The organism is Microcoleus sp. FACHB-68, from assembly GCF_014695715.1.
GTDB lineage: Bacteria > Cyanobacteriota > Cyanobacteriia > Cyanobacteriales > Oscillatoriaceae > FACHB-68.
In genome coordinates this window covers 230,686-288,356 of record NZ_JACJOT010000001.1, presented here as the reverse complement: position 1 = coordinate 288,356, position 57,671 = coordinate 230,686, and the positions used below count along the sequence as shown (strand labels likewise).

The window sequence follows — 57,671 nt, the reverse complement described above, 5'->3', positions numbered from 1 at the left end:
AAGTCATCTCGGTAAAACGTAATATCTAATGCACCCACCGGCACGGAGACTTGTTCGAGTGCTTGAATTTGACGTGCCAGCAGTTGGGCAAGATAAACGCCTCTGGTATAAATTCCCATTAACACCAGTTGGGAAGGATGTCCAGACTTTTCGACGATTTGGGAAGCTAAGCGAGTCACAGTGCGGCGCAGTTCGTCTGCTGTAAGAATCTCGACAATGTTGGAAGGCATAGGGAAATTTTAGATTTTAAATGAGGCTGCGAGGGCAAGGATTAACCAAATTAAAAAACAATAACGGGTTAATTTTAAAGCTTGGTGAATGGTTTTTGGGGTGATGGGGTGAACCGGCAACCCTAATAATGGTTTTGGTTTGGCAACTCCCCGATAGTAGTTGATTCCTCCGAGTTGAACGCCTAAAACTGCCGCATAGGCGCACTCACTCCAGCCTGAATTCGGACTGGGATCTTTTGTTGCATCCTGCCGACACATTTTCCAAATATAGCGGGGTTTGCCAGAAATGAGTCCGAGGGTGAGTACCGTTAGCCGGCAGGGTAGCCACGTCAGTACATCTTCCAGGCGTGCACTAAACCATCCTAAATGCGTGTAAGGTTCTTCTTTATACCCCACCATTGAATCAAGGGTACTGGCGGCTTTGTAAGCCAAGGCGAAAGGTACAGCAGCCGGTGCGGATATCACTGTTCCCACGATGGCATAAAATAGCGGAGCCATGACGCCATCTACAGCATTTTCGCTGACGGTTTCCAAGATGGCGCGGAGAATTTCTGGTTCGGATAAATTTTGTGTATCCCTTCCCACGTAATAACTCAAGCGTTCCCGCGCTTTGGGGAGATCGCCGGCAGTTAGGGGTTGCAAAACGTCTTCGGCGGCTGCTCTTAAACTGCGACCGGCAAAACAACTGGCGAGAAGAATACTTTCTAATATTATCCCGACAAGGGGGTGCAGCCGATGAGCGCCGGCAATGATTAACCAACTTACAACAGCCGTGCCGATGATTAAACCGACGGCTAAGATTACCCCAGCCAGCCGGCGCATCAGGGGTGTCTGACAGATTTTTAAGGCGATTTGAGTATAACGCTGAATCATCCAGCCCATCACCCGCACAGGATGGGGCCACCCCCACGGATCGCCGATGAGATAATCTAAGATGGCTGCCGGTGGCAAAACCGCAGCCGTAAAAGGCAACTGAGGCGCACTCAAGAAGCTAGAAAAAAGGCTGAAGTCTGAAACGTCAAATTTCAAAAGAGTCACAATACTTGTAAAATTTTAGAATTTATGATTTTTACACTTCTTGCTGCAGTCAGCAACCCCGCTATTAAGAGAATCGGCTGCCGGCATCAGATATGATTTTCTCGGCAAAATCTCGTTTTCCTATTTATTTAATTTACAGATAACAAACAAGTTAAATTTAAGATTAGCTCTTCTTATTAAATACAATTTCATAAAGGTTTTTGGTTGTTAAAAAATAGATTTATCTCAATTAATTAGCCTAGTTTAAAGCAGTAAGACAAATAGATTTGCATGATTAAGCCCTTGCTCATCAAGATAAAAAAAGCTTTTTATGCTTATCTAGACAAACTACATTAAGAAGGAAACTAAATTGAAATGCCGGCTTTAGAATCATTTTCGCGGAGGTTCTTAGGCAGGAGATAATGCAGCCTAGCACAGCCGCACACTACAATAATCAAACCGGCACCGGCACCGAGAAGATTCAACAGTGGGGCTTAACGAGACAAATGCCTGAACAAACTCAACAGTGGCAAGTACAGCCACCGGCACAACCACCCGCCTGGTTACTTCAAGAAATCAGACGCCATGTCCCGGAATCAGCCGGCCACTATGCCGCCCAACTGCTGTGGCAGCGGGGAATTCGAGATCCCAAACAGCTAGCGGGCTTTTTAAATCCGCAAGCCTTTCAACCGGCAAGTCCCTTTGAATTCGATCAAGAAATGCACTCGGCGGTTGAACGATTGCAACAAGCCAGAAATAATGGCGAAAAAGTCACGATTTGGGGAGACTTTGATGCAGATGGCGTCACCGCAACCGCAGTTTTGTGGGATGGACTCGGCCAGTTTTTTTCCCAAAATGACCGGCTAACCTACTACATTCCCAACCGGCTAACTGAATCTCACGGACTCAATATTCAAGGAATTAACACCCTCGCCGAATCGGGAACTCAATTAATTGTTACCTGCGACACTGGCAGCACAAATTTAGCAGAAATTGAGTATGCGAACCAACTGGGAATCGATGTAATTATTACCGATCACCACACATTGCCGGCAGATCGTCCGCCGGTAGTCGCCATTATCAACCCCCGCTATCTGCCTGCCGGCCATCCGATGGAACATCTTTCAGGTGTGGCAGTTGCTTATAAATTAGTAGAAGCCCTTTATTTAACATTGCCGGCAGTTCCTCAACAGTCCTTAGAAAACTTACTTGATTTAGTTGCCATCGGTCTGATCGCGGATCTGGTGCAGCTTTCCGGGGATTGCCGGTATTTAGCACAGCAGGGAATTCAACGCCTGCAAAAGCAGCTAACAGAACGAACTCGGCCAGGAGTTGCTAAACTGCTGGAATTATGCAAGCGCAGCGGCGATCGTCCCACAGATATTTCCTTTGGTCTTGGCCCGCGAATTAATGCCGTCAGCCGCATTCACGGAGACGCTTCATTTTGCGTAGAATTGCTCACCAGCCAAAACCAGCAACGCTGTGAGCACTTGGCAATGGAAACAGAATTAGCCAATACCCGCCGGCAATCTTTGCAAAAAGAAGTGACTCAGCAAGTGAAACTGCGGTTAGAGCAAATGGATCTCTCTACAACCAGTGTCATCGTCTTAGTGGATGAGCAATGGGCAGCAGGGGTGCTAGGTTTAGTTGCCGGTCAAGTGGCGCAAGAATACGGGCGTCCCACTGTCCTGTTGAGTTCAGTAGGAATGGAGGGAGAGGGAGAGGGAGAGGGGGAGAAGGCGAACAGCGACAACTCCGACTCAGAACTCAGCACTCAGGACTCAGCACTCCCCCTGGCGCGGGGTTCTGCTCGTTCTGTTAATCAAATCGATTTGTACCAATTGGTGAAAGCTCAAGCGCATCTTTTGCACCGATTTGGGGGTCATCCATTTGCAGCAGGATTAAGCTTGCCGGTGGGGAATATTCCCTTATTTATAGAAGCCATAAACCGGCAGTTACGGGAACAGATGGCAACATTAGGGGTGCCGGTGGTACAGGCAGATTTAGTGGTGCCGGTGGCAGATTTAGGGCAACCGCTGTTTCGTGAACTGAAACTTCTAGAACCTTGCGGCATGGGAAATCCTGCCCCAAAATTGTTGATTCAAAACTGCTGGTTTGAAAAAACTTGGCACCGCAACAATCAAGATTTAAAAGGGCGAAAAGTTCAGTATATTAAAACCGAGTTTGAAATTTGGGATAACTCAACAAATGTTGGATTTCCAGGCATCTGGTGGGGACATTACAAAGAAGAAGTTCCTCAAGGCCGGTGTAATGCAATTGTTGAACTTGATTACAATACTTATAAAAATCGCTATGAAGTGCGGTTGCTGGCGGTGCAATCCTGTGAAGCTAGCACTATTCAGGATACCGGCGGAATGCTTCTCCAGATTTTGGACTGGCGGGATGCAACAAGTTCTCAACTTTCTAATACAGAAGTTTTACCCATATCCCAGTGCCCAACAAGCTGGGATGAATTGCAAGTATGGTTTCGACAGGCGATGTATCGGCAACAAAACAATCATGGAGAAATGCCGGCACTTGCACTTGCTTACCCACCCCCACAAACGCTGTCACCCATTCAAATTTGGCAACAATTGGTCGGAGTTGCTAAATATCTCAGTCGCACGGATCAGTTAGTCAGCCGGCGTCAACTGTGCGAGAAATTAAGTTTGAGCGATTATACCTTACATTTGGGATTAGAAACCTTAGCAAAAATTAATTTTGAAGTTATTTACCTGGCGCAAAACTTGCGAATTTCCTGGCATCCTCAAGCTTCCGCAGCCGTTACTGATGCCAAAATTTCCGGTGCGATTGAGCAATTTCTGGCTGCTGTTCAAGAAGAACAATTCCGCCGGCAGTATTTCTATGAAGTGCCGGTTTCCACCGTTCAAGCCATTGCCAATTCCCTTGCCGGTGATAACTTAGATCCCAATACCCAACTGCTTCAACAATCGCCTACTTAATTAGACGCCCCTGATACTCACATTTAAAACCCTGACGATTCCACTTTTGCATATCTACAGAGGTTAGCAACTTAACTGCTGAGCATTTTGGTTGCCTGTAGTGACTGATAACTGCCCAAATTCCGCCGCGAGTCACATCTAAGCCGGTTTTGAGCCATGACTCCCGATTTCCCGGAATGCCTTTTTCATTCACGAGATCAAACTCTACCCAAATTCCGTGAGCACCTAACATGATCTGCGCCAGCCATTTTGCTCTTGGTAGATGAGTGATAGAGGTGATGACTTTAACTTTATGAACCTGCCATTGCTGCAGGATGGGGAGGGAAAAATAAAAGTTGTCAAACGTAGAGTGAGCACACTTTTCTAAAAATACCTGCTCTATGGGAGACTTGGCTTGTTGAAAGATTAACCAAGTACAGGGATCTCGCGATCCTTGAGAAATTAAAACCGGCATTTGGGGATTGAGTTTGGTTAGTTCAGCCGCATAGATTTCTCGGTGAATACTTCCTCCCAAAACAAGCGTGGCATCCACCGGGCCGGTTTTTGCTACTTGAAGAGCGATGTTATTGTTATACAACCACGTGCCGGTGATCACGCTTAATGTCACCAGGCACAACAGTAAAGCCCAGAAAATGAAACGCAAAACCTTTCGGGAAGCCAAGTTTTCCCCATAGCCTCGTGCTTGATTCAGCTTGCCTCTGTTTTTTGGATTCATTTTCGCTTAATTACTGAGAGGACATCAGTCCCTGCTCGAAAATTTTGCAGCAATAAAGCAAAAAAATATCATTTCGACTTAGAAGGCTTCTTTTTGGGAGGAATAAAGTAAATTTCTCCTTGATCATTGCGTTTGATTTGACCGCCAAGTTTGTAAATTTCTTGTTTAGCTCGCTCTTGAACTCTTTTATCTACTGCTTGGGAGTAAACCTCAGCCCAAGATCGAAACCTCACCTCGATGCTGTCGGGATCTTGTCTGAGAAACTCTGCGGTGTTCCGGTACAACGGTGCCACAGGACTGTAAGAAGTTCCCTCTGCCCACTCAGCCGCCTTTTCGTGAGAGTGAATCGCCCCTGGAATGTCGCCTATCAACAGCAGTTGATCAAGTCCTTTAAATCGCCACACGAGAAAGGCAGTGGAATTAATCTGAGGGGAGAGAACGTTAGTGCCCCGGTTCATATACTGGACAGCCAGCTTTGGTTTGCCGAGATAGAAGGAAACGCTGGTAGAAAGATAGGGATAAACCTCAGCAAATCGGGGATCACGTAGGGTAATCAGGTCAAAATAGTCAGCACTCAGGGAATAGCCGGTTTGAGCACGCGCCTCATCGTCACCAAAATATTGCAGAAAGTTAATGAATGCCCAATCAGCAATTAAATTATCAAAACCAAAGGTTGGTAAGCGTTTGAGCATTTGTAGCCGCAGCGCTTCTTCTTGTTCAGCCTGTTTGGGATTTGCGGCTTTTTGTTGAGTGCGATTCAGTTGAGTCCACTGCAGAGCAATCACCCCAGCCAAGGCGGCGGCGACAATTGCCACATTCGCCAGCAGTTGCCACTTTTTGAAAGAGAGGTTTTTAGAGCTTAGTTCCACGGCACATCCAGCTTTCTCCTGTGAAGACATCCTGTTAAAGGCTATTTTAGCTACACTAGAACGAGTAAGTTTTGATGGAGTTTGGGTTTGACTTTATAAATTTACAGACTGATTGGCGGTTAGATTAACAGAAAGTGTGTAGCACCGGCATCGAACCCCTAGTGACTAAAGCCCTTTTTAAAAAAATAATTGGGACAATCTTGAAAACTGTCACAGAATTGCGTTATTTTTTGGCGCGGCCTGGGTATCTTGAAACTAAGAGTTTCAGGAGTAACGTATCCGGGGAATGCACTGACTGCCCGCTGTTTTGCCGCTGTTTCTCTAAATCAAGCTAAATGCGACCGCTAGTTGCGTCTGTTCCCGCTCAGCTTGATCGGGATGCCTCACTTCTTCCCTGACGCAATTTCTAATGCATCTCGCTGTAACAGCGGCTTATTAGTTGTGATACTCAACTCGTTTTAGCCAACACAAAATGAATTTATCCCCAAAACGCTTCCTATTGCCCCAAGCCGGCCTATTTGGTGGGGCGCTCGCTGCAACTGCTACTTTATCTTTATTTGTTCCTGGTCTGAATAGCTCTGTGCGTGCCGCACTACAGGATAGCCCAAAAACGGTTTTAGATGAAGCGTGGCAAATTGTTAACCGTGACTATGTTGATGGCACGTTTAATCAAGTTGATTGGCAGAAAACCCGGCAAGAACTGCTAAACAAAAACTATACATCTCGCGAACAGGCTTATGAAGCCTTGAGGGCAGCGCTAGAGCAGTTGCAAGACCCCTACACCCGGTTTATGGACCCGGAGCAATATGAAGCGCTGACAAGCCAAACCTCTGGAGAACTGTCTGGGGTTGGTTTACGGCTAGAATTGGATGAGAAAACCAAGGCGATTGCAGTTGTAGAACCGATTGAGAATTCGCCAGCAGTGAGAGCCGGCCTTCAAGTCGCCGATAAGATTTTGGCAATTGATGGCAAAACCACCCAAGGCATGAGCGTAGAAGAAGCGGCCAAGCTGATCCGGGGTCAGGTGGGGACTGAGGTAACGCTGCAAGTTTCGCGGGAAGGCCGGGGTGTGTTTGATGTGAGCATGACGCGAGCTCGGATTGAACTGCCAACGGTACGTTACAGCATGAAACAGGAAGGCAACAAGCGGGTAGGGTATATCCGTTTGCAAGAGTTTAGCAGCCATGCGGCAGAGCAAATGCACCGGGCGATTGAAAATCTCAGCGCTCAAAAGGCGGATGCTTTTGTGCTGGATCTGCGAGGAAATCCAGGTGGGTTGCTGTATGCGAGTATTGATATTGCTCGGATGTGGATGGAGAAGGGTTCAATTGTTCGCACTGTGGACCGTGTAGGACACAACGAGGAAATGAGCGCCAATCGCACGGCTTTGACGAATTTGCCGCTAGCAGTTTTGGTGGATGGTAATTCTGCGAGTGCGAGTGAAATTTTATCGGGTGCGCTGAAAGATAATGGACGCGCCACGATTATTGGGGATCAAACGTTCGGTAAGGCGTTAGTGCAGTCGGTTCATTCCCTGTCGGATGGTTCGGGTTTGGCTGTGACGATCGCTCACTACTACACGCCGAATGGAACGGATATCAGCCACAAAGGCATTACCCCAGATATTAAAGTTGAGATCAGCGACGCTCAAAAGCAAAAGCTGGCGACTAATCCAACTGCGATTGGCTCGAAAGACGATCCGATCTATACTCGTGCGGTCGCTGTCTTGCAAGCTCAACTTCCCAATAAGCCGGTTGCTGCTCAGTAGAAAATTAAGGTAAAAAGGCAAAAGCCATAAAAAATTATGCGATTGCGTCGGATGAGTGCCGGTGTGGTCGCATTTTTATGGAGGAAATCAAAAAAGTGTGATTGCATTCACCTGTCAAAAAATAAAAAGGCAAAAGTTAAGGAATAAATCCGAGCTTTTGCCTTTTATGTTTTAGATGAATGTCGGTTATTGCAGCGCCGGCACCAAGCTCACAATCATTTGGATATGCTCAGCAAACGCAGTGGTAAACTGATGCGTCACCGGCAAACTATCCACTACCAAGCCGGCACATAAAAGCATCAGGTAGAGGATAGAAAACTTAAACAAGGATCGCGCAACATCCCGATCCCCAGCATTGTGCGATAACTGCCAAGCCTTCTTCGCAAAAATCGCTCCCAGAAATATTGCAATGCCGGCATAAACCACACCCGCCGCATGAAGCGGATAAACCAGCAGCAGTGTCGCCGGCAGCAATAACAGCGTATACAACCAAATCTGACGCGCCGTTGTTTCATCCCCCTCAACCACCGGCAGCATGGGCACATTCACCGCCGCATAGTCATCGCGAATCATCATGGCTAAAGCCCAGAAATGAGGCGGCGTCCACAGGAAAATGATCAGGAACAGCACCCAAGCCCCCCAGCCAAGATCACCTGTCACCGCCGCCCAACCCACCAAAGGCGGAATCGCGCCGGCAGCACCGCCAATCACAATATTTTGCGTGCTGTGACGTTTCAGCCAATGAGTGTAAATCAAGACATAAAACACGATCCCAGACATTGCCAACAGCGCCGCTAATAAATTGGCAAAAACGGTGAGCAACGTGAAAGAAAGACTTGCCAAAACAATCGCAAATAACAGCGCATCCCGAGGCTTGATCCGCCCGGAAGGAATGGGACGCCAGCGCGTGCGCTCCATGATATAGTCGATGTCGCTGTCGTAGAGACAATTGATCGTATTCGCAGAGGCAGCCGACAAAGCCCCGCCGGATATCGTCACCAATAATAGCAGGGGATCGACTTGTCCTTTAGCGGCTACCCACATTCCCGCCGCTGTGGTGATCAGCAGCAGCAGAATAATTCGAGGCTTTGTTAGCTGATAGTAACTTTGAATGACTTGTAAAAAGTTCTGATGATGGCGCTCGACATTTGTCCCAATGATTTCTTGCATGGATTCCTTTCCTTCCAGCCATCAGCCATCCAAGTTTCCGATTTTGGATTTTCGCTCAATCTAACCTTTAAAATCTAAAATCTAAAATTCCATTGGGCTGATAGCTGATAATTAAATTCACAACTCAAGACGCTTCTGATCTGCGTTCATAAAACTCAAAAATTTCTGCGCGATCGCGCAAAGCCAAAGCCGTGAACGCAACCAGCACTCCTAGCAAGGCGGCACCTGTAGCTTGGTGAGCGACGGTGAGCGGTTCTACCTGGAGGTGTAAGCGGAAGGTAGCGACGCCCAAAGCGATTTGCCATACTAACAAACCACCGGCCCAATTGGCTAGCTGGCGCAGGGTGGGGTGCAGTGCCGGCGTCCGCCAAGCTATAAACACTAGAGCCAGTGTAGCAAGGCTGGCCGGCACCACACCGGCAATGTGGCTATTCATCACTAAACACAATTGGCCGGCACCCAAGCACTGGTGCAAAGCCCATTGAGAGCCAACCAATCCGCCTAAAATGCTTTGCAAATATACCAGAATTGCAGCGCTCAAACCCACCCACGGCAATTTCCCAACTGTGCCAATTGCGCGGTAGGGCATTAAGGATACGCCGATTGCGAGTAGGGTGGTGAAAAACAGGAGGGCACATCCTAGGTGAGCGGTGACGATGTCGAACCGGAGAAGTTCTGTTACCGTCAGTCCCCCCAAAACGCCCTGGAAAATAATTAAGGCGAGGGCGAAGGTGGATGCCCAGGGAAGCCAAGCGGGGAGAACTCGCCGATCCCACCAGGATAAGCCGGCCAACCCTATGGCACCGAAGCCGATCGCGGCAGCATCAAGCCGGTGAAACCACTCTAGAAACACTTGAAAATTCATTTGTGCCGCCGGCACTAACTCTCCGTAACACAGGGGCCAGTCGGGGCAGGCAAGTCCCGCATTCATCACCCGTGTCGCACTGCCGACAGCCATTAAAAGCAGGGTGGCAATGGCAAGCTTCCAGACAAGGCGACGAATGCGTTCTGCCGGCCCGGATTGTGTCGTAGAGGTGGCTGCGTCTTGATGCAGGATAGAGTTGGCCATGCGCTATACCTCAGTGTTGATTGGAAATCAAGGTTAATCGAATCCTAAGCGTTTGCTCATTTCTAAATCAACCCGTGACTTTTGCTAGGGTCAATCCTAGCAATTACTGTGACATCCTCCAGACACCGACCCTATCGGGTACGGTGTTGGCTTCCCTTCTTCACAGAAGAGTTTTCCTGCTTCATAGGGGTTCCTAAGTAACCTTCCTCCACAGGCAGTATCACCGTCTGTCCAACGGTTACAATTCCACGCTTCATTACCACTTGTGCGGCGGCAACATCTCGATCTGTGACATATCCACACTCACCGCAATTATGCACCCGCACGCTCAATTCCTTCTTTCCCGTATGGGTTCCACAATTAGGACAAGTTTGGCTAGTTCCGTTCGGATCAACTTTGGCAAAGTACACTCCACGCTTCCAAGCCGTCCATTTGAGGATTTCTAGGAAACTGCCCCATGCAGCATCAAGACAATGCTTTGCCAACATCCCACGGCTCGTCATCTTGAGGTTTAAATCCTCTGCAAAGATCATTCCTGCACCATCACAAAGCTTGTGAGCGGTTAGAAAATGAAACTCACGGCGAATGTTGTAGATATGTTCATGCAGTGCCCGAATCTTGGCTTGCAATTTCCGGTAGTTAGCAGAACCCTTTTTCTTGTTTCTCAATTTACGTTGCAGCCATCGCAGCTTGCTGTGCAAATCTCCGAAAAAGCGAGGGCGTTCTACTAATTCACCCGTCGAGAGTGCCAAGAACTTTTCTAGTCCCAAATCGATTCCGATGGGTTCACCATGTGGCATCACGTCGGGGACAGAAACATTCGCTTGCAGAATCAGTTGAGTATACCAACCCGACGGCTTCAACACGACCCGTACTTGCTTGACTTCAAATCCTTCTGGAATCGGTCGATGCAAGTTGATAGGCATGGCTCCAATCTTTGGCAGTTTAATTTCAAATCCGTTGACTGGATTGGACTTGAGCTGCGGGAATACAAACGAGCGGTACTGACCAAATTTTTTAAATCTGGGAAAACCAAATCCTCTTTCCTGCATGAACTTGAACGATTTATCGAGTCGCTTCAACGCATCTTGCAAGACCTGAGAGTGAACGGCTTTGAGTTTTAAATTTCCCTCTTTCGCTAGAGTCAGTGCGTTTTGCTGTTTATAGTAGTCGGGATAGGGTGCATCAGCAGGAATGATGTATTCCTGTTTGATACTGCAAGCATTGACCGAACATTTACGCGAATTTATCCAATCTTTGCGCTCTGCCAAAGCGTAGTTGTAGACACGACGACATTGCTCTAACCAAGCAAGCATTTGAGCTTCTTGGTCAAGTCTTGGATAAATTCGATAGCTGTAGGTCAAGTTCAACATAATATGAGCATTCTAACCGATTTGGATTTTTTGTTAGAAGCAACCGAGTCTGTTGATTTTTGGGTTGCCCTTACCCCTCAATTAACGTGGCTCTCATGCCGACGCTCAGCTTTTCCAAAGCGCGGAACCTCCCGCCTAATTGCTAAATACCGTCAGTTCGATTCGGGCAGGCTTTAAGAATTTCTTCCGATTCTCAGCAGCCGTCACATATTACTTTTCCTTTAAAAAACTAAATAGATATTAACAAATCGCTATAATTTGGGGTGGGTCTTGCTGAAGACACCCAGCCGGCATGATTCTAAAGAAATCCCAAAAGGTGTCCAACGACAGCGAATTTGAATCATCACCTGCTTTAACGTAAGGATGTAAGCGGAAGCGAAAAGTTGATGGCGACTGAGGTCTGTAACTAAACCCCTAGGCGTAACAAAGCACGCGCTTAGCGGCTGAATGCTGTTAGGCTCTAGCTAAGAGCCAACGTTTAAGAAATTTTGTCTGGAGGTTCCAAACCACCGTGAACATCCCAAACTCCATCCTCACTATGCTGGCCGGCATCGGACTGACCCTCGTCAGCCTATGGTACGGCCAGAACCACGGTTTACTGCCGGTGGCAGCCTCCGAAGAAGCCGCCCAAGTGGATGCATTGTTCAACACGATGATGACCATTTCCACCGGCCTATTTTTGCTGGTGCAGGGAGTGCTGATCATCGCTGCGATTAAATATCGCCGGCGCAAGGATGACAATACCGATGGGCCGCCGATTCATGGCAACATTCCCCTAGAAATTCTCTGGACAGCGATCCCCGCCGTCATCGTGCTGGGCATCTCTGTTTACAGCTTTGAAATTTACAACGAAATGGGCGGCCTTGATCCCATGTCGTCTCACGATCACACCCTGAATGTCGCCCACAAAATGCCAGGGGCGGCGATTGCAGCGCCCTTGCCGGGAACAGAAGAAGCCGCTTCACAGCCACAGCAAGCGCCTGATCAAAAACTGATCGCCCTAGGCGTCGGCGCTTCCCCAGCTCATGAAGGCACAACAGCAGATGTGACTGTCAACGTCACCGGCCTTCAGTTTGCCTGGATTTTCAGCTACCCCGACAGTGGCGTCACCTCTGGCGAGTTGCACGTGCCGGCCAATCGTGAAGTCCAGCTCAATATCGCTGCTAATGATGTGCTGCACGCGCTGTGGCTTCCCGAACTGCGCCTGAAACAAGATGCGATCCCCGGACGCACAACCGAGTTACGGTTCACGCCGGCCAAAGTCGGTGAGTACCCCGTGATCTGCGCTGAACTGTGCGGTAGCTACCACGGCGCAATGAAAAGCCGGCTAATTGTCCACACTCCGGAAGAGTTTGATAGCTGGATTCAAAGTCAGCAAGAAGTTGCCAACCGCGAAGTCCTTGAACAAGCCGTGGCGGTTAATCCTGCCAACTTGTCTGATGGCGAGTATTTGGCTCCCTATGCCGAAGAAATGGGCATTAACCCCCAAATACTGGAGCAGTTGCGCTCATCTGATGATCACGCCGCTCACAATTCTTAACGTTTTGTCCTTTGTCATTTGTCATTTGTGAAGGGTTGGTTGCCTCTGACCGATAACTAATGACTAATGACCGTACCTTTAGGTTGGCGTAGCCTTGACCAATGACCGATGACAACTTATGACACAACAAGTACAGCTGCAAGAAAGTGCTAATCTTCCTGCTCACGGTGAAGAACCGGCGCAAAGGAAGTGGCAAGATTACTTCACCTTTAACGGTGACCACAAGGTGATCGGGATTCAATACCTGGTCACAACGTTTATTTTTTACTTGATAGGTGGGATGCTGGCAACGGCGGTTCGCACGGAACTCGCCACCCCCGATGCTGATTTTGTCAGCCCTGAGCTTTACAACAGTCTGTTTACAGTCCACGCCACGATCATGATTTTCCTGTGGATCGTGCCGGCAGGGGCGGGATTTGCAAACTATATCCTTCCCTTGATGATTGGGGCGAAGGATATGGCTTTCCCGAAGTTGAATGCTTTAGCCTTTTGGATTATTCCACCGGCTGGTATTTTACTGCTGAGCAGTTTCCTGGTGGGCGCACCGGGGGCCGGCTGGACTTCTTACCCGCCCCTGAGCTTAATCAGTGGGAAAGCCGGTGAAGAAATTTGGATTCTCAGCCTTCTTTTGTTAGGAACTTCTTCAATTTTGGGCGCGGTGAATTTTGTTGTCACCCTCTTCAAAATGCGAATTCCTGGCATGGGATTTAATCAAATGCCGCTGTTTTGCTGGGCAATGCTGGCAACTTCGGCACTGATTTTAATTGCGACGCCGGTTTTGGCAGCAGCTTTGATTTTGCTGTCCTTTGACTTGTTAGCAGGAACCGCATTTTTTAACCCAACCGGCGGGGGAGATCCGATTGTTTACCAGCATATGTTCTGGTTCTACTCCCACCCCGCTGTTTACATCATGATCCTGCCGTTTTTTGGCGTGCTCTCGGAAGTTATCCCTGTCAACTCCCGCAAGCCAATTTTCGGTTATAAAGCCATCGCTTACTCCAGTCTGGCGATTAGCTTTTTGGGCTTGATTGTCTGGGCGCACCATATGTTTACCAGTGGCACTCCTGGCTGGTTGCGGATGTTTTTTATGATCACCACGATGGTGATCGCTGTGCCCACCGGCATTAAGATATTTAGCTGGTTAGCCACCCTTTGGGGCGGTAAACTGCGGCTAAATAGTGCGCTGCTGTTTTCGATGGGTTTTATCTCAACCTTTGTGTTGGGCGGGATCACCGGCGTTATGGTGGCTTCGGTTCCCTTCGATATTCACGTTCACGACACTTATTTTGTCGTTGCTCACCTGCACTACGTTCTGTTTGGCGGTAGTGTATTTGGCATTTACTCAGCGTTTTATCATTGGTTCCCCAAAATGACGGGACGGATGATGAACGAAACCTGGGGTCGCATTCATTTTGCCCTAACGTATATTGGCTTTAATGTTACTTTCTTGCCAATGCACGTTTTAGGTTTACAAGGAATGCCCCGGCGGGTGGCAATGTATGACCCGAAATTTGCCACACTGAATATGGTTTGTAGCATTGGTGCCTATGTGCTGGCAGTGTCTACGTTCCCGTTTATTATCAATGCGATTTGGAGCTGGTCGAAAGGCCCGAAAGCCGGTGATAATCCTTGGGATGCACTGACGCTGGAGTGGATGACGACTTCACCGCCGCCGATTGAGAATTTTGACGCGACGCCGGTGTTGGCAACCGGCCCTTATGACTACGGTATGGGTAATCGCGACACTCAAGTGGGTGTGCCTTTTTCGGATGCGAAAGACCCAGCTTTGTCTGCCGGCCCGAATTCTGCATTGCGTGCCGATCCCGATCCTGCGGTTGCCGCTCATCCGGATGATCGTCAAGGAGAAAGTCAAAACCGCGAATAGTTAGCTTTTAACTATCAGTTGTCAGTTATTTTTTATGACTGACAACTGCCTAAAGTTTGTACCTCTATTGGCATTAGAGATTCATGCAAAGTCCAACAATCGATCCAGAAAAAACCGCTCTCAATTATCACCACAGCACTGAGGCGACAGCCGATCACCACGAAGAACATCACGACTTTCGGATGTGGGGGGTGTTTGTCTTTCTGTGTGCAGAAGGGATGATCTTTTTCGGCTTGTTTGCCGCTTATTTGATCTATAAGGCAATGTCGCCGGTTTGGCCGCCGGAAGGCATCGAGCGAGAATTATTGGTGCCGGGAATTAACACCGTGATTCTGATTTCTAGCAGTTTTGTGATGAACAAAGGCAATACTGCAATTAAGAAGAATGATGTGGCCGGTTTGCGGCTTTGGGCGGCGGTAACTGCCCTGATGGGCGTCGTTTTCTTAGCCGGCCAGGTTTATGAATACAGCAATTTAGCCTTTGGTTTGACAACCAATTTATACGCCAGCTCGTTTTATGTGATGACCGGCTTTCACGGTTTACACGTTTGCTTTGGTGTAATCCTAATTTTAGGGATGTTATGGCGTTCTCGCCTCCCCAATCACTACTCCAGTGAAAATCATTTTGGTGTGGAAGCCGCTGAAATTTACTGGCACTTTGTTGATGTGATCTGGGTGATTTTGTTTGTGCTGCTGTATCTTCTCTAACTTTTTTATTCAACACTGTTGTTGAGTGTTTTACCCCCAATTAGGGGGTTTTTTATTAATTGAACCACCGTAACGAAGAAAGTGCTGTGGCAGAAGAAAGTAGGGGTTTAAAGGTTGTTGCTGTTCTTCGCCGGCTCTTAGGTTAGTAAAAGGCGCAAATGTCAGCAAAATTAATAAATATTGCCGATTGCCGGGTTTAAGTCTAAAAATGAGCATTAAAACAACAGGGTAAATACTGAATTTACGCTTCATAGAAATTAGAATTTACTGCAAGTGGCAGAAAAGCGAGGGTTTGAGTGTTTCCCCTCAAGAGATATACTGGCGAGATGTGGAATGCGTAGTCTAAGTGCTGTAAAGAGCCGGTGGGGAACTGCAAACGCTACGGATAAGTCAGCGCACTAATAATTAATAATTCAGAACTGGACGATAGAAAACGCTTTACTCGTAAAGCCACAGTTGCATCCGCCCAAATTTCAGAATGTAATATAGATAACAAGTGCGTGCGTTAAACTTAGATATGTTCCTTCCTGCTGTCTTACACCCAGAAGTTGTTGAGTTTATCCGTAAAATTCCTGAACGTACCCTTCAGGAACAAATTTGGGCTTGCATTCAAAAATTAAGACAGCAGCAATTTGACACCGGCTTGCGCGTCAAAAAACTCAAAGGGACTGCTAAACGCATTTGGGAAGCGCGAATTACTCAGGCAAGCCGGCTGATTTTTACTTACGAAAAATCTAGACACCCTGAAACTGGAAACGCACAAGTTTATATTGCTATTCAAGATATTTGTTTGGATCATGATGACGTTTCCCGAATTGCCAAAGCAAGAAAACGTAGTCCTGATACAGAATGGCTTGATGCTGAATTAATCGAAACAATTGGGAATCTAGAAGGCGAGGGCGAAGCGTTTGATGCAGCCGAAATTTCTGCTATCGAGAGCGCGATTGCTGAAGATTTAGCCCTTCCAACTGATTTTAAAGATGAACTTCTCAGTAATATTCCTTGGCAAGTTATTGAATCAGAAGCGGCATGGCATCAAGCCGTTATCCAGCAAAACGCTGAGCTGCCTCTAAAATTGACTCCAGAAGAATATCAAATGGTGAGATTGCCGGGAAATCTTTTGCTATCTGGGAGTGCCGGCACTGGCAAAACGACGGTTGCCCTATATCGATTGCTCCAAAGTTTGCAAGATTTTCCTTCTGGGAAACGCTTATATATTGCCTATAATCCCTTGCTAGTTAATAGTGCGAGAGAGCAATTTAAGCAGTTGGTGGGAAATAGTGTTGGCGAAGCTGACACCCTTTTTCAGTTTAAAACTATGCGGGATTTGTGCCTAGAAATCCTTGAAAGCGCGGGACAATCTTATCTGGCTGAAGACGAAGTGAATTTTCCCGCTTTTTGGCTAATTTATCGGGCGCACCCCAAACGAAAACAATACCCAACTGCTTTGGTGTGGGATGAAATTCGCAGTGTTATTAAAGGCTCTCAAGTCTCTGTAACTACAGAAATGATGGGAGAAAAAGAGTATGAGAAACTTGGAAAAAAAAGTGGCAGTGTTATTCCTCAAAATCAACGTCGGCAGTTTTATCAATTAGCTGAGTGGTATCAGAAAAAGCTGAAACAGGATGGGCGATTTGATGAAATTGATCTGGCGCGAAAAGTCTTGCAAGTTCTGAAACAGAATGTGGCAGAGCGCTATCAGGTAATTGTCTGTGATGAAGTGCAGGATTTCACGGAATTGCAATTAGAACTATTATTGCAGTTATGTGTGCCGGGAGGTCATTTATTTTTCGCCGGCGATTTGCATCAAATGATTAGCCCCAGTGGATTTCGTTGGGAAGAACTTAAACAAAAGTTTTACCGGCGCAATCAAGAAGTTCTCGAACAAACTTTACAATTTAATTTTCGCAGTGTTGGTAATCTGGTTAATTTAGCCAATCAACTACTGAAACTGCGCTCGAAATTCCTGAAGCTTCCCCTAGTCAGTATTTCTGAGCGTCATGATGTGACAATTAGTTTATCAGAGCCAGCCGGTTTGCAAAGAGATGAAAGCAAAAATCGCTTTTCAGGAGAGCCGGCTAGAGTCATTGCTGCACCAGCAGAAGCACTCAAGCCAACTTTAGAAGCATTAAATCCTGGCGATGCTATCTTGGTGAGAACCGATGAAGATAAAGATAAATTCTCTACAAGTTTTCAATCGAGTCTTGTCTTTACCATTGAAGAAGCAAAAGGACTAGAATTTGATACGGTTTTTTTGATAGAATTTTTTGTGCCGGCGCAAGAAATGTGGGATAGATTTTTTCGCAATGCTGCTGTAACAGAAAAAGAAACTCCCCAATTTCAATTAGAACTAAACCTGCTTTATGTCGCTGTTACCCGTGCCCGACGTATTTTAAATATTTGGGAATCCACACTTTCCCAACTTTGGAGCCAACCGGAATTATCCGATTGCATCTTGCCTCTAAATCCTGAGTTAGTTCAGCAATCGCGTGTGGAACCTACTGCCGAAAGTTGGCGGCAACGAGGACTTTATTATTTAAAAGCAGAGTTTTACCGGCAAGCCATTGAATGTTTTGAAAAAGCCGGTGATATTTTAGAGTTGCACAAGGCAAAAGCCAAAATGCTCGCGCAGCAGCGCCAGTATGCTGAAGCCGCTGAAATGTTTGTTGAATTACAGGAATGGGCAACCGCAGCCTGGATGTTTGAAAAGGTAAAACAGTGGCAAGAAGCAGCCAAATGTTGGGCGAAGGCTGGCAATTTTAATAAACAGCAACTTTGTGAAACTTATGCACTAGAAGCTGCCAAACTGTGGGAAGAAGCCGCTGAAAAATGGGAAGAACTTGCTCAGCATGAAAATGCTAAGCGATGCTGGCTAAAAAGTAGCAATGAAAGTCAGAAAGCTAAAATTAGAGCGGCTGAGTTTGAAGAAAAGAAACAATGGCTGAAAGCATCTGAACAATATCAATTGGCAGGACTTTTCAAAAAAGCAGCAGAATGTCAAGCAATTGAGTTTGAAAAAAGACAGCAATGGCAGCCGGCATCTGAACAATATGAGTTAGCCGGAAACCCGCAAAAAGCTCAAGAATGCCGCGCCAAACTTCCGATTAATGCTGCCGGTGATAGCTCTAATTATGGCAAGCGAGCGAATCATCTTCTTAGTAGTGGTGACTATGAAGGAGCGATCGCTGAGTACACCGCGCTGCTACAAATTAACCCAGACTCTGGCTATGCTTACCACAACCGGGGTGTTGCCCGTCACCGGCTCAAAGACTTTGCCGGCGCGATAGAAGACTACATGAAAGCATTGCAACTTCTTAGCCCTGATGATCCCAAAATTATTAAAACTTTAGGCTATCGGGGTGCAGCTCGTGCAGCATTGGGAGATCATGCCGGTGCACTTGAAGATTACACACAAGTGCTGCAACTCGATCCGAACAATACCACAACTTACAATAACCGGGCGGCTACGCGTCACCGCCTCAGCGACTATCAAGGTGCGATAGAAGATTACACTCAGCTACTGCGCTTAGATCCTAATAATGCTTTAGCTTATGCCAATCGGGGTGCAGCTCGTTCGGCTTTAGGAGATCATCAGGAAGCAATTAAAGATTTGACGCTCGCTTTGCAACACAATTCTTCACTCAATCAGGTTTATTATCACCGAGGAGGCGCTCACTTAGCGCTCGGAAACTATCACGCAGCTATCAATGATTTTAATGAAGAATTGCAGCGAAATTCCTCTCTAGCTCAAGTTTACTACAAGCGCGGCAACGCTCACCTAGCTGTTGGAAATTATCACGCAGCAATTGAAGACTTTAATGAGGAATTGCGCCGAAATCCCACCCATTCTGCTGCCTATAGTGATCGGGCAATTGCTCGTTCTAGCTTAGGTGAGCCTCAAGCAGCGATTGAAGATTTAAATCAGGCAATTCTTCTCAATCCTAAGTTGGCAGCAGCCTACAACAATCGAGGTGCTGTTCGTCGAGATTTAGGAGACACTCCAGGAGCGCTAGAGGATTACAATCAAGCGATTAAAATCAATCCTAATTATGCTGATGCCTACTACAATCGAGGGGTGTCTCGTTCCGTGCTTGGTGATGTTGAAGGAGCGATTGAAGATTGGCAGAAGTCTGTAAAAATTAATCCTAAAAATCCTTTAGCTTATTACAACCTGGGAGTGAGTAAAATTCAAAAAGAAAATTACTTGGGTGCGCTAGAGTATTATACCCAAGCGTTAAATAGCGCTCCCGATTTTGCTGAAGCTTACTTTGAGCGAGGGGTTACCTTTGATAAACTAGGGAAAGTTGAAGAAGCTATTCAGGATTTCCAGAAAGCTGCAAAAATTTACGCTCGACGCAAAAATATGGAGCGTCACGAAGAAGCCATAGCTAATATTAAAAAGCTTCAGGGTGAGGCAGCCGAATTAAACGAGCCGACAGCTTCTTAAAATAGGGATAAAAAAAGGGGAGGATAGGGATTTTGGTTTATCTGCGGTTATTTAAAAACCACAAAATTTAACCAAAAGTTTTATAAACTTATCTGAATTCAAAAAAAAATAGTGTTTAAAATCACAGAGAAATACAGATGTTACTAGTGGTCTTTGGCTTTGATTGTTATTTTATAAACTCCATTAAAATTTGCAAATAATATCATGTTATAATGTAAAATTAAGGTGAATGTGGATTGTGCGACTATGACGGCAATTTTACCCACAACCCAAAAGCCAGAACCGTTTTATCCAAGTGCTGATGGTGAACCCGTGGCCGAAACTTACGATCACCTATATGCGATTCTGACAACCCTGGAAGTCCTCAAACAATATTTAGAGGGGAAACAGGCGACTGTGTTGGCAAACCAGTTTCTTTACTACTCCCAAGGCTTCCCAAAATTAAGAACTGCCCCCGATGTGATGGTAATTTTTGATGTAGCTACAGGGGGAAGAGATAATTATAAAATATGGGAAGAAGGTCGGGTGCCGGTTGTGATTTTTGAGATGACTTCTCCAGGTACTCAAGAATACGACAAAAATTTTAAGAAAAACCTGTACGAGCAGTTGGAAGTGCAGGAATACTGGTTATTTGACCCTAAAGGAGAGTGGATACAGGAGCAGTTAAGGGGTTACCGGCTGCGGGGAGAAATTTATGAACCTATCACAGACAGTCGAAGCGAACCTTTGCAGCTTCGTTTAGCTGTTGAAGGCAAATTAATTGGTTTTTACCGGGAAGATACAGGAGAGAAATTACTCATTCCTGATGAGCTAGTGCAGGCGCTACGACAGGAAACACTGGCACGACAAGCGGCAGAGGAACGTGCAGAAGAAGAACGTCAACGTGCAGAAGAATTAGAGTCTCTCTTAGCGCGTTACCGGCAGCGTTTTGGGGAATTACCTGAAGATTAAACACGGCCTCAGCTAATTTGCCGGCATTATCTTTACACTCTCACTCAGATTAATAAGTGAGCGTTTCCTGTTTATCTATAGCCGGCAACCAGCAATTTATACTGATTAATTTAATATTTTCAAAAAATTGATTATATCATCAACAAGTTGCCAAGAAATGGGTAAAGTTACTAACACAATAACCATCACCAATCGCGTTGATCAGATTCTCGCAGAAAGAGGATTCATTCCAGCCGATCAAATACGCTCTATTACACTTGATAACGTCTGGGTTGATGGCGCTACTCGTCTTTGCCTGCCGGCAGAAATTATCAGGCAATTGGGTTTAACCCTCCAGGGAGAAATGAACGTAAAAACAGCAGCAGGAATCAGAAAGGTTCGCGTTTTCCGGGATGTCAATCTATCTGTAGAAGGGCGAGAAGGCACTTATGATTGTGTGGAATTGCCAGGAAGCGAAGATCCGTTACTAGGTTTAATTCCCTTAGAAGATTTAGGATTAGAACTAGACTTAAAAAACCAACGCCTGAAATTATTACCGGCAGAAGGTAAAGACACCTATTTAACGATTCTGTAAATTAACAATTAATCCCAAATCTGGTTATGACAGACACCCTACAGATTGACCAAATCCTCTTGGAGCAAAGGTTTTGGCTTAGGTGAAAGGAGTTATACCAAAAAGGATTTGGTATAAGCACCTGCTTTACAAGACAAAGAAGGAAGGAAAGCTTGTGAGCAACGAAAAAGAAACGCGAATAATTTTGGACTTGTCGAAGGATTCGCTATGGCTTGGAGACTAGCGCACAGATTTGAATACGGCGATTCGGAATGGATAGAAGTTGCTGACGGCTACCAGTGTGCGATTCTCTCTTTCAAGAAAACTTGCGTTTATTTCTGTTTAAGAAAAACTTCTTTGAGAATTTTAATCTCTCAAAGAAGTTGAAGTTATAAAATAAATTGCTTTGCTTTTTAAGCAAAAGGCTAACGATTTTATGCAATAACCTGGAAGTCGCTGCTAATTAAACCTAAGCCTGTTGAGAGACTGGCAATTTGTACCTGTGCAGTTGCTCCTGTACCATCGAAATCATAGAAGAGTGCGCCGGTTGATGAGTTGTAGATGACGCGATGATCGGAATTAGTTGCTTCAGCGCCAATGACAAACTGAGAAGAAAGCAGAGATTCAGGTGTGTCTCCCATTGGGACAATTAAGCCGTTAAAGCCATTGGCTGAAAGCGCAATTTTATCTCCTTCTGCCTTGCTAAAGTCGGTAATCGTATCACTAGCGTCACTGTTCATGTAGAAGTTAAAGTAATCAGCACCGGCACCTCCAGTCAATATATCGTTGCCGTCAAATCCAATAAACGTGTCGTTACCTAAGCCGCCTATCACCGTATCGCTGCCAAAACTGTCTGAGAGCTTATTATTACCGTCATTACCCACAATATAGTTGTTGAGTTCGTTACCGTACCCGTCATTAGCGCTGCCTTGCAGGTAAAGGTTTTCCACATTCATACTTAACATATAGGTGGCATCGGCGAGGACTGTATCAATGCCAGCATCAGCATATTCCCTCATCAAATCACCGACGCTGTATGCATATGCATAATAAACGTCATCACCAAGGCCGCCTTCCATTGTGTCAGCACCAATACCTCCATTGAGAGTGTCATTGCCGGCTAACCCATAGATGATGTCATCGCCGGCACCGCCTGAGAGCATATTATCGCCGGCATTACCCACAATATAGTTGTTGAGTTCGTTGCCATAACCGTCATTAGCGCTGCCTTGCAGGTAAAGGTTTTCCACATTTGCGCTTAAGGTATAGCTGGTAGAGGCGAAGACTGTATCGATGCCAGTACCAACACATTCACTAACTACGTCACTGGTGCTGTCTACATAATAGAAATCATTACCAACGCCGCCTACCATTGTGTCAACACCAACACCTCCATCGATGGTGTCGTTGCCGGCTAATCCATAGATCCTGTCGTTGCCGATTGTGCTTGGATCAGTAAGTCCAGGCAGATTATCATTTCCAGATGTCCCAATAATTGTAGCCATGTTAATTACCCCTGATTAGTGTCGTTAAGTTAACTGAGAAGGAGCCACTCCAGCGCTCTTTATTTCAATTGAAACTATGGGCTAGGACTGACTGCTGATTTTTAGTGAGTCTTAATTAGCACCCCATTGGGGCAAAAATTTTGCTCAAGGCATACCACGTCCTTGAACCAACAATGCCATCAGCGACTAAACCGGCATCTTTCTGGAAACTGCGGACGGCAGCATCAGTTATTGAGCTAAAGTCACCGTCAATCCGGCCTGTGTAGTGGCCAGTGATTTGAAGGGTTTCTTGAAGTGTAATGACTGCTTGACCTTTGCTTCCCCGTTGCAAAACCGGCATATTAATCGGAGAGCCGGTGTAAAGTGCTTGCCAGGTTAAATTCCCCACAATGCCATCGGGTTTGAGGAAGACGCGGCGCTGAAATGCTTTAACAATTTCTAAGGTTGTCTGCCCAAAGATCCCGTCAATCGTCGGGTAGTAACCCCAGTGGTTGAGGAGTTTTTGCAGTTCTTTAACGGCTTCGCCTTTTGATCCAAGTACAAGTAAAGGCTTGTTGAGTTGAGCTGTAGCTTGGGTAGAAGAAAGTTGCTTATCAGTGAGTTGCATAGTTGTTTGGGTGGGTTGAATCTCTACACTTCCTAGATTAGAAAGCAACACCCCTGATCACCATCGCCCAAGAAGTTCATCCCTTTGGATGGGTTGACAATCCTTCGATGAGTTCACCCATAAGGATGAGGGCGCTTGGTAAAATGCAATAGTATTAGACTGAATCGAAATACCAATTTCCGTTCTAAGTTTGTCCAGTTTGCACCCTAAAAAACTTCTCCGTATAGAGCGTAAACTCACCTAGGCTTTAAATCCATCACCACAACCATCGAAATCCCCATATTTGCATAGTCTTCCCATTTGACGCTCTATTTCTACAAGTTTTTGCAAGCTGTGTTAGGGGAGTTAAGGCTACATTGGAACCCTTAAGGGGTTCAAAATAAGACGCTCCCCTTTCTCACCCCTTGTTTTGTATAGACAAAGTGGAGTCATACCAAATCCTTTTTGGTAGAACTCCTTTCACCTAAGCCAAAACCTTTGCTCCAAGAGGATTTGGTAAATCTGTAGGGTGTCTGTCATAACCGGATTTGGTATAAAACCCTGACACCGGCATCTTAATCCAAACAAAAACCCCCAACCGGCAACCGGCTGAGGGAAAAAACAGATTAGTAGAGTGTGTAGCGCACACCCTACTCACAACTCGCTTCTAGCGCTTGTAAGGCACTACATTTTCGCCGAAGTAGCGAGCATATTCAGCGCCGTTAACCAGTGCGGAAACGGCAGCCGGCAGCCCTTGAGCGCTCATTAGTTGCTCAGACTCCTGAACTTCTTCAGCACTCGGCATCCGTCCTAACAAGTGCCGGCACAGCAACTCAGCAGACTTTGCCGCCGGGAAAGGCTTGACAAAGCGACCGTGATATGCATATGAACTGGTTAGAGCTTGGACAAACTCACGCACCGAAATTTCACCGGCACGTAGCTGAGCTTCTCCTTCAGCTAAGCGGAACTCTACAGGGATTTCCTCGCTGTAGACATCCATCACCTGCCGGTAGATCGCCTCAATCGCCAAATTCATTTCCGTCGCATCGGTGCCTGGGGTAACGCGGTAAATCCGCGCTGCCTTGCTCACTGTTGCCGACTTCACACTGCTGGCAGCAACCGAGCGGCCAACCCCGACCACATCAGGCTTTGGGGGCATCGAAGCCAATGCCTGCGCCGTCAGCGGCATCTTCGCAGCCACATCTCCACTAGAGAGATACGGCTCAAAAGACGGCACTACCAGATCGTCATTCTGCTTAGTGAGCTGGTTGTATAGCCGTTCCGTATTCGGGAAGTTGGCAGCCGGCAGCGTTGGGAAGCGGCGGTAAGGCACCACATCCTCGTTAAACACATCCAGATACTCTGTGCTGCTCACCATTGCACCGATGAAGCCACGGATACCTTGAGAAGCCAGAATTTGGTTGTATTTGCGAATTTCTGCCTGATCGCGGGGGGCGCGGCCCAAGAAGTGCTTGGTGCCGAGTTCAATCACCTTCGTATTCGGGTAAGGCGCGTAGAACTCCCGGATGTAAAGGCTGGAACAACCCAACCCTTCAATAAATTCCTTAACGGTGATTTCCCCATTCCCCAGTCTGCTTTCCAGAACGCTAAATTCGTTCTTGATGATATAGGGGTTGAGATCGCGCTCGAAGATTTGTCGGTAGGCTGCTTGAATTAGCGTATTCAGCGCCACCTTGTCACCGCGATTTTCGAGCTTGAAGACCTTGGTTTGCTCACGCCGCTTTTGGACGCCTTGGCTGACGCGATTTTCGATATCGGTTGCCGCACGTTGTGGCACCGCACCGAGTTCGAGATAGCGAGCCGTTTCTTCAACTTCCACCTTGAGGTTCTTATCGCCAATGCTGCCAACGCGTGTTGAACGCAGCGATTGACCGGCAGGTGTCAGATAGCGCTCATAAGGAACCGTATCTTCCCCAAAGGCTTCCTCGTATTCCTTGCTATCGATAATCGCATCAACCAGAGCGTAGAAACCCTTCTTGGCGCAAATATCGAAGTAGGTATTGAGTTCTTGACGCCCGTAAGTCGGACGACCTAACAGCCGGCGGTGGATGTACTCAACCGCTTTACACACATAAAGCGATGTCCAGTACAGATTGCGGAATATATCCGACTTCGCCAACGCGCGGATAAACTCCCGCATCGTGATGTCGCCGTTTTCCAGCTTAATTTCTGCCAACTTCTGGCGCTGACCTTCGTAAAGATCGCGGCCAAACACTTGCAGGTAAGCAGCGCGAATCACCGCTTGGGTGGAGCTTTCCGAGTATTTAACGCTGACACCTTGGACGGGGCGCACACCGCCACGTTTGCCATACTGGTTTTGGCCGCTGGGGATTTGATCCAGCTTGAACACCTTGGGACCCAAGGAACCAGGATTATTCCCCCGTGCTGCGGGATTGCTCAGTTGGTTTTCAATACCGGCACCGCGACGGATCAGGATGCGGCGAGTATCTTTACCAAACGGTGCAGGACTGCTGCTGGGGTTGCGGGTTTCTTTCGGGAAAATCGCACCGAACTGAATTTCCAAGGGGTCATTCCCACTACCATACGGGTGTTGATCCGGTAGGGGCTGGTCGTAGGATGCAAACAGCGTGATAAACTGCGGCACCTTGCGGTATGGGGCGCTGTAGTTAAACAAATCGAACTGTGGACCCCAGTTGCGGCATTCTTGGGCTTCTTGACCCAGACCCCGCAGATAAGGCACGGTTTCTTCACCGAAGTAGTCGGAGTATTCTTGAGAATCGATCAAAGCGTCGATCAGCGCTGACAGACCGCCATCAGACACGATGGAGAAGTATTTTTGCACTTCTTCACGCGAAGATGGTGCACGACCTAAAATGTGACGGAATGCCAATTCTAGGGCGCGGCTGTTGATAAACGGTAAGAAGAACTGGCTGCGGTAGAGCGGTGATTTGGCCAGCCGGCGGATAAACTCCTTCATGGAGATGTCGCCGTTCTTGACTTTGGATTCGAGATCCGATATCCCCTGGCCGTATGCACGGGTGATGTCGCGCTCAAAGACCTGCCGGTAGGCTGCTTTCACAATTTCTTGCTTTTCCACACCAGACAAACCGGGCTTCATGACGAATTTTTGCCGGCGTTCTGCTGCGTTGAAGTAAGTCTGAGGCAGTTGCAAACCTTGCTGGTCGTTAGACGGGCGCTGCCGCACTTTATCAGAAGGCGTCGGGGCTTTAAATTCTGTAATCGCCACCTCAAAGTATTGGTTGACGATGCTCCGTGCTTCTTCATCTTGCTTGAAATAGCCCAAGGCTGCCGCCCGCATCTCTTGCATGGCTACGATGGTGGCAGCAGATGAGCAGGCGTTTTCAATGATTTCCCGCAAGCCACGGGTGTTCACTGCGATGATATTCGGGTCGCCGGCTACGATTGCATAGGTAATGTAGCGCAAGAACCAGCTCAAATCCCGCAGGGATTTGGTCATGTTGCTCGGCCCATAGCGCGAAATGTTGATCGGCTGGAACCCAATGGGTGCCGGCCCACCGCTTGAGGCGCTAAACAACCCGCGCAAGCCTTCAAAAAAACCGCCCTTGGTGTCCACATACGTGACGTTTCCCAAGGCCGCATTTGGCCGAGTGTCCCCTGCGTTCGCCGCTCTCACGACGTTCTCCTGCTGCTGTGGCTTCTCTAAGTAAGCCATCGGAGAACCCCCCGTGAAAATACGGTTGGCAGCACGGGATACAATCAGTTCTGCATTCTTGGTTAGCGTCTCGGAAATATCCAGACGCTTGGCTCCTGATTTGAAATAGCTTTGCAGTTCAGTCAGTTCGCCCCGCTGTAAGAAGCGGTCTTGTTGTTCCGCTTGAGAAATGGTTGCAACTGGTACTGTTTGATATAGTTGTGGCCGCGCCACTGAGCTTCCACCACTTGCTTTTACACTCATTCGATTTCAAAAGCTCCCAATAGTAATGATTACTGCGTTCGTTCAACTGCCACGCTAGTGTGCCACTTCGGAAGTCTTAAGGCTGAAGGAGCCACGCCGCTCGGCACCTCTTCCCCTCTACCCCGCAGGGCGTTTCCGAGGAGGATGAATCTTGAAGAAGGCTGAAGGTTTTCCGCGCCTTGCGTCCCCGTCCTTTTTAGGCGAAGCCTTCCCGAAGGGTTAGCTCAGGTCGGATAATTTATTCTGCCTTCGGCCCGATGGGTAAGATTCCTCGCCCGCCCTTGCCTTTTGCCTTCCAAAACTGACTGCCCATTAGCCAATCAGCCCAGTCTTTAGATTAAAACGATTCGGTCTCATCACCCCGTTTTGTTAAAAATTGTGTCGAAATTATTTGCTTGTTACTTGGCGTCATCATATTAGATTGCCGTGTATTTTCTGAGAACTGCTATAAGTTTTGTAACAAACCGCCCGATTGTGCTGAATGCTGTAAGATCCGGTTGAACACCCTAACTAAGCCGAAAGATAAAAAAAGCTCTAAAAAGTGCTGTATCTACCTTACAGCATTTTGCATCCTGCAAACATTCAAGTGCTACCAACCCAAATCTCCCATCCCCACTGTCAAAATCTTAGGTAGAAATTACTCAGAGAGATTTCATTTAGTTTTCCCTAATAAAATATTGAGGCAGCTAGCTTCAGGCACGACATTATCTCAATTAAACGTAAGAAAGTAGAGCCTAGGGAATGACGGCGATGCTTAAATCATTATTCACCCTTTCTCTATGTGTCGTGTCAGGGTTAGCCGGCGCAGTGGCGATCAGGCAGGCTGCTGTAGCTGATTTCCCCAAGACAAACTCTGGAAAACTTTATATCAACTTCCCAGGCGCAACCGGCTACCCGATCAAAACCGGCACAATGGTTGTCCCCGATCAGGACACTAGCCAAGCAGCCTCCGGCAGCCGATTGAGCGGGTATGATGTTCAAATAGGCCAAATGATTGCACTCACGGCTTATTGGTGTGGTGAGGCTGATGACAATGGAGTTGAAGGGGTGGAGTGGAATTATATCGCCGATAGTGGCGAAGTTTTTATGGGCCGGTTCTCAATTCGCTGCAATCAGGCTCAAAATATTCTCAGCACTTACGGCGTGAAGCAACCAGAGCAAATCCGCATTCACTACCGGGGAAATCCTAGAGATGTGTCTGTGGCGTTTTTAGATTTGAATGAACAGGAAATTTCCAAGTTTCAAGCGTTGGTGCAAACGTTTCGCCCACAATGCCTGGAAGATTCTCAAATTTGTCCGGGTGATCGTCTGGAGTAGAGATTTTTGGCAAAAGAGTTTTTTAACCACAGATAAACACAGATAAACACAGATGTAGGCGTAGTGTGCCGGCTGGGATAGACAGATAAATACGGATGTGTTGTCCGGTTGGGGTGAGGGGTGTTGGCGATTGAGGACTTTTTCATGGCGCGGTGGTGATAGATTCGGTAAACTCGTGTAGCCGCAATTTTCCTCACTATGTCAGATTCTCAGGCGATTAGCGCTGCTGTTAGCAGGCTCTACGATACTTATCCGTTTCCACCGGAACCCCTTTTGGATGAACCGCCACCAGGGTACAACTGGCGCTGGACTTGGCCGGCTGCTTATAATTTTTGCACCGGCATGAAACCGCAAAATCTCGATATTCGCATTTTGGATGCCGGCTGCGGTACGGGTGTTGGCACAGAATACTTGGTTCACCTTAACCCGCAGGCGCACGTCACCGGCATTGATTTAAGTGCCGGCGCTTTGGAAGTTGCAAAAGAGCGTTGCCGGCGATCTGGTGCAAATCGGGTGGAGTTTCATCACCTCAGTCTGTACGATGTCGCGCAACTGGAGGGTGAGTTTGACTTAATTAACTGTGTTGGGGTATTGCACCACTTACCCGATCCAATTCGCGGTATCAAAGCGCTGGCATCTAAATTGGCTCCGGGCGGCTTGCTGCACATTTTTGTGTATGCTGAGTTGGGCCGGTGGGAAATCCAGCTCATGCAGAAGGCGATCTCGCTGCTGCAAGGTGACAAGCGCGGCGACTACAAAGATGGTGTTAAAGTCGGCCGTCAGGTTTTTGCTTCTCTGCCTGAACATAACAGACTTGCAAAGCGAGAAAAAGAACGCTGGTCGATGGAAAATCAGCGGGATGAGTGCTTTGCGGATATGTATGTACATCCGCAAGAGATTGACTACAACGTTGAGACGCTGTTTGAGCTGATTGATGCTGCCGGTTTAGAGTTTATTGGTTTCTCCAATCCAGACTACTGGAATTTAGAGCGACTTTTGGGGAAAGAAGCCGAGTTAATAAAGCGTGCTGAACAATTGGGTGAACGCGAACGTTATCGGCTGATTGAACTATTAGATCCTGAAGTGACTCATTACGAGTTTTTCTTAGGACGATCGCCGGTTGCCAAGGCAGACTGGTTATCTGATGAAACGCTTTTGCCGGCAATTCCAGAGGTAAGTCCCTGTGTCCAAGGTTGGCCAAGTGAGCAAGTATTTGATTACAACTATCAGATAGTCACTTTGTCGCCGGCAGAGTTTGCGTTTTTGCAAGCTTGCGACGGCAACCGAACAGTGGGGGATATTTTGAATTATGTGGAGTTGGGGTTAGATGGAGTGCGATCACTCCAGAAGAAACAACTGGTTTTGCTGACTGCCGGTTAGGACGTTGAGGCGCGATTATTAAAGAGTTTGTCAAAACGATTATCGATTGATAGATTCCCAGGCGGTAATGCTGTGTGCCGGTTGGAATCGCGCCAACGTCTTAAATCAGCGTCACGAGCAATCTAAGACAAACCAAAAAATCTCAAACAGTCCGCCGCGCTGAAGGATTATATGGCGGCAATGTGACTACTCAATGATATACCCAGGTTCAAGGTATAAGAAATAACGCGAACCATTGTAACTCAGCGCTTTCCATTCAGGAATTCCTGCGATATCCAAGTACAGCGAAATAACTTGATCATGCTCTGTTACTCTGCGTAACTTAGCTGGAGAAATATTAGTCATTAGCCGATTTGTTAGCCAGATTAACTCTTTTGTCAATTCTATAAACTTGCCTTCAGATGAAGCAATAATAATATCTTGATTAAGCTGTATAAAGTTTGAAATATGACCTAAAACATGACAGGGAGCTTCCAATTGAAAGAGCTTGGTTGCTTCCCAAGTTGATAAAGGCGCTAACATTTCAAAATTAGGGAAATTAGCGATTTTACAAAGCCTATTAGTATAATTTTCCTGCTCGATGTAGATAGCTCCTTTCTCCACAAGATAATAAGGAGGTAAATATTCATGGGGTCTTATTTCAGATGCTTCACTAATCCTCGTAAAGGCAGGCGTAATGAGGACTAACGAGTCTACTCGTTTGAGTTCAATCCAACCGTGAGGTTGACATCCTACAAACCCGCAATCTTCACAAACAATGAACTGAAGCTGAGCCTCCCCCCAATTCACAAACTCGATTGCATTAATGAGCTGGATGTCATCAATAGCTAGCTGCGTAACAAAAATTCTAGATTGTCCGGAAGATGAAAAGTTTAATTCTACTTTTCGAGTTATCGGAGTTGTTAGTTGCCACATCTAAAAACCTAAAAATATTGGTCGTCTAAAAGTATATTTGAGCCGCCGCACATAACCTCAGCCCTCAAATTCCCTAAGAATATCTGCCGGCAAAGGAGCATCGAAATCATCTGGAACGGTAAACTCGCCGGCACACAAACCAAATGATCGCAATTGCTTACTACCGGCAATTGGTTTAAGTTCAGCAATCAGCTTCTGATTTCTCACAATGAATTGCATGGCAACGCACGTACTAGGTTGCACTCTACAAGCTGATACTACTGTGTACTTTCTATTTCTTTCAACAGATTGTTAATTACAGCTACTTGCTCTTGGTTGTTCTGCTCAGCAAATAACTCTTTGGCCAATTGAAGAACAAAAATTGCCTCCTCCGGTTGCCCATTGTCCTTCAAAGCAATACCTAATTGTTTATGGAGCGTAGAAAAATACTTTGGGCTTAGAGGAACTTGACGATAAAAATACTTAACCGAAGCTTTTGGAGAATTGGGTGAAAATTTTAATATACGCAAAAGGTCAGGTTCAAAAAGTTTGAGAGCCACATTGTAAGTATTCACGGCTTCACGTGGCTTACCTTGTGCAGTTAACGCTAAAGATAGAGCGTAGTACCTTATAGCAAGACCCAAGCCATCTCCTACTCCATCCAAATTTGAATTTCTATACTTTTCTGAGAAAAGTTTAATGCTCGTTTGATGAGTAGAAATTGCTTCATCCAGTTTGCCTTGAGAAGTGAGAATAATTCCCAAGCAATTATATCCCAAGGAATAATTAGGATCTAGTTGGATAGCTTGATTACAAGCATTACTTGCCTCATTCAGGTTATCTTCATAAGCGAGGAGCAATCCCAATAATCGGTAAGATTCTACGGAGTTAGAGTCAGTTTGAATCGCTTTCTTCAGCACGGCGATTGCTTCGGATCTCTTGCCCTTAATTCTGAGCAGAGAAGAAAGCATATTATAAGACTCTATATCTTTCGGGTTCAGTTCGATGGCTTTTTGATAGACTGCAATAGCCGCATCAGTCTTGCCTTGTACCAAAAGTATATGTCCTAGTTTTACAAAAGCTTCTGAATTAGTTGGGTCGATTTCAGAGGCTTCTTGGTAAGCATTTTGCGCTTCAACGAGCTTACGTTCTTTATAAAACCTATCTCCTGCTTGAATCAGCGTTTTTGCACTGAAATTAGAGGAGGGTAAAGAATCAGGACTGGACTGAGGCATTGCCTGCTCATTTTTTCGTTCAAAAGGGTTCTTAGTCAACATAGTGCATGATGTAGCGGAGACAGCAATAAAGCTGATTAGTCCAATTGCAATTAGCGACCTACTCCATCGTAAAGATTGCAAATCCATAGTATTTTCAATAGAAGTGAGGAATGAGAGTCGTCCTTCGGCATTCGGGTACAGCGCCTTATTGCCTTACAATTAATCAAGCTGAAACTTCGTTGATTTGCGCCGTATACCCGCTTGTGCCTGTGACGTTGCACTAAGGGTTACATTCAGATTTTCTTTATACGGAAATCATACTGTTACAGCCAGATTGACTAGGGAAACTTCACATTTTGTATCTAACCGGCCTAACCAGCAAAATACATTTACTGGCAAAAGTAGATTTTTACATTCGCTCTCAGAGACACCTAGACAGGTACAGATAGTTTATCTGTGTGCATCTGTGGTTCTAAATTCTTTTTCCAGAAACTCAGTTCATGGCGTAAACAGATTTGCTCAAGGCTACACCGGCTCCCACTTGTGACAATACCCAAAGGCGCTGCAACCACCTCATGGGCCAGTTACGCCTCGTGCCGGCAAGAAAGCAGCCTGGAGTGTCTGGAGGCTGACCGGCACACCGGCTTGCAGCACGTAACACGCTTTGGGTATGAGAAGCACGTCCCGTCTGGGGCGGTTCTGCGCCGGCCAAAAATGAAGAAAAATATTACAAAATATTAAGCTGTGATCGAGAGTGTAAACCTCATGCTGCAAAATATCCGTATTTGCAAAAGGTAGCTGGCGTCAAAAGTGTTGTGGGTGTCGCTTTCCCTTAAACTATTTGAGGGACATCTGGGGAAACTCAGAACGGGCCGGTTCGAGCAACTCTGACAACCGTAACGGCTGACACCCTTGCAAAACAAACCCGGCAAACGACTGGCAAAAGCCAGATTCACTCTTATTTGGGAGGCAATCATTAATGAGTATCGTCACGAAGTCCATCGTGAATGCAGATGCTGAGGCCCGTTATCTCAGCCCTGGTGAATTAGATCGGATCAAAGGTTTCGTCACCACCGGCGAACGTCGCGTCCGCATCGCCCAAATCTTGACCGAATCCCGCGAGCGTATCGTCAAGCAAGCCGGCGACCAACTGTTCCAAAAGCGTCCTGATGTCGTCTCTCCCGGTGGCAACGCCTACGGCGAAGAAATGACCGCCACCTGCTTGCGCGACTTGGACTACTACCTGCGTTTGATCACCTACGGAATCGTCGCCGGTGATGTCACCCCCATCGAAGAAATCGGTGTTGTGGGCGTTCGCGAAATGTACAAGTCCCTCGGCACCCCCATTGATGGTGTGGTCGAAGGCGTCCGCGCAATGAAAGGCGCTGCAACCTCTCTGCTGTCTGGTGAAGATGCTTCTGAAGCTTCTTCTTACTTCGACTACCTGATCGGTGCCATGCAGTAAGGCTCGCCCTACTGATAATTTGAACGAACGAACATTAGGCAGTTTAAGGAACAATAAACAATGCAAGACGCAATCACAGCGGTTATTAATTCTTCCGACGTTCAAGGTAAGTACCTTGACAACAGCGCTCTGGACAAGCTGAAAGGCTACTTCCAAACCGGCGAACTGCGCGTCCGCGCCGCCACCACCATCAGCGCCAACGCCTCCACCATCGTCAAAGAAGCAGTTGCCAAGTCTCTGCTGTACTCTGACATCACCCGTCCCGGTGGAAATATGTACACCACCCGTCGCTATGCAGCTTGCATCCGCGACCTCGACTACTACCTGCGCTATTCTACCTACGCCATGCTGGCTGGCGATCCTTCCATTTTGGATGAGCGCGTCCTCAATGGCTTGAAAGAAACCTACAACTCCCTGGGCGTGCCCATCGGTGCAACCGTACAAGCTATCCAAGCTATGAAAGAAGTCACCGCCGGCTTGGTGGGTCCTGATGCCGGTAAAGAAATGGGTGTCTACTTCGACTACATCAGCTCTGGCTTGAGCTAATACCTGAGTCGGAGAGTGCTGAATCAGAGAGTCCTGAGTTAAAAAAACTCAAAACTCGCTCATTCACAACTCAAAACTCTCATATTGTAAGGTCAGGGAAGTCCAGAGTGAGTGCTAGCTTGTCAAAGGCTTATTCACACCAATCAATGAGTTTTAACGATCTAACATTGACTCTTGATCTCCCGACCTTCAATACACTTCTCACCCCTGCGTGAATATTGGCAGTGAGAAGAATGCCGAAATTATCGTAAAATACAAAATGTTCGTGGAATCCGACGCCACGGATCTCAGCGATAAGCAGAGAGGCACTTCCTCAGATGGCGAGAGCCGGCTCTCATCGCATAGCAAAGACTCCACCGCACTCATCTCCCACTCGGTACGGGTTCTGACCTGTTCCAGTGATTCAGGGCGTGTGTCAGCCGTCCGGCGATGTGTCAGACAGCCAAAATAGAATCATTAATTAGCAGTGTTCTATGTTGCGGCAGAGTCTAGGCGCAAGTTCCCGCTAAAATTACGAAGCAAGTTAGCGGTGAATAGTTGACATTAGATATTTGAATTCAGATTCCAAATTTTTTGCACCCCCTCAGGAGAAACCATCCCATGAGAATGTTCAAAGTTACAGCCTGCGTTCCCAGCCAGACTCGTATCCGCACTCAGCGGGAATTGCAAAACACCTACTTTACGAAGCTAGTTCCCTACGATAACTGGTTTCGTGAACAGCAACGCATCATGAAAATGGGTGGCAAAATCATCAAAGTTCAGTTGGCAACCGGCAAACCAGGCACAAACGCCGGCTTACTCTAATTGCCGTTTAGATGGCATAAGGCATCTAAAAAGAGGTCGCACCGGCCTCTTTTTTATTAGCATAATTGACTTTAATTAGAAAATCTCCGCTTATATAAATTATATAAAAAATTTCAACTAGCTAGATTTTAAGCCTATTAACGATTTAAAATTAAATACTAATTAAACGGACTTATAAAATTTAGAAAAGGGAGCGCGTTTTAGGATTCGCAGGTAAGACCTACTTATGTGCTAAAAAGTTCTAGTACCGCACCTAAAATAGCGACGCTCGTGGATATAAGCCGCTTGATTCCCATTTTCGATCCCTCCGTGCAGGAATGGGCTTGGGAAGCCCGTTTGCTGCGGTGGTTAACATTCCTGTGGTTGTTCGTGGGGTTAGTGGTGCTGTTCTCCGCGTCCTACCCCAGTGCTTATGATGATTATGGGGATGGGCTGTACTACTTTAAAAGACAGCTCGTTGCAGTTGTAGTGGGCTTAATTGGCTTCAACATCCTGGTACACTCTCCCCTGCGTTACGTTTTCGGGATAGCCAACTGGTTAGTTATCCTGCTATTGGGGTTGATTTGGTTGACATTGGTGCCTGGACTAGGAAATACCGTTAATGGTGCAACCCGCTGGCTTGCCATCGGGCCGGTGCCGGTTCAACCCTCGGAATTTATGAAACCTTTCCTAGTGCTGCAAAGCGCCCGCATTTTTGGTCAGTGGAAAAGGCTATCCAAGGGCGTTCGCATGACGTGGTTGGGAATTTTTGCCACGGTACTCTTAGGCATTTTAATGCAGCCAAACTTGAGTACAACCGCACTATGCGGCATGACTTTGTGGTTAATCGCCCTGGCTGCCGGCATCCCCACCCCTCAACTGGGGGGAACTGCGCTTGCAGGGCTAATGCTGGCTACTTTAAGTATCACTATAAAAGAATATCAGCGCCGGCGGATCATGTCGTTCCTCAATCCTTGGGGCGATGCGATGGGGGATGGCTACCAACTCAGCCAAAGTTTGCTGGCAGTCGGTTCTGGTGGCCCTTGGGGAACCGGCTATGGACTGTCTCAACAAAAGCTATTTTATCTGCCCATTCAGTACAGCGATTTTATCTTTTCCGTCTTTGCCGAAGAGTTTGGCCTAATTGGTTGCTTACTGCTGTTGCTGTTGCTGGTAGCCTTCGGGACACTAGCCCTGAGAGTGGCTTTCAAAGCTAGCAATATTATGCATCAGCTTGTTGCGATTGGCACGATGGTGCTGCTGGTGGGGCAATCTCTCCTAAATATAGGCGTTGCCACCGGCGCTTTACCGACCACCGGCTTACCGCTACCGATGTTCAGTTATGGTGGCAGTTCGATGGTTGCGAGTTTGCTCATTGCCGGCTTGTTGGTGCGCGTAGCGCGAGAAAGTAGTGGTGCCGAGGTACTGTCTTTAGAAGAACGCCGTACTCGCCGTCGCCGGCTGCGTTAGCCTGTAGAACTAAATAACATGAGAATGCGAGGTTGCATAATGTCTGCCAACACTGCTCTATTTCTCCCTCATAACTGCTGTGGATCAATTCCCATTTCTCGCAGTCGAGCTTCAAGAACTTCTCGGCGTCGGCGTTCCTCCTCTAATAACGCCTCTGCCTGATCAGCTCGTTGTTGTTCCTGCTCTTTTTTTCGCATCAATTCAACGTAAGAAGAAAACCGCTCACCATCAGGCCGGTAAATCTGTAAATCTCCCTCAGAAATCTCAAATTTTACCCCTAACCTCGGACTCACCCATCCGATTATTTCCTCAATCACTTCTAACTGATTTTCCCTTCGCACCCAGCCGCATAAATCGACTTTCTCAGGATCATACAAATAATATTCCTCAACTTGGTATTGGTTATAGAACTCCTGTTTTTTTGCCATTTCTTTGATAGTGTTACTCGGAGACAATATCTCAAACACGACTTGCGGCGCGAGATTATCTTCCAGCCACTGCTTATAAGAGCCTCTATCTCCTTTGGGCCGACCAAATACCACCATCACATCGGGGGCGGTGCAAATCGTGTTATTTCCTTCTACTGGATACCACAGCAAATCGCCGGCAGTAAATACATTCGCATCATCTTTGAAAAGTGCGTCGATTCCCCCTTGAATTGTCACAATCCATCGGTATTGCTTCGTATTGTCTGCCATTGGTTTCCCGTCGCTGTCTGGGTAGATAATCTCTGGTTGTGCCGGCACTTGCACCTCTTGTACCATGCTGCCTTCCCTCCTTTATTTTTCTCCTCTTATTATTTTATCCGATTGCTCTTTACCTTCTCGAAATTTCCATGAGTTAACTGAGATTATTCAACATTTTTAAAATTTAATAATAAATAATTTCTCAAGATTTCTGGAGAGAATTGCACCCATTGCTCTAAGAGATGTGAGTGTTCAAGTTCGAGAAATATTTCCACCGGCAGTTTCCTAGCATTTCTCAAACAGCGTGCGTGAGTTACAATGCAAGCTGATTCGGCATTCCACCGGCAGCATGATAGAAACACTTCAAACCCAGCTATATCAACTCCAGCAACTCGCAGATCAACTTGTCTCTACCCAGCTAACCCACCTTAGCTGGATGAGTGTCGGCATCATCTTCATCGCCGGCTTGCTCACTAGCCTCACCCCTTGTATGCTCTCCATGTTGCCGATTACAATCGGCTACATCGGCGGATACGAAGCCAAAAGCCGTATCCAAGCTGCTGCACAATCAACTTGGTTTTCCCTCGGACTTGCTACGACGCTTGCCGCTTTGGGAATCCTCGCCGCAATTGCCGGCCAAGTTTATGGTCAAGTTGGTATTGGCTTACCCATTATTGTTAGCATCATCGCTATCATCATGGGGCTAAACTTACTCGAAGCATTACCTCTACAATTACCCTCCTTTGGCGGCATGGAGTGGATTTCTAAAGATTTACCAGAAGGCGTGAGATCCTATCTAATCGGACTTACCTTTGGTATCGTTGCTTCCCCTTGTAGTACGCCGGTTCTTGCAACATTACTCGCCTGGATTTCCACCACAAAAGATCCGATTTTAGGCAGTGTTTTACTGCTTTTCTACACAGCAGGCTACGTTGCTCCCTTGATATTAGCCGGCACCTTCACGGCGAGTATTAAAAAACTTCTAGAATTGCGCCGATGGTCTGCTTGGATTACACCCGTTAGCGGTGCGTTATTAGTCGGATTCGGCGTATTTTCCTTACTATTTCGTTTAGTGCCGGCAGCCTGATGATTTGTTATTTTTCCTTGACAATCGGGAGGCATTTGTCCTTGACAAGCAAAAAATAATAGACAACTATAAAAAACAAGTTGATCGAACTTCATGCCACAGCAATTCACAGACCAAAACTCATGGAATCTGTCAAAGAGTATTTGTCGAGTCTGACTGATAGCGAATTGAGGCCCACTGCATTACGCGTGGCTTTAGTGGTGGGTTCGATTTTGTTTACCATCAATCACGGTTGGGCGCTCACACAGGGTCAAATGAGCCGAGATCGCTGGATGGCTGCTTCGATGACTTACATCGTTCCCTACATGGTCAATGTCCACGGCCAGTATATCAGTCGCACTCGCCGGTAAAAGCACGTCACCCCGCTCAAGACTAGATCGTGAGTGAGCGAACAGTTGAAAAATCTTAGCGAATCCCTCATTGTTAAGAGAGTTAAGGCTATAACTTTTCTACAATTAACAATAAGCAAATCGCAACAGAGGTAGACTGTGACGGCAGGACCGACAGATTCATTTTTAACAAAAATATTGCATTGGGGCACACTGCCAACGCGTTTTTTCCGGAAAGAGGTGTTGCCTCTGATAGCTGATTTGCGGCTGGCAATTCTATTGCTGTTAGCGATCGCCGCTTTTAGCATCTCCGGCACCGTCATTGAGCAAGGTCAATCACTGGCGTTTTATCAAGCCAATTATCCCGAAGATCCCGCCCTGTTTGGCTTCCTAAGTTGGAAGGTGCTACTCGCTTTTGGACTCGATCACGTTTATCGTACTTGGTGGTTTTTGTCAATTCTGATTTTATTTGGGTCGAGCTTAACCGCCTGCACCTTCACCCGCCAATTTCCCGCCCTAACCGCAGCCCGCCGGTGGAAATTCTACGATCTGCCTCGTCAGTTTGAAAAATTAGCCCTCAGTGCTCAAATTGACACGGCTGTGGAAATGCGAAATACCGCGTCTCTCAATTCCTTAGAACAATTGTTGCAAAGCCGGCGCTATCGGGTGTTTCGGGAAGGCGAAACGCTTTATGCCCGTAAAGGATTAGTTGGACGTATTGGCCCGATTGTCGTCCATGCCAGTATGCTGATCATTCTCGCCGGCTCGATTTTGGGCGCGATGACCGGCTTCATGGCTCAAGAACTCGTCCCCAGCGGCAATAGCTTTCACATTAATAATATTGTTGATGCCGGCCCTTGGGCAGCGCCGCAAATTCCGAAAGATTGGTCAGTACGAGTCAATCGTTTCTGGATTGACTACACACCTGATGGCAACATCGACCAATTTTACTCGGATCTCTCAGTCTTAGACCGGCAGGAACAGGAAGTTGACCGCCAAACGATTCACGTCAACAAACCTTTGCGGTACAAAGGCGTGACAATGTACCAAACCGATTGGGGAATTGCCGGCATTCAAGTACAAGTCAACAAAAGCCCAATCTTGCAATTACCAATGGCTCAACTCGATTCCAAAGGGCAAGGGCGCATCTGGGGAACCTGGATTCCCACCAAGCCAGATTTCAGTGAAGGCGTCTCCCTGTTAGCGAGAGACTTGCAAGGAACACTGCTGATTTACGACGCCAAAGGTCAACTCAGCACCACACTTCGCGCCGGCATGGCAACAGAAATCAATGGTGTTACCCTGAAAATCGTTCAAGTCATCGGCAGCACCGGCTTGCAAATTAAAGCCGATCCAGGCATCCCTCTCGTCTACACCGGCTTCGGTTTACTCATGCTGGGTGTGATGATGAGTTACGTCTCCCACTCCCAAGTTTGGGCGCTGCAAAAAGACGGTCAACTTTACGTGGGCGGCAGAACCAACCGCGCTCAAGTTGCGTTTGAACGCGAAGTGGTGGAAGTTTTAGACCGACTTTCGGCAACCGAGGAAACCCGCGCAGTTGTTGCAGCTTAAATGCAAAAAACAAAGGAACGCAATAGAAGTTATTTCTGTGCGTTCCTTTGTTTTGAAATTGCTACTTTGTTATGCCTTAGTCGGCTTCTGATGGTGAACTTCTATGACTGTATGAACGTTGCCGCGAGGTGAAAAATCTCCCTTAATTGTGACCTCAAGCGGATCGCAAGCGGCAACGAAATCATCCAAGATTTGATTCACCGATTCTTCGTGGGAGATGTAGCGATCACGGTAACTGTTGATATACAGCTTGATCGCTTTGAGTTCCACTACAGATTGATCGGGCACATAAGTGATGTGAATCGTGGCAAAGTCTGGATAGCCAGAAAACGGACATTTGCAGGTAAACTCTGGCAAAGTAATGTTGATGTTGTACCGGCGTCCCACTCGCGGATTGGGGAAGACAATCAGGTTTCCCTCCGCAATATTGCGTTCGCCGTACTTCATTTCGGGAGTTTGAGTGCCGGTGCTAGCTTCCGGCGATAAATCTTGCTGGGTTAGGGAATGGCTCATATCGATTTTGAATTTTGGCTGGGCAGATTTTAGATGGAATTTTGACCGCTGCGAACAATCTCTAGCTTAGCTTTTAGCTTTTAATTAAGGCAAGGTAAAATTATTAATTTTCCGGATTATTGATCATAATTTACAAATCGCGTTAACTGCCTAATTTCAATTATACAGCAATTAACAATTGCTTGTTCTCACTAAAAAAGAGAAACTTTCAGAAGGGCTAAAAAATATTAATAGACGTTTTAAAAATTAAAGCAATTTTTTAAAAGTATCAGAGGTTAATACCCAATATTACGAATTGTTTGGCAATCTTGGCAATAAGGTGCCGGCTTTAATAAATTTGAGCAGGAGAAATCAAGCAGGCGAAGATTCAGTGCCGGCTCAACGCAAAACTGAACATTAAGATAAGTGCGCCTCAAGAAATCAGGAATCGACAAAACCGGCTGTGTAGTTCATCCAAACCAAATTTAAGAGGAGTTCATGATAAAACATTGGCTTAATGGCTTATTTATATTCATTTCTGGCTTTTATATTCTCACGCTAATGTACCTGCCCTTAGCGGCACTTTTCTTAGCAGCCTTCGCCGGCATGATGGACGTGAACGGACTTGAACTTCTCATTACCTTCTCCGCTCTAATTCCACTGTCAATAGCCTGTATACGTCAGGCATTGCGTTTTCAAAAACAACCCCTACAGGTAATGCGTCTATTTCATGGCGTAGCGGCTCCTCTATATTTCCTGTTATATATCCTGTGCCAGTTCCGCCACACGCCTGAAATTACATTCATTCTCGGCACCATCATGGTGTGTCCCCTAGCCTTTCTCCTCGAACTCCTCTATGGCTATGCTAAACCTCATCGAGTGCTTGCGTGGATGCAACTGATCGCTCACAGTCTTATGCTGATAGTCGGCTTGTACGCTGGGCTTGTACTACTGTTTTACGCTGCGCCGTTAGCCGCTTCCGAGTTCAGCTTATTCCGCATCTCCTTACGCGAAGGTTGGGAGACAGCGGTTTTAGAACCAAACAGCTATGGGTTTTACGCGTTTCTCGTCTTCGGCATGGTTTTCTCCTCTGGCTTGCGTTGTCTGCTAGTTTTTCCTGTGTTTTTATTATTGCCAAGTTCCTACATTCAATCTGGCTATCGCGTTTTACGTGCCTTTGCCGGCCAACATGGGAAAACCCGTGCGTGTGCCGGCGCTCTCGGTGTCGTTACAGCTTGGATGATCTTATTGATTTCATTTCAACAACAGCCGCAAATACAAGCATTTAAATTCCTAGATCAGCCGGCTGCTACTGATAGCGCTAGAGCAGAACTTGTCGCTAAGTCCGATATCATTCGCGCCGGCTTACTCAACGCCTACTTGTCTTCCTATCGCTATCTCAGCACCATCAAAGAAAATAACCATATTCGGGAGATGTATGAAGATACTTTGAACACCCCCGAACCCCTCTCCCAATTTTTACAAGATAGCTACAATCGGCTGATGTCACCGTTTTTATACAACGGTTCTCGCAAAGATATCGAAAAAGCCGAAAAACTCTACGCTCATTTTTTTGACAAACCCATTCAAAAAGGCGAACAAAAAGCAGTTCTCCACGCTTTACCATCTACCTGGTATCCCGGCAAAGCAAAAGCAGGACTGCTGAATATTGGTCAGAAAAAAGTGTGGCTACAAACGCAACAAGTTACCGTAGAACCTCACGGAGATTGGGCAGATGTGGAGCTGTACGAACGCTATAAAAACGAAACGAACGAAACGACTGATATGGAAGAAGTCCTTTATTACTTTTCCCTACCAGAAAGTGCTGTTCTAACGGGCGTGTGGCTGCGTAACACCAATGATCGAGACAAGCGTTTCCCCTTCAACGTTTCACCTCGTGGTGCTGCTCAAAAAGTTTATAACCAACAGGTGGAGCGTCGGTATGGTCGGTCTGTCGATCAGCTGGAACGTGCTCGGACTGCCGATCCAGCACTCCTCGAACAAGTGGGGCCACGCCATTACCGCCTGAGAGTATTTCTGATTCCCAGATCGCGGCGGATGAATTTGTGGCTGACTTATCAAGTAATGCGACAAGAAAAGGGTTGGCCATTGCCGGTTTTAGGAGAAAAACGCAACATCTTTTGGACAAAAGATACTCAGCGCATCCGCAACGGACAAGCCGTTAAAGATTTCCCAGATAATTGGTTAGAAGCTTATTTGCCGGCAGAAGGACAATACAAGCCGACATCCCATCAAGTGAATTTACCAGATGGCTCCCGCATTACAGCAAAGCCGTTAGCAGAAAAAGATTACACTTTGCCAATAGGCAAGCGCTTTGCAGTTGTTCTCGATAGTTCGCGCAGTATGGCTGCTCATACTCAGCAAATAAGCGAGACATTCAATTGGTTAAAAGCTCGCGGCTTTGCTGATAATAACTTTGCCAATAATGATGCTGATTTGTATGTCACTGCATCCACAGGTAAACAACCCCAGCGCATCGACGATCTGCAAAAATTTGATGCAGGGAAAATGCCGTTTTATGGCACACTCCAACTGAAGGAAATGCTGCGGCAATTTGTACAGTTGCGAGGCGATACTGCCTACGATGGCATTTTAGTTGTGACGGATGAAGGCAGTTATGAATTGTCCGATGACAGTAAAGAAGTGCCGATGATGCCGGCACCGGCATGGATAGTGCATTTAGGTGCAATGCCGCCGGCTTATGATGATGCCACCTTAAAAGCCATTCAAGATAGCGGTGGAGGCGTTGCAACCAACCTGCCAGAAGTCTTGGAACGAATGGCAACCAAAGCCGCTTTAGGGCCATCTGCGGTGAGTGTGGTGGATGGATATGCTTGGGTTATGGAGAAGCCGGTGAGTGAAACCGCTAAGGCACAACCTGGTAACAAAGACAAGGTGACACCAGAAAACAAAGCTAAGGCAACTTCTAACACCGGCTTTGAACCGTTAGCTGCGCGGCAGTTCGTTTTAGGGTTGAGCAAGACGATCAAGGGCAATGAAATTTCTCAACTTGATGCGATTCATGCAATCGCTAAAAACTTCAAAATAGTCACTCCCTACTCGTCGATGATTGTACTGGTCAACGATGAGCAACACAAAGCGCTCAAAGAAGCGGAAGCGGATGCCAACCGTTTTGAACGGCAAGTGGAAGATGGCAAAGATCTCTCTCAGCGACGCAATCGTTAAAATGCCAGTGTCCCTGAACCTGGAACAGTTATCGGTTTAGCTGCCGGCACGCTGATGTTGATTGTCGCGCGTCAGCGACGCCGGTTCAACTCACGGATATAAGCCGATGAACTTCCCCCTTCTGTAACGAGGTGGAAGCCGAATAAATTTTTGTTTTTGCAAGGGGGAAGCAAGGTTCCCCTTTTCTTATACCAAATCCGGTTAACTCAGACTCTTTGTTTGGGGAGCGAAACACTATCGGATCGTAGGGCGGGTGTGCCTCACGCACCCGATTTTTCAGTCGCCAACCCTAACCGGATTTAGTATTAGATGGAATTTTGAACGCTACAAACAATTTCTAGCTTAGCTTTCAGCTTTTGATCAAGGCAATGGCCAATCAATATTTTTCCTGATTTTCTATCATGATTTATAAATCTGATTAACAGACTAATTTCAATCATAAAGCAATTAATAATTACTTTTTTGTCTTAAAAATATAGAAGCTTTAAACAACGCTGATAAAACTTTTTTAATGCTTTTAAAATTATACTAAAAATGAAAAATATATGAGGTTAATACCCAATATTACGAATTGTTTGGCAATCTTGGCAATAACGTGCCGGCTTTAATAAATTTGAGCAGGAGAAATCAAGCAGGCGAAGATTCAGTGCCGGCTCAACGCAAAACTGAACATTAAGATAAGTGCGCCTCAAGAAATCAGGAATGGACAAAACCGGCTGTGTAGTTCATCCAAACCAAATTTGAAAGGAGTTCACGATGAAAAACAGGCTTGATGCCTTATTCCAAGTCATTTTTTGGCTTTGGAATCTTACCTTTCTGTTGCTGACCTACCTAGGAATACTACCCTTAATAGGGCTGGCATTAGTCGATGCAACCTTCACTGGCTTGATTCCCGGTGAATTTATCCTCACCCTCACCGCTCTAATTGCCGTGCCGGCTGCCTGCACAGTCCTCGGAGCATGGCGTTTTCGCAAACAACCCGTACAGCTGATGCGTCTATTTTATGGCGTAGAAGCTCCCTTATTCGCCCTGTGCCTGCTCCGCTTCTTTATTTTGCGGGAACTCACCCCCGCCAGTACCTTAATTCTCGGCACCGTAGTTGTGTGTGTCGCAGCCTTTCTCCTCGAACTCCTCTATGGCTATGCTGAACGTCATCCAGCACTCGCTTGGACGCAACTGATCGCTCACAGCCTGATGCTGATAGTTGGCCTCTATGCCGGCCTTTTGCTGCTGTTTTATGCCGTGCCGGCAGCCCCCGCCGTCGTATTCGGTGTCTTCGGATTTTTAGGCGAACTTTGGCGAATACTGACTTCAGAACCCTTATATTTTATCAACTACGCCTTTAGCAGCTTTCTCCTGCTTCTCCTCTTTGGCATTAGTTGTACCCTATTTCTTGCCATGCCCTCATTATTGGCAAGTTCCTACATTCAATCTGGCATTCGCATTTTACGCGCCTTTGCCAGCCAAAATGGGCGAACCCGCGCTTTTGCCGGCTCTCTAGGAGTCGTCACAGCCTGGATGATCTTATTCATCTCATTTCAGCAACAGCCGCAATTACAGGCATTTGAACTACTAGATAAGCCGGCTGCGACTGATAGCGCTAGAGCAGAACTTGTCGCTAAATCCGATACCATTCGCGCCGGCTTACTCAACGCTTACTTGTCTTCCTACCGCTATCTCAGCACCATCCAAGAAAGTAACCAGATCCGGGTGATGTATGAAGATACTTTTAACACCCCTCAACCCGTCTCGCAATTTTTACAAGATAGCTACAATCGGCTGATGGCACCGTTTTTGTACAACGGCTCTCGTAAAGATATCGAAAAAGCTGAAAAACTCTACGCAGATTTTTTTGACCAACCCATTCAAAAAGGCGAACAAAAAACTGTTTTACACGCCTTAAAATCTACGGTGAATCGGGACGAAGCGAAAGCAGGATTGCTGAATATCGGTCAGAAAAAAGTGTGGCTGCAAACGCAAGAAGTCACCGTAAAACCTCACGGAGATTGGGCAGATGTAGAACTTTACGAAGTCTATAAAAACCAAACGGCAGATGTTGAAGAAGTTCTTTATTACTTCTCACTACCAGAAAGCGCCGTTATAACCGGCGTGTGGCTGGGTGATACAAATGATCGATCCAAGCGCTTCCCTTTCACCGTTTCACCTCGTGGTGCCGCTCAAAAAGTTTATAACCAACAGGTGAACCGCTACCGGCCTGTCGATCCAGCACTTCTCGAACAAGTAGGGCCACGTCATTACCGGCTACGAGCATTTCCAGTTCCCACTCCATTAAGAAGTTGGGAGCGGGACAGCAAAATCCAGCGTCCAACCGAAATGAATTTGTGGCTGACTTATCAAGTAATGCGACAAGAAAAGGGTTGGCCATTGCCGGTTTTAGGAGAAAAACGCAATATTTTTTGGACAAAAGACACCGAGCGCATCCGCAATGGAAAAACGGTTACAGATTTCCAAGATAACTGGTTAGAAGCTTATTTGCCGGCAGAGGGGGAATACAAGCCGGCAACCCATCAAGTGAATTTACCAGATGGCTCCCGCATTACCGCAAAGCCGTTAGTCGAAAAAGATTACACTTTGCCAATAGGCAAGCGCTTTGCAGTTGTTCTCGATAGTTCGCGCAGTATGGCGGCTCATACTCAGCAAATAAGCGAGACATTCAATTGGTTAAAAGCTCGCGGCTTTGCTGATAATAACTTTGCTAATAATGATGCTGATTTGTATGTCACTGCATCCACAGGTAAACAACCCCAGCGCATCGACGATCTGCAAAAATTTGATACGGGGAAGATGCCGTTTTATGGCACACTCCAACTGAAGGAAATGCTGCGGCAGTTTGTACAATTGCGAGGCGATACTGCCTACGATGGCATTTTAGTTGTGACGGATGAAGGCAGTTATGAATTGTCCGATGACAGTAAAGAAGTGCCTTTTATGCCGGCACCGGCATGGATGGTGCATTTAGGTGCAATGCCGCCGGCTTATGATGATGCCACCTTAAAAGCCATTCAAGATAGCGGTGGAGGCGTTGCAACCAACCTGCCAGAAGTCTTGGAACGAATGGCAACCAAGGCCGCTTTAGGGCCATCTGCGGTGAGTGTGGTGGATGGTTATGCCTGGGTTATGGAAAAGCCGGCGAGTGAAACCGCTAAGCCACAACCAGGAAATAAAGACAAGGTGACACCAGACAACAAAGCGAAGGCAACTTCTAACACCGGCTTTGAACCGTTAGCTGCACGGCAGTTAGTTTTAGGGTTGAGCAAGACGATCAAGGGAAACGAAATTTCTCAACTCGATGCGATTCATGCAATCGCTAAAAACTTCAAAATAGTCACTCCTTACTCATCGATGATTGTACTGGTCAACGATGAGCAACGCAAAGCGCTCAAAGAAGCGGAAGCCGATGCCAACCGTTTTGAACGGCAAGTGGAAGACGGCAAAGAGCAGTTAGGGACGCCAAACAATCCTTTAAACGCCAGTGTCCCTGAACCTGGAACAGTTATCGGTTTAGCTGCCGGCACAGTGATGTTGATTGTCGCGCGTCAACGACGCCGGTTCAAGTCACGGATATAAGCCGGTGAACTTCCCCCTTCTGTAACGAGGTGGAAGCCGAATAAATTTTTGTTTTTGCAAGGGGGAAGCAAGGTTCCCCCTTTCTTATTCCTTGCACAGAAGGGACTAGGGGAACACTCAGTTAGTTTTGCATTCAAGCCCAAGCCGCTATATCTTAGAAATTTGTGGCGAATTGCTTGACGAATTGTGGTTCGGCTTGTTCTAATCTGAGTCATAGTTTTATAAACCGGCTCTGCGTAAAAGCACTTCTGCTCAACTTCAGACGTTCATTTAAATTCTTAATCGTTTATGCGAAATGTGACCGCCTCTGGCAACTCGATGCCAACCGAACCCCAATCCTACTCTCCGTCTGTCCCCATTTCCATCTACCGGCAAATGGCAGCAGAATTGGAAGCTACTAAGACTCAGATGGAGTCTGTTAACGCTCACAACCAGCACTTACTCCAAGAAAATCAGCAATTGCGCCTGGAAATTGACAAGGTTGTGCAATCAACCTATCGTCTGCAGCAGGTTGTCAACTCATTCCAGCCGTATACGCCAACAGCTACGCCTCGCGCTGCCGGTAACTCCACATTCGGGATGCAGCCTCCTTACCCCAGCCAGACTTCTCAGGGGGTTCATTCTGCCGGCACAGAGGCGGTGATGAACAACCCATTCCCGGTATTTGATCCAGATGCCGGCAACTCAGCGTTTGCACAGCCATTGTTTACAGAACAACAAGAAGTTCGTCCTCGTCGCGGGCCGAAACCAAGACGATCTTCTGATATGGGTGGAGTGTGGTTGGCTGTTACGATCTTTTTAATTGTGGTCGCTGCGTTTGGTGCCGGCTACTGGATTGTGCGTCCCATGTTGCTTAAGCGCTAGCATCGATGTGCGAGTGAGAAGTCACAAGCTACTTAAATTTTTAAGCGCTTCTCACTTCTCACTTTCCGAATTTTTTCGCGTCAAAAGTATGCAGCATTATTTGCAAAGCAGTTGTCTTCAAGTGCTGAAGTTAACTAATTTTTTATTTATTAAAACACTTGTAATAAAAATTTTTATGTAATTTTGTAGCCGGCTATAGCAACCCTAATTATTTGTGAACGTTAAGAATCCGATTTTTCTAAAAAATCGAGTTTCTCAAAACCCCAACGGTTACTAATGAGAGAAAAGCGCCATATCTGGACTATTTCGAGAATTTCATAAGCATCGGGTTCGGCTGGTAGGCTGTTTCCCGCCTCTTTAACCTAGTTAATAACTGCATTATGAAAAACTCCACTCAGACGTTCTCTCCGCCGAAATCCATTTCCTTCGAGGTAGAGATGGAGACACGGCTTTTTCACCTCTAGGGATTATCCTTTGTCAAAATAAACATCTATAAATTGCCGACGGCACTCTGAAATAATATGGCTTTTTCCCTCTTTTTAAGCCATTGTTATTGAGATTTGTGGACTAATAATTAGGACAAAACATACGTTTTTTTTAGTTAACGATATCTTTTTATCATACTATAAGCGTGCAACGCCTTATCAAAATCAAGACGTATTCTTCGATTACAAAAAGGCTTTGGGTTGTATTTGAGCTTGATATCTGTTTAAATCCCGTTAGGAGACAATGAAAATTCTCTCTTCGAGGCAGATTCACTGTCAGGGGTGCGTGAAGATTTACGCTATAAGGTAAACCTTCACAGAGAACGAAAGTAAATTTAATCTATCGTCTTTCCATTAGGCTACTTAAACTAGAGATAACCGCTATTAGTTCGGATGGTTCCACTGGTTTGGTGATATGCATTTGATAGCCAGATAACAGGGCAAGCTTTCGATCCTCCTGTCGTGCATAGGCAGTTAGTGCAATTGCTGGGATTTTCCCACCCTGTGCCGGCGGGAGCGATCGCACTTGGCGTATGAACTGATAACCGTCTTCTTCGGGCATACCAATATCACTCACCAGCACATCAGGTTTATTGCTTTCTAGCAACTCCAAGGCTTGTAGAGTCGAGCCAGCCGTTATCACCTCGGCTTGGGCTTGTTCAAGAATCACCTTAATTAATTCACGCGCATCTAGCTCGTCGTCCACAACTAGCACATTTACTCCGCTGAGGTTAGGTGCGTCAGGGTCAGTGGAAGCGTTATCAACTGTTTCTAGAGTAAGCTCCTCTGGTTCAAAAGTTTTGGCATGAACCGCAACCACCGGCAGTGCCACCACGAAGGTCGCGCCAAGTCCAGCTCCTGCACTTTCAGCCCGAACCGTGCCTCCATGCAACTCGGTCAAACTGCGGACAATAGAAAGACCAAGTCCAAGTCCGCCATGACGGCGGGTGGTTGAGCCATCTGCTTGTCTAAATCGCTCGAACACATAGGGCAAAAACTCTGGCTCAATTCCTTGTCCGGTGTCAATAACGCTAATTTCAACCTGCGAGCGCACCCGCTCCAAAATTACTAGAACCCTACCTGCTTTTGGGGTGAATTTGATGGCATTTGATAGTAGATTCCAGACAATCTGCTGTAGCCGGGCGGGGTCACCTGAAACAACCCCTGCTAGAGGATCTAACACCTTCTGTAAACAAATCTCTTTGGCTTGTGCTGCCAGTCCTACGGTCTCCACTGCTGCTTCAATCACTGACACCAAATCTACCCGCTGCACATCCAGGCGAATTTTGCCAGAAATGATTCGGTTCATATCCAACAAATCTTCGATCAGTTGCGCTTGCATTCGTACATTGCGCTCAATCGTATTCACGCCTTGCTCAACCATCTCTGGTTTCAGTGCGCCTTTACGAAGCAGTTGCGACCAGCCCAGAATGGCATTGAGCGGCGTGCGAAGTTCGTGAGAGAGCGTTGCCAAAAACTCATCTTTCATGCGGCTGACTCGCTCAGACTCGTTTCTGGCTGCCCGTTCCCGCTCTAGCAATTGTTCTCGTTGTTCCAATAGCTGTCTCTGCTCATCGATATCAGTACAGGTGCCAAACCAACGGATGATGTTTCCCTCGTCATCATGGATGGGAAGCGCCCGCCCAATAAACCAACGGTACATCCCATCCTCAGCCCGACGAAAGCGATATTCAACCTCGTAAGGTTCACCCGTTTTGAGGGAATGCTGCCAAATTTCTACAACGAGATCGTAGTCATCAGGATGGAGGTACTCTTTCCAATTCCAACCTTGGTTATCCGTGTGCCGCATTCCCGTGTAGTCATACCACCGCTGATTGAAGTAGTCGTGATAGCCATCGGTTGTGGTACTCCAAACAATCTGCGGCATTGTATCGGCGATTGTCCGAAACTTCGCTTCACTTTCACGGAGGGCAGCTTCTGCCTGCTTGCGTTCACTGATGTTGTGGAAATAGACCGACAGCCCTTCGGTCGCGGGGTAAATGCGAAGTTCAAACCAGGTGTTGAGCGGTGGATAGAATTCATCGAGTTCAACCGTAATCTGTTGTTCGGCTGCCTGACGCAATCCAACCTCAAATGGTGAACCAACCAAGTCGGGAAAGACTTCCCACATCACATGACCCAGTAACTCGGATCGACTCTTCTGTAGCAGAACTTCGGCTTCCTGGTTGGCGTAGACGTAGCGCCACTGGCGATCAATCGCTATAAAGCCATCAGTAATGCTTTCTAGGATGGATTCGATGCGGCGGCGAGCGGTTGCTTGACGCTCTCGACCTAACTCTAAATTCGTTGCCACCCGTGCCAACAATTCCCGCGCACTAAATGGCTTCACCAAATAATCATCGGCACCGGCTGCCAATCCCTCAACGGCGGCTTCTTCACCGGCACGAGCCGAGAGCAGCAGAATCGGAATGGCACGAGTTTGTGGATCAGCCCGGAGTTCCCGGAGCAATCCAAACCCATCAAGCCTTGGCATCATTACATCGGTTAACACTAAATCTGGAACTTGAACACGAACGGCTTCCAAGGCAGCTTGCCCATCTGCAACCACTTCTACGTCATAGTGTTTGCTCAAGAGCCGTTGCAGATAATGACGCATATCAGCATTGTCATCTGCCAACAAAATCCGGGCAGATGAGCGGCGAGGCAACACTTCGCCTATAGACGATGAGTCTTTTTTAATTTCTGCAACCCACCCTAAGGCTTCTTCCACATGAGAAGTTGCACCTGAAGCGGTTAAGGTCTGAATTCGGGCCGCTTGAATGCATTCTGGTGGCAGGTGAGTCGAACCCATTGGTAGCCGCACGACAAAGGTACTGCCTTCATCCAGCGCACTACTGACGGCTACCGTGCCGCCATGCAATTTGACTAATTCCTGCACGAGCGACAGCCCAATGCCTGACCCCTCGTAGGAACGTCCCTGTGCCCCTGCAACGCGATGGAAACGCTCAAATAGATGGGGCAACTCATTCGCTGGAATGCCGGTTCCCGTGTCTTTAACAACCAGTTCAACCGAGTCTTCTACAGAGTGCAGTGAAACTGAGATTTGTCCCTCAAATGTGAATTTGAAGGCGTTAGAGAGCAGATTGAGTACAATCTTCTCCCACATATCGCGATCAACATAAACTCGCTCAGACAGAGGAGGGCAATCGACGACAAGTTGCAATCCTGCCTTTTCGATCGCAGATCGAAACACACTAGCCAGATCGGCAGTGAGGGTTGCTAAATCTGTCGGCTCGTAGATGGCTTGTATCCGACCGGCTTCAAGGCGGGAAAAATCTAGCAGGGTGTTGACGAGCTTCAACAGACGCAAGCTATTGCGGTGCGCTACGCTGATTTGTTCCCGTTCGGAGGCAGGCAAATTACCGCTTTGGAGGACATCTTCGAGCGGATTCAGCATCAAGGTCAGGGGTGTGCGAAACTCGTGGCTGACATTTGAGAAGAAGACTGTCTTCGCCCGATCAATTTCTGCCAGCATCTCGGCGCGGCGGCGCTCTTCCTGATATGCCTGGGCATTGCGGATAGAAACCGAAACCTGCCCAGCCAAAAGTTCGTAGAACGATTGGTAGCCTTCATCCAAAGCGCAGTTAGGACTAATCCCAGCGATCAGCACTCCCAGGGGCGCGGTCACGTTGGATGAAGGAATGGGCAACACGATCGCTTGGTGAACCCTTTCACCCCAAGGGCCGCCAGCAATAGTGATGTAGCGGTCAAGACCTTCCACAATGGCGGTGTCACCTGCCATGACTTTGGTGAAAGACCATAGATGCGTTGATGCTTCGAGCAAGACAGTAGGCGGGGCAATTTCCTCATTTGCGTCCACCCTCACACTGCCGCACAGCCGCAGTGTTTGGTCATCCTGGTCGCGCAAGTAGATCAGGGCAAACGGCACATCGAGCGGATATTCAGCGAGCGCAGCCAAGATATCAGTACACGTAACATCAACGCTGCGTGCATCACCCCCCCGTGCTGCCAAATCGCGCTGCAACCGCAAGCGCCGCTCACCCATTACCTGAATCGTCACTTCGCTACAGACGCAAAGCATCCCGCGAATTACCCCTTCGTCGTCCTCCACAGCGCTGTAAGACAGGCTAAAGTGAGCTTCCTCGTTGTAGCCCTTTCTATTCACTGCTAGCATTTGGTCTTCCACCCAGTTGGGAATCCCTGTTGTCATCACTTGCGCGATCATCGGGCCGATCACATCCCAAGATTCGGCTTGGGTCTCTTGAATCGAGCGTCCCAGCGCACCCGGATGCTTCGTCCCGATTAAATTGATGTAGGCGTCGTTGTAAATCTGAACTAGCTCCTGCCCCCATAGCAAGATCATGGGATAACGCGAGCCTAAGAGGGTGCGAACGGTTGATTTCAAACTCTGTGACCATGATTCCACTGGGCCGACTGAAGTTTGTGCCCAATCTAATGCTTGCATCCGCTTTCCCATCTCACTGGAACTGGGAAAAGGACTCGTTCTTTGTCCGTTCATTCGCTATCCTCCCTATCCTCTATGTTAGGCATCTCGCAGTTCGGATTGAGAGAGTCGGGGTTGGTATCGACGATATTGCTCTTACCTCCAATCCCGTCTGCAATGTGTTGTAGCCGATTGTCCATTAAAGGATAGAAGCCATGCTCTGGCCTTAGGGATAACGATGCAATTGCGCTCACTCACAGCAATTAAACTTCCAATTTTTATCCTTGGATTGAAGAAATTTGATTTTAATTCTATTAGCCTGCTTACATTTATTGAAGCACGGCATTATTTTGCGCCTTCGCCAAAACTAGGACAGCCCTAATAATTCTATTGTAAAGTTTCGCCCTGTTTCGTCACAGATTTCTTCCTAATGGCGAGGAATAGAGAAGTTCGAGATTGAAGGGAATTAGGCAGGCGAGCATCAGCTCGAATCTGCATCCTTCACGAACAAGCAGAAACGGGGTGAAATTAAAGAAACGAGCCGAGGTGAGCGCTCACTAGAGAAACTCGTCTCAAAGAGGATGTCTGAAAAGTAAAAAAGCTCTCATAACGATACCTTGTCAATAGCAAAATGTTGATTTGACGTTAACACAGCGATGTCTCAATCCTATGCCAGTGATTTAACCAAGGAGCAGTTCCCACTGCTTTCAGGATTAATTCCTAGCGCTAAAGTAGGTGAGCGGCCCCGAAGTGTTGAGAGGCAAGCTGTGGTGAAGGGTATCCTCTATATCTTGTGTGGTGGTGGCACGTTGCGGATGTTACCCCAGCACTTTCCCGCCTAGAAAACGGTTGATCCCTATTTTCGGCAATGGCGCGTTAATGGAACTTGGCAACGCATCAACGGAAAGCTACAGCAGTGGGTGCCAGTGATGGAAGACCATGAGCCTACCTCCAGCGCTGCTACCTTAGATAGTCAATCGGTGGAAACTGCCACAATGGGAAGCATCGAAGCCGGCTATGATGGCGGCAAACAGGTGAAAGGGCGCAATATGCGGCATCTGTTGGTCGATACGTTGCGATTAGTGGGGATGGTGGTAGTCACTGCCGGCAATGTCAATCAGGGCGATGGCGCACGCCGTTTGTTTGAGAAACTGTATCAGATACGCCAACGCTTTCCCGCTCTAGTACGCATCTAGGGTGATGGCGGCTATGGCGCTGAGAAGTTTATGCTCCCTTGTGATGGATACCTATCGTTGGATTATCGAAGCCCTGTTGCGCCCGCAGACCGGCCAAGGCTTCGAGGTGTTGCCTAAGCGATGGCTGGTTGAGCGTACTTTCGCTTGGTTTAACTGGTGCCGGCGCTTGAGTAAAGATTATGAGATGGTGCCGCAAACTTGCGAAGCTTTCCTCTATGTTGGCATGATCCCTATTTTGCTCAGACGATTGGCATTATCTTTGACTTCTCAGACATTCTTTCACTGTTGCGTTTCTCCCCCTATATCTTTTTAAACCACAACAGACAAGGTAAATACCGGCTGATTCGACACGATTTTGAAAAATACTGAGGCTGTATTGCTGAAAGTTACCAGCCGGCTTTGTATCTATCACGATGGCGACAAAGCGGCTGCCTGAGAGCCAAATTTTACTAAACCCTCACCGCGTCTTAACCGCTATTTGTCCGCTCTCCACTATCTTATAAAGAGTAGAGAAGAATACCAGAATAAACAAAGTTTCCCCTCCTAGTGTTGTTTGTTGTTAATCTGCCATTGCTGCCGGCATAGACAAACCTACTCACTCCAAAAACTTACTCTAACCTAAATTAATTTTGATAGTCACAAGTTGCCAGAACAACTGATTTCATCCAACGAAAAATTAATAGGAACTCGAATTTATGAAACTTTCTGATAGCGTCCTCAGCAACGAACCGGATCTAAGCACCCTCAATTTATTTACAAACAATCTCCCAAACGAATACACTGTTTTAAATTCGATATTACGCTATCCCAAACATATTCCTCAATTGCCACACTCACTCACCTATCTGCGTCCCATCAATCTCGCCACACAAGCAACATCTGAAACTTATTCACCGCTGTCTTGAAGAAGAACAAGTTGCCAACACCCATTAACCTCAATCTGTAAATTTTCCATGACAGGTCGATAAAAAACTCAACAACCCTCATCCTCTAATCCCAGCGATTCCCGGAAAAAGCACAAAAAAGTTGGGTTAAGCGCATAGCCTAACCCAACTTCTTATCAAACATCAAGCTAACAAGGTTTTACTAACCTTGCGCCTCATCCTCTAATTAACTACACCGGCTTTAAGAGGAAGGGTCGAATAAGTCTCGGAACAAACAGGCTCTTCCATACCCATCTCTGGATAAAAGCCACGGGGTATCTCTCGCATTGTTACCTGCTCAGCTTGAAGAGCGGCTTTGAGCACCTGCATCGCCAGTTTTGGCTCTCCTGCCCCACAGAAGAATAAATCAGCAGCAAAATATCCATATTCTGGCCAAGTATGGATGGCAATATGAGACTCAGCCAACGTGGCTGTTGCCGTGACGCCGTGTGGACTGAACTGGTGAACACACATATCAATGAGAGTAGCGCCTCCAGCTGAAATCGCATCTATTAGGGCGCGGCGGATGCGTTCAGGATCGTTGAGAAGCTCCGCAGGACACTGCCAAGCATCAACGACCAGATGGGTTCCCATTTGTTTCATTCTGTCTGTAACACTCCACCCAAGTACATCGCAAACCTTTTAATCATAGCAGAATTTTAAATCCTGCTCAAGGCGAAACTAAACTTTACAAACTCCATTCGCGATTAAGTTCATATAAAACTTTAATTTCTCCTTTGACAGCGCAAAGGTTGTGTTAAAAAAGGCGACCGTTAAGAAAACAGTCGCCCTGACTCTAACCGCAATCAGCCGGTCTAACTATGAGTGGCCCCATTCGGCAAGATCGCTCCCCCAAGAATGGCCTCATGCAAGCAAGCGCCACTTAGGGTCGCCCCAATCAAATTAGTCCCTGTCAGATTCGCCTGAGTTAAGTTAGCACCGCTGAGATAGGTGAGCAGCAAACCGGCTCCACAGAGATTTGCCCGACTCAAGTTAGCATCCCGCAAGTCCGCCTCCAGCAGGTTAGCGCCCGATAAATTCGCACCCGATAGATTGGCTAAGCGCAAATCGGCTCGCGTCATTTCCGCACCGCTAAGGTTTGCCCCACTCAGCAACAGTCCGCTCAGATTTGACCCACTCAAATTGCAACCGCGCAAGTCTGCACCCCTGAGATTAGCTCCATTAAGATTGGCCATACTCAGATCAGCCCCACTGAGATTGGCTCCACTCAGGTTAGCCCCACTCAAGTCAGCCTGCCGCAGATCCGCCTCAGTTAAATCAACCTCAGTGAGATTGGCACCCTTCAAATTAGCGCGACTCAAGTAAGCGCGAATCATACTCGCTCCACTCAAGTTTGCCTCACTCAAGTTTGCCTCACTGAACACAGCCCGATTTAGGTTTGCTCGACTGCCATTAACCCCAATTAAAATCGCTCGGCTTAAAGCGGCTGCGATCCAAACACTCTCGGTTAGGTTGGCTCCTGTTAAATCTGCACCTACCAAGCTTGCACCCGTGAGAATGCTGTGACTCAGGTCTGTTTTGTGCATGATTGCCCCACTCAGGCTAGACCCGCTCAAGTCAGCTTGGATCAAAATGGCCCCACTCAGATTAGACCGGCACAGATTGGTTTCAATCATTGTGGCTTGAGACAGAATTGCCCCACTCAGATCAGCCTCGCTCAAGTTGGTGCCGACGAGTGTAGCCATTGTTAAGTTAGCGGTTTTGAGATTGGCTCCCCTGAGATTGGTTCGATTCAAATTAACCGCACTGAAGTTGGCTCGCCGCAACTGCGCTCCTCGAAAGTCTCGTTCTCCTTGTGCGTGGCGACTTAAAAGTTCATGAGCACTCACAAGTTCATTAGTATTCATAATTGCTTTGCCTGATTTATCTTAATGTTTTGGATGTTCCAGGCTCTACATAAACTTTTGTAGAAAAGTTCATGTCTGAGTCAAACAATGGTTCAAAAAAAATGATTTCGCTCGATGATGCCGCTGAGCATTTCTGATGTTGATGCCGGCCAAAAGAAGTGCCAAGACATCCGTTAATCTCAACACTGTTTTGTCGGTTGCATCAAAATTTAGCAGTCATGCCGCTAGCAGGCACACCGACACTGTTCTAAACCGCTAGGTGTATTCTGCTCTCCTAGCGGCAATTAAACACTCACGTCTTGGCATCCAGTGCTTGTGTTGTCGATTCGCACTCATGCAAGCTTTAAAGTCCTGTTGTTTTAAGCTTTAGTAAAAAGGTTATTTGCAACGGCACCGGGGCCGCACAAATCAGTCTGGACAATTATTTGGGATGTTTGTGGGTTTCCAAAACCCTCCTGCAAAACCGGCTGAATTCAGCCGCTGTCACCTCCCCTATCTTTTGCCGTCCAGGTGTTACCAAACAGGAAGAACTGATCTAGGAAAACATTGACTAAGTTAACTGGCCACTGCCGGTTTAACCGAGTTTGCGATCCCTGATATGCACCCATT

Annotated in this window: 44 protein-coding genes and 1 pseudogene (2 of these 45 only partly in view); 26 read left to right on the top strand and 19 right to left on the bottom strand. The window is 47.0% G+C overall.

Going from position 1 to position 57,671, the window contains the following annotated elements; genetic code table 11:
• On the bottom strand, positions 1–230 hold the start of the coding sequence (gene pyrR / locus H6F73_RS01120) for a bifunctional pyr operon transcriptional regulator/uracil phosphoribosyltransferase PyrR (protein WP_190756983.1). Its footprint begins 307 nt before the window's first position; the window shows 230 of its 537 coding nt (coding positions 1–230); the start codon lies at positions 228–230; its stop codon lies beyond the left edge, outside the window.
• A 9-nt stretch (positions 231–239) separates the two neighbouring features.
• Complete coding sequence (gene cbiB, locus H6F73_RS01115; RefSeq protein WP_190757080.1) at positions 240–1,202, bottom strand: adenosylcobinamide-phosphate synthase CbiB; 963 nt, start codon at positions 1,200–1,202, stop codon at positions 240–242.
• Positions 1,203–1,753: 551 nt separating this feature from the next.
• On the opposite strand from cbiB, the gene H6F73_RS01110 reads away from it, so the two are divergent.
• Positions 1,754–4,210 carry a DHH family phosphoesterase gene (locus H6F73_RS01110; RefSeq protein WP_190757079.1) on the top strand — a complete coding sequence of 819 codons (2,457 nt, stop codon included), beginning with the start codon at positions 1,754–1,756 and terminating at the stop codon, positions 4,208–4,210.
• Here the strand turns inward: H6F73_RS01110 and H6F73_RS01105 are convergent.
• Both H6F73_RS01105 and H6F73_RS01100 read right to left on the bottom strand, forming a co-directional pair.
• On the bottom strand, positions 4,203–4,925 hold the full coding sequence (locus H6F73_RS01105; protein WP_190756982.1) for a YdcF family protein: 723 nt from the start codon (positions 4,923–4,925) through the stop codon (positions 4,203–4,205). The genes H6F73_RS01110 and H6F73_RS01105 overlap by 8 nt on opposite strands.
• Positions 4,926–4,993: 68 nt before the next feature.
• Positions 4,994–5,794: a hypothetical protein gene (locus H6F73_RS01100; protein WP_190756981.1), complete on the bottom strand. Its 801-nt coding sequence runs from the start codon at positions 5,792–5,794 to the stop codon at positions 4,994–4,996.
• A 472-nt stretch (positions 5,795–6,266) separates the two neighbouring features.
• On the opposite strand from H6F73_RS01100, the gene ctpB reads away from it, so the two are divergent.
• A complete protein-coding gene (ctpB, locus tag H6F73_RS01095) occupies positions 6,267–7,562 on the top strand; it encodes a carboxyl-terminal processing protease CtpB (RefSeq protein ID WP_190756980.1) in 1,296 nt (431 codons plus the stop codon).
• A gap of 186 nt (positions 7,563–7,748) precedes the next feature.
• Here the strand turns inward: ctpB and H6F73_RS01090 are convergent, their stop codons facing one another.
• From H6F73_RS01090 to H6F73_RS01080, 3 genes are all read right to left on the bottom strand, one after another.
• Positions 7,749–8,732 (bottom strand): heme o synthase, encoded by a 984-nt coding sequence (locus tag H6F73_RS01090; RefSeq protein WP_190756979.1) that lies wholly within the window; start codon positions 8,730–8,732, stop codon positions 7,749–7,751.
• Between the two features lie 124 nt (positions 8,733–8,856).
• A complete protein-coding gene (locus H6F73_RS01085; protein ID WP_190756978.1) occupies positions 8,857–9,801 on the bottom strand; it encodes a heme A synthase in 945 nt (314 codons plus the stop codon).
• Positions 9,802–9,932: 131 nt separating this feature from the next.
• Positions 9,933–11,174, bottom strand: coding sequence for an RNA-guided endonuclease TnpB family protein (locus tag H6F73_RS01080; protein ID WP_190756977.1), 1,242 nt, complete (start codon positions 11,172–11,174; stop codon positions 9,933–9,935).
• A 511-nt stretch (positions 11,175–11,685) separates the two neighbouring features.
• Here H6F73_RS01080 and H6F73_RS01075 point away from each other — a divergent pair.
• The 6 genes from H6F73_RS01075 (at position 11,686) to H6F73_RS01050 (ending at position 21,278) form a co-directional block, all read left to right on the top strand.
• Positions 11,686–12,714, top strand: coding sequence for a cytochrome c oxidase subunit II (locus H6F73_RS01075; RefSeq protein WP_190756976.1), 1,029 nt, complete (start codon positions 11,686–11,688; stop codon positions 12,712–12,714).
• Positions 12,715–12,832: 118 nt separating this feature from the next.
• Positions 12,833–14,599 (top strand): cytochrome c oxidase subunit I, encoded by a 1,767-nt coding sequence (ctaD, locus tag H6F73_RS01070; protein WP_190756975.1) that lies wholly within the window; start codon positions 12,833–12,835, stop codon positions 14,597–14,599.
• A gap of 83 nt (positions 14,600–14,682) precedes the next feature.
• Positions 14,683–15,306, top strand: coding sequence for a heme-copper oxidase subunit III (locus H6F73_RS01065; RefSeq protein WP_190756974.1), 624 nt, complete (start codon positions 14,683–14,685; stop codon positions 15,304–15,306).
• Between the two features lie 496 nt (positions 15,307–15,802).
• Positions 15,803–19,753: a tetratricopeptide repeat protein gene (locus tag H6F73_RS01060; RefSeq protein WP_190756973.1), complete on the top strand. Its 3,951-nt coding sequence runs from the start codon at positions 15,803–15,805 to the stop codon at positions 19,751–19,753.
• Positions 19,754–19,999: 246 nt separating this feature from the next.
• Positions 20,000–20,704: a Uma2 family endonuclease gene (locus H6F73_RS01055; protein WP_190756972.1), complete on the top strand. Its 705-nt coding sequence runs from the start codon at positions 20,000–20,002 to the stop codon at positions 20,702–20,704.
• A gap of 157 nt (positions 20,705–20,861) precedes the next feature.
• On the top strand, positions 20,862–21,278 hold the full coding sequence (locus H6F73_RS01050) for an aspartyl protease (protein ID WP_190756971.1): 417 nt from the start codon (positions 20,862–20,864) through the stop codon (positions 21,276–21,278).
• A 413-nt stretch (positions 21,279–21,691) separates the two neighbouring features.
• Here the strand turns inward: H6F73_RS01050 and H6F73_RS01045 are convergent, their stop codons facing one another.
• From H6F73_RS01045 to H6F73_RS01035, 3 genes are all read right to left on the bottom strand, one after another.
• Positions 21,692–22,762, bottom strand: coding sequence for a calcium-binding protein (locus H6F73_RS01045; protein WP_190756970.1), 1,071 nt, complete (start codon positions 22,760–22,762; stop codon positions 21,692–21,694).
• Positions 22,763–22,877: 115 nt separating this feature from the next.
• Entirely contained in the window at positions 22,878–23,369 is a 492-nt protein-coding gene (locus H6F73_RS01040; protein WP_190756969.1) for a peptidoglycan-binding protein, read from the bottom strand.
• Positions 23,370–24,015: 646 nt separating this feature from the next.
• A complete protein-coding gene (locus H6F73_RS01035) occupies positions 24,016–27,267 on the bottom strand; it encodes a phycobilisome rod-core linker polypeptide (protein WP_190756968.1) in 3,252 nt (1,083 codons plus the stop codon).
• A gap of 750 nt (positions 27,268–28,017) precedes the next feature.
• Here H6F73_RS01035 and H6F73_RS01030 point away from each other — a divergent pair.
• Both H6F73_RS01030 and H6F73_RS01025 read left to right on the top strand, forming a co-directional pair.
• Positions 28,018–28,584, top strand: coding sequence for a hypothetical protein (locus H6F73_RS01030; protein ID WP_190756967.1), 567 nt, complete (start codon positions 28,018–28,020; stop codon positions 28,582–28,584).
• Positions 28,585–28,782: 198 nt separating this feature from the next.
• Positions 28,783–29,964, top strand: coding sequence for a class I SAM-dependent methyltransferase (locus tag H6F73_RS01025; RefSeq protein WP_190756966.1), 1,182 nt, complete (start codon positions 28,783–28,785; stop codon positions 29,962–29,964).
• 186 nt (positions 29,965–30,150) lie between these two features.
• Here H6F73_RS01025 and H6F73_RS01020 read toward each other — a convergent pair whose 3' ends face one another.
• Genes H6F73_RS01020 through H6F73_RS01010 form a run of 3 tightly spaced genes read right to left on the bottom strand, consistent with a single transcriptional unit; the run spans position 30,151 to position 32,222 of the window.
• Positions 30,151–30,879 (bottom strand): hypothetical protein, encoded by a 729-nt coding sequence (locus tag H6F73_RS01020; protein WP_190756965.1) that lies wholly within the window; start codon positions 30,877–30,879, stop codon positions 30,151–30,153.
• Between the two features lie 57 nt (positions 30,880–30,936).
• On the bottom strand, positions 30,937–31,086 hold the full coding sequence (locus tag H6F73_RS01015) for a hypothetical protein (protein ID WP_206754736.1): 150 nt from the start codon (positions 31,084–31,086) through the stop codon (positions 30,937–30,939).
• 50 nt (positions 31,087–31,136) lie between these two features.
• Positions 31,137–32,222 (bottom strand): tetratricopeptide repeat protein, encoded by a 1,086-nt coding sequence (locus H6F73_RS01010; RefSeq protein ID WP_190756964.1) that lies wholly within the window; start codon positions 32,220–32,222, stop codon positions 31,137–31,139.
• A 396-nt stretch (positions 32,223–32,618) separates the two neighbouring features.
• Between H6F73_RS01010 and H6F73_RS01005 the strand changes: the two genes are divergently transcribed.
• The 5 genes from H6F73_RS01005 to H6F73_RS00985 all read left to right on the top strand — a co-directional run bounded on the left by H6F73_RS01005 (position 32,619) and on the right by H6F73_RS00985 (position 36,339).
• Positions 32,619–32,816 (top strand): hypothetical protein, encoded by a 198-nt coding sequence (locus H6F73_RS01005; protein ID WP_190756963.1) that lies wholly within the window; start codon positions 32,619–32,621, stop codon positions 32,814–32,816.
• A 238-nt stretch (positions 32,817–33,054) separates the two neighbouring features.
• The gene (apcA, locus tag H6F73_RS01000) at positions 33,055–33,540 is read left to right on the top strand and encodes an allophycocyanin subunit alpha (RefSeq protein ID WP_190756962.1); all 486 of its coding nucleotides are present in this window, start codon (positions 33,055–33,057) and stop codon (positions 33,538–33,540) included.
• A 60-nt stretch (positions 33,541–33,600) separates the two neighbouring features.
• On the top strand, positions 33,601–34,086 hold the full coding sequence (gene apcB / locus H6F73_RS00995) for an allophycocyanin subunit beta (protein ID WP_190670988.1): 486 nt from the start codon (positions 33,601–33,603) through the stop codon (positions 34,084–34,086).
• Positions 34,087–34,686: 600 nt separating this feature from the next.
• Positions 34,687–34,890, top strand: a complete 204-nt coding sequence (locus H6F73_RS00990) for a phycobilisome linker polypeptide (RefSeq protein ID WP_190670989.1) — start codon at positions 34,687–34,689, stop codon at positions 34,888–34,890.
• A 270-nt stretch (positions 34,891–35,160) separates the two neighbouring features.
• Positions 35,161–36,339: an FtsW/RodA/SpoVE family cell cycle protein gene (locus tag H6F73_RS00985; protein WP_190756961.1), complete on the top strand. Its 1,179-nt coding sequence runs from the start codon at positions 35,161–35,163 to the stop codon at positions 36,337–36,339.
• Positions 36,340–36,407: 68 nt separating this feature from the next.
• On the opposite strand, the gene H6F73_RS00980 is transcribed toward H6F73_RS00985, so the two are convergent.
• Positions 36,408–37,103: a Uma2 family endonuclease gene (locus tag H6F73_RS00980; protein ID WP_190756960.1), complete on the bottom strand. Its 696-nt coding sequence runs from the start codon at positions 37,101–37,103 to the stop codon at positions 36,408–36,410.
• A gap of 271 nt (positions 37,104–37,374) precedes the next feature.
• On the opposite strand from H6F73_RS00980, the gene H6F73_RS00975 reads away from it, so the two are divergent.
• The 3 genes from H6F73_RS00975 (at position 37,375) to H6F73_RS00965 (ending at position 40,013) form a co-directional block, all read left to right on the top strand.
• A complete protein-coding gene (locus H6F73_RS00975; protein ID WP_190757078.1) occupies positions 37,375–38,112 on the top strand; it encodes a cytochrome c biogenesis protein CcdA in 738 nt (245 codons plus the stop codon).
• 122 nt (positions 38,113–38,234) lie between these two features.
• A complete protein-coding gene (nrtS, locus tag H6F73_RS00970) occupies positions 38,235–38,462 on the top strand; it encodes a nitrate/nitrite transporter NrtS (protein ID WP_190756959.1) in 228 nt (75 codons plus the stop codon).
• A 138-nt stretch (positions 38,463–38,600) separates the two neighbouring features.
• Complete coding sequence (locus tag H6F73_RS00965) at positions 38,601–40,013, top strand: cytochrome c biogenesis protein ResB (protein ID WP_190756958.1); 1,413 nt, start codon at positions 38,601–38,603, stop codon at positions 40,011–40,013.
• A 69-nt stretch (positions 40,014–40,082) separates the two neighbouring features.
• Here the strand turns inward: H6F73_RS00965 and queF are convergent, their stop codons facing one another.
• Positions 40,083–40,526, bottom strand: coding sequence for a preQ(1) synthase (queF, locus tag H6F73_RS00960; protein ID WP_190756957.1), 444 nt, complete (start codon positions 40,524–40,526; stop codon positions 40,083–40,085).
• Positions 40,527–41,003: 477 nt separating this feature from the next.
• On the opposite strand from queF, the gene H6F73_RS00955 reads away from it, so the two are divergent.
• The 4 genes and pseudogenes from H6F73_RS00955 (at position 41,004) to H6F73_RS00945 (ending at position 48,164) form a co-directional block, all read left to right on the top strand.
• On the top strand, positions 41,004–43,712 hold the full coding sequence (locus H6F73_RS00955; protein WP_242072292.1) for a TIGR02921 family PEP-CTERM protein: 2,709 nt from the start codon (positions 41,004–41,006) through the stop codon (positions 43,710–43,712).
• Positions 43,713–43,727: 15 nt separating this feature from the next.
• Positions 43,728–43,814 (top strand): annotated as a pseudogene (locus H6F73_RS26295) (PEP-CTERM sorting domain-containing protein); the annotation flags it as partial.
• 654 nt (positions 43,815–44,468) lie between these two features.
• The gene (locus tag H6F73_RS00950; RefSeq protein WP_190756956.1) at positions 44,469–47,300 is read left to right on the top strand and encodes a TIGR02921 family PEP-CTERM protein; all 2,832 of its coding nucleotides are present in this window, start codon (positions 44,469–44,471) and stop codon (positions 47,298–47,300) included.
• Positions 47,301–47,588: 288 nt separating this feature from the next.
• A complete protein-coding gene (locus H6F73_RS00945; RefSeq protein WP_190756955.1) occupies positions 47,589–48,164 on the top strand; it encodes a hypothetical protein in 576 nt (191 codons plus the stop codon).
• Between the two features lie 825 nt (positions 48,165–48,989).
• Here H6F73_RS00945 and H6F73_RS00940 read toward each other — a convergent pair.
• Entirely contained in the window at positions 48,990–53,150 is a 4,161-nt protein-coding gene (locus H6F73_RS00940) for an ATP-binding protein (RefSeq protein ID WP_190756954.1), read from the bottom strand.
• A 581-nt stretch (positions 53,151–53,731) separates the two neighbouring features.
• On the opposite strand from H6F73_RS00940, the gene H6F73_RS25850 reads away from it, so the two are divergent.
• The 4 genes from H6F73_RS25850 (at position 53,732) to H6F73_RS00930 (ending at position 55,176) form a co-directional block, all read left to right on the top strand.
• A complete protein-coding gene (locus tag H6F73_RS25850) occupies positions 53,732–53,917 on the top strand; it encodes a transposase (protein ID WP_199330347.1) in 186 nt (61 codons plus the stop codon).
• 87 nt (positions 53,918–54,004) lie between these two features.
• Complete coding sequence (locus H6F73_RS25845; protein ID WP_199330346.1) at positions 54,005–54,271, top strand: transposase; 267 nt, start codon at positions 54,005–54,007, stop codon at positions 54,269–54,271.
• Between the two features lie 13 nt (positions 54,272–54,284).
• Complete coding sequence (locus H6F73_RS25840; RefSeq protein WP_199330345.1) at positions 54,285–54,584, top strand: transposase; 300 nt, start codon at positions 54,285–54,287, stop codon at positions 54,582–54,584.
• A 382-nt stretch (positions 54,585–54,966) separates the two neighbouring features.
• Positions 54,967–55,176: a hypothetical protein gene (locus H6F73_RS00930; RefSeq protein ID WP_190756953.1), complete on the top strand. Its 210-nt coding sequence runs from the start codon at positions 54,967–54,969 to the stop codon at positions 55,174–55,176.
• Positions 55,177–55,377: 201 nt separating this feature from the next.
• Here H6F73_RS00930 and speD read toward each other — a convergent pair whose 3' ends face one another.
• From speD to H6F73_RS00915, 3 genes are all read right to left on the bottom strand, one after another.
• Complete coding sequence (speD, locus tag H6F73_RS00925) at positions 55,378–55,797, bottom strand: adenosylmethionine decarboxylase (protein WP_190756952.1); 420 nt, start codon at positions 55,795–55,797, stop codon at positions 55,378–55,380.
• A 212-nt stretch (positions 55,798–56,009) separates the two neighbouring features.
• Complete coding sequence (locus tag H6F73_RS00920) at positions 56,010–57,062, bottom strand: pentapeptide repeat-containing protein (protein WP_190756951.1); 1,053 nt, start codon at positions 57,060–57,062, stop codon at positions 56,010–56,012.
• Between the two features lie 473 nt (positions 57,063–57,535).
• A protein-coding gene (locus H6F73_RS00915) for a hypothetical protein (protein ID WP_190756950.1) crosses the window boundary here: on the bottom strand, positions 57,536–57,671 show its end. Its footprint extends 284 nt past the window's final position; only the last 136 of its 420 coding nucleotides appear in the window; the start codon falls outside the window, past its right edge — the gene reads right to left on this strand; the stop codon is at positions 57,536–57,538.

Bases quoted from the DNA above. Each gene is read 5' to 3' on its own strand.
- H6F73_RS01110 (WP_190757079.1), top strand. From the start codon at position 1,754: ATGCCTGAACAAACTCAACAGTGGCAAGTACAGCCACCGGCACAACCA.
- H6F73_RS01105 (WP_190756982.1), bottom strand. From the start codon at position 4,925: ATGAATCCAAAAAACAGAGGCAAGCTGAATCAAGCACGAGGCTATGGG.
- ctpB (WP_190756980.1), top strand. From the start codon at position 6,267: ATGAATTTATCCCCAAAACGCTTCCTATTGCCCCAAGCCGGCCTATTT.
- H6F73_RS01090 (WP_190756979.1), bottom strand. From the start codon at position 8,732: ATGCAAGAAATCATTGGGACAAATGTCGAGCGCCATCATCAGAACTTT.
- H6F73_RS01085 (WP_190756978.1), bottom strand. From the start codon at position 9,801: ATGGCCAACTCTATCCTGCATCAAGACGCAGCCACCTCTACGACACAA.
- H6F73_RS01080 (WP_190756977.1), bottom strand. From the start codon at position 11,174: ATGTTGAACTTGACCTACAGCTATCGAATTTATCCAAGACTTGACCAA.
- ctaD (WP_190756975.1), top strand. From the start codon at position 12,833: ATGACACAACAAGTACAGCTGCAAGAAAGTGCTAATCTTCCTGCTCAC.
- H6F73_RS01065 (WP_190756974.1), top strand. From the start codon at position 14,683: ATGCAAAGTCCAACAATCGATCCAGAAAAAACCGCTCTCAATTATCAC.
- H6F73_RS01055 (WP_190756972.1), top strand. From the start codon at position 20,000: ATGACGGCAATTTTACCCACAACCCAAAAGCCAGAACCGTTTTATCCA.
- H6F73_RS01050 (WP_190756971.1), top strand. From the start codon at position 20,862: ATGGGTAAAGTTACTAACACAATAACCATCACCAATCGCGTTGATCAG.
- H6F73_RS01045 (WP_190756970.1), bottom strand. From the start codon at position 22,762: ATGGCTACAATTATTGGGACATCTGGAAATGATAATCTGCCTGGACTT.
- H6F73_RS01040 (WP_190756969.1), bottom strand. From the start codon at position 23,369: ATGCAACTCACTGATAAGCAACTTTCTTCTACCCAAGCTACAGCTCAA.
- H6F73_RS01035 (WP_190756968.1), bottom strand. From the start codon at position 27,267: ATGAGTGTAAAAGCAAGTGGTGGAAGCTCAGTGGCGCGGCCACAACTA.
- H6F73_RS01030 (WP_190756967.1), top strand. From the start codon at position 28,018: ATGCTTAAATCATTATTCACCCTTTCTCTATGTGTCGTGTCAGGGTTA.
- H6F73_RS01025 (WP_190756966.1), top strand. From the start codon at position 28,783: ATGTCAGATTCTCAGGCGATTAGCGCTGCTGTTAGCAGGCTCTACGAT.
- H6F73_RS01020 (WP_190756965.1), bottom strand. From the start codon at position 30,879: ATGTGGCAACTAACAACTCCGATAACTCGAAAAGTAGAATTAAACTTT.
- H6F73_RS01010 (WP_190756964.1), bottom strand. From the start codon at position 32,222: ATGGATTTGCAATCTTTACGATGGAGTAGGTCGCTAATTGCAATTGGA.
- apcA (WP_190756962.1), top strand. From the start codon at position 33,055: ATGAGTATCGTCACGAAGTCCATCGTGAATGCAGATGCTGAGGCCCGT.
- apcB (WP_190670988.1), top strand. From the start codon at position 33,601: ATGCAAGACGCAATCACAGCGGTTATTAATTCTTCCGACGTTCAAGGT.
- H6F73_RS00990 (WP_190670989.1), top strand. From the start codon at position 34,687: ATGAGAATGTTCAAAGTTACAGCCTGCGTTCCCAGCCAGACTCGTATC.
- H6F73_RS00980 (WP_190756960.1), bottom strand. From the start codon at position 37,103: ATGGTACAAGAGGTGCAAGTGCCGGCACAACCAGAGATTATCTACCCA.
- H6F73_RS00975 (WP_190757078.1), top strand. From the start codon at position 37,375: ATGATAGAAACACTTCAAACCCAGCTATATCAACTCCAGCAACTCGCA.
- nrtS (WP_190756959.1), top strand. From the start codon at position 38,235: ATGGAATCTGTCAAAGAGTATTTGTCGAGTCTGACTGATAGCGAATTG.
- queF (WP_190756957.1), bottom strand. From the start codon at position 40,526: ATGAGCCATTCCCTAACCCAGCAAGATTTATCGCCGGAAGCTAGCACC.
- H6F73_RS00955 (WP_242072292.1), top strand. From the start codon at position 41,004: ATGATAAAACATTGGCTTAATGGCTTATTTATATTCATTTCTGGCTTT.
- H6F73_RS00950 (WP_190756956.1), top strand. From the start codon at position 44,469: ATGAAAAACAGGCTTGATGCCTTATTCCAAGTCATTTTTTGGCTTTGG.
- H6F73_RS00945 (WP_190756955.1), top strand. From the start codon at position 47,589: ATGCGAAATGTGACCGCCTCTGGCAACTCGATGCCAACCGAACCCCAA.
- H6F73_RS00940 (WP_190756954.1), bottom strand. From the start codon at position 53,150: ATGAACGGACAAAGAACGAGTCCTTTTCCCAGTTCCAGTGAGATGGGA.
- H6F73_RS25850 (WP_199330347.1), top strand. From the start codon at position 53,732: ATGTCTCAATCCTATGCCAGTGATTTAACCAAGGAGCAGTTCCCACTG.
- H6F73_RS25845 (WP_199330346.1), top strand. From the start codon at position 54,005: ATGGAAGACCATGAGCCTACCTCCAGCGCTGCTACCTTAGATAGTCAA.
- H6F73_RS25840 (WP_199330345.1), top strand. From the start codon at position 54,285: ATGGCGCTGAGAAGTTTATGCTCCCTTGTGATGGATACCTATCGTTGG.
- H6F73_RS00930 (WP_190756953.1), top strand. From the start codon at position 54,967: ATGAAACTTTCTGATAGCGTCCTCAGCAACGAACCGGATCTAAGCACC.
- speD (WP_190756952.1), bottom strand. From the start codon at position 55,797: ATGAAACAAATGGGAACCCATCTGGTCGTTGATGCTTGGCAGTGTCCT.
- H6F73_RS00920 (WP_190756951.1), bottom strand. From the start codon at position 57,062: ATGAATACTAATGAACTTGTGAGTGCTCATGAACTTTTAAGTCGCCAC.